This is a genomic window from Mycobacterium sp. SMC-19, assembly GCF_045310815.1.
In the GTDB taxonomy this organism is placed as follows: Bacteria; Actinomycetota; Actinomycetes; order Mycobacteriales; family Mycobacteriaceae; genus Mycobacterium.
In genome coordinates, this window is the sequence record NZ_JBJIAM010000002.1 from 560,287 (window position 1) to 616,735 (window position 56,449).

Below are 56,449 nucleotides of genomic sequence, written 5' to 3' on the forward strand. Positions count from 1 at the left end.
GCACCAGGACGGTCAGCAGCCAAAACGCCAGCGCCGCCAGCACGATCAGCACCGATCGCCAGACCGGACCGCGGCTCGCTCCGGCGGTTGACGACAGTTGGCCGATGCTGCCGACCCGCGCACGCTGATGACGGGCCCGGTGCACGACAGCGACCGCGATGATGGTGCCCGACACCGCCAGCAGGACCGCCATCACGATCGGTTCGACCGTGCTTGCGGCAGTCGCTCGGCGCGGCTCGGGCGGCGCGCCGGGCAGATATCCGCGCGTCGCGGCACCGGCCGCGAGCAGCAGCACGATCGGGGCGATCACCCGCACGGTCGTGCTGTCGCTACCGGCTCTCACCGGAACACCAGTCATCTGGGTTTCCCGCCGTGGCCGCGGCATTCCCCATACTGGCATGCGCGGGCTGGCAGCGGCCAGGATCGAGCCGAGGGCGACTCGCCGGAAAGACCCGGTGTCGGTTCAGGCCGGTCCGGTCACTCGGACTTCTCGTCGTGTCCGCCGAACTGCTTGCGCATGGCCGAGAGCACCTTCGCGCCGAACTCGAACAGCTGGCGCGAGGCGAATCGCGCGTATAACGCGGTGGTGAGCACCGGGGCGGGTACGCCCTCATCGATGGCGGCGATGACAGTCCACCGGCCCTCGCCGGAATCAGAGACCCGACCGGCGAATTCCTCCAATTGCGGTGACTTCTGCAGCGCACTGGCAGTCAGATCCAGCAGCCAGGAACCGATCACACTGCCCCGCCGCCACACCTCGGTGACCTGCTCGATGTCGATGTCGTAGCGATAGAACTCCGGATTGCTCAAAGGCGCGGTTTCGGCGTCACCCTGCTGATCCTGTTTGCCGATATTGGCGTGGTGCAGGATGTTCAGCCCCTCGGCGATCGAGGCCATCATTCCGTACTCGATGCCGTTGTGCACCATCTTCACGAAGTGCCCGGCCCCCGACGGGCCGCAGTACAGATAGCCCTTTTCCGCTTGCGCGATCTCACCCTCGCGCCCCGGGGTGCGAGGGGCTGCGTCCACCCCCGGCGCCACGGTCGCGAAGATCGGCTCGACGTGGTCGAACGCCGGCCGGTCCCCACCGACCATCAGGCAGTAGCCCCGTTCGCGGCCCCACACCCCGCCACTGGTACCGCAATCGAGTAGATGAATACCCTTGTCAGCCAAGATCTTTGCGTGCGCGATGTCGTCGCGATAATAGGAGTTTCCGCCGTCGATCACGATGTCGCCGGCCGCCAGTGTGCCGGCAAGCTCTTCGATGACGCTCGTGGTGATGGCACCGGCGGGCACCATCACCCACACCACCCGCGGAGCGGAAAGCTCCGCCGCGAGCTCGGCCACCGAGGACACCCCGGTGGTGTTGACCTCGGTGGCCAATGCGCTGACCGCGTCGGCGTTGTGGTCGTAGACGACGCACTCGTGGCCACCGTCGACCATGCGCCGAACGAGATTGGCGCCCATTCGGCCGAGACCGATCATCCCCAGTTGCATGCTGCGTTGCTCCTTACCGTGAGCGGCCGTCCTCCGCTCGAAGCTAACGCACCAGTCTGGACAGAGCCTGACCGGCAGATGCGCCGGGTGCGCTTACCCGACCTGGGCGATCCCCGGTGGGAAGTAGGGGCCAATGCCTCCGGTGTAGATACCGGGCTGCCAGCCCCGCGCGCCCAGGCACAGCAGCGGCAGCCCATCGGGTGATTGCGCGGCCGACTGCGGATTGGGGCACGGCGAACCGATCTCCTGCACCCCGTAGAGCGGGTAGGAGATCTGCCAGAAACCGGTTTCCTTGGCCGGGAACTGGTTGGCGATGAAGTGGCATGCCAGCGCTTGGCCGTTGGGGCCGTGGCCATAGGTAAAGCGCTCCCAGCTGAAGCAGGCGTCGCCCTGGCGCTGGCCATCGACCATGCCCGGCACGTCGCCGGGGTAGGCAGCGGCATCCGGCGCGGCGCTGATAGCGACGGCACTCGCGGCTCCCGCGATGAAAGCAGCTGCAGCTAGTTCACGAATCATTCTTCGCCCTCAGTCTGTCGATCCAGGCCACCCATCGGCGACGCGTCAGAGCCTAACGGGTGGTGGTCGCACGCCATCGCGAATCCGCCGAAACCCTGCGGGCCGGGCCCGCTAAAGTGCCGCGGGTGACCGGAACGCAGTGGCAGCTCGACGCATCGCACGGCCAGCTACTGGTCCGCACCGATGTGGCGGGGCGAGCGGCAAAGATGGGCCATCGGCTCACCATCGTGATGGAGCGCTGGGAAGCAACCGTGTCGTGGTCCGGCGACCGGCCGGCGGCGGTCGAGCTGGTTGTCGAAGTGGATTCGCTGCGGGTGTTGCAGGGCGACGGCGGAATGACGCCGCTGACCGCACCGGAGAAGACGCTGATCCGCAGCAATGCGCTCAAATGCCTCGACAGCAAGAAGCATCGGCTGATCCGGTTCGAGTCCAGCGACATCGCACCGACCGACGACGGGTATCAGCTGACCGGCGAGCTGGAGATCCACGGCCGGCGCAAGCCGCACGTCCTGGAGGTTCGGGTGACCGGCGACCGGCAGGTGAGCGGCGAGAGCCGGGTGCTTCACAGCGACTTCGGTGTGCGGCGCTATTCGATGCTCATGGGAGCGATGCAGGTCGCCGACGAGGTGACGGTGTCCTTCTCGGGGATAATCCCGACCAACGCCTCCGGCGGTGCCTGACTCAGCGGCCGGGTAGGCCGAAGATGTGGTCCCGGACGCGTTCCCGCAATGATGGGACGCCATCCGGAGTCGATTCCTGCAGGTCCGGGTCAGCCGGTGCGTCCCACAGCGAACCGAACTCCGCGGGTGGCTCCTCCGAGGTCTCGGCCGGGGGCGCTGGCGCGGCAGGTGGCGGCAGGGCCGGGGCGGCCGCCGGTGGTGCGGCGGGCACCGCGACGCGCGCCACGGTCGCGTGCTGCGGTCGCGGCAGATCCGGGTCTGCCCGGCCCGGGCCGAGCTGCAGGCTCAACGCGGCGGCCACCGACGCCACCAATGTCACCGCGCCCGCCCCCAACATCAGCAGGGCGGCGGCGTAGGACATCGACCGCACCCGGCGTCGACCGACGTTCCCGGTCGCCAAGCCGGCCGCGGGCGCCTCCAGCCGTGCCGAGGTCAATTCGGCGTGCGGCGCCAGCGTCTGGGCCGCCCCGCGCGCCAGGGCCTGAAACGCTCCGCCCTGGACGAAGACCGGCATCGACAGCGCGGACTCCAACCGGCGCCCGAGCCGGTCCATGCCCCGCAGCGATCCGGCCACCATGAGCACTTCCGGCCGCTGATCGCCCGAGGCCAAGGTGTTGCCCAGCCAGCCGGGCACATCGTCGACGGCGCTGATCGGACACGCCGTGACGATCGGTTCCCCCGATTCGGGGTGGTCGGGCAGGACCAGGGTGGCCACACCCGATTCGACGACACATACCGCGGCCCGTGCGTGTCGCGGGCCGATTCCGCCGGCCAGCGATGCGGCGGCCTGGCTGTAGCGCACCGGAACCACGTGTTCGAAGTCCGCGTCCGCCAGCGACTCGAGCAGCAGTGCAGCCCCGACTGCGGCTTCATCGCTCCAGGTCACCGCCACGCCGTGCAATCGCTCGCTGCGCGAGGCCAGCATGGTGCGGACCCCGGCCGCCACCGCTGACGCCTGGGCCGCAAGATCCACCGCGTCGACTCCGGCGTCGCCGGCCGCGACACTTATTTCTTCACCGATAACCGTCGGGCAGCCCGAGCCCCCGGCGTCAGCCATGACCCAGCCGATGGTCGACGGCGTGATCGCCAGCCCCAGTACGGTGTCCAAAATCGCGCGCCCCAATCGTCCTGATCTGCGATGTCACCGCGTCTGCTCGGGGCCTTCACCGGGCCCGTCAACGGGATCGGCAGGGCGCCGGAACGGACCGGGGACAGCTCAGGACTGTGTGGTCTTGTCGGCTTACCGGAGGGGAGCCTACGCGTGTCGTCCGGCTTGTCCTAACCGGGTCCGAAGCGAAAATCGGGTATGCTATATGCGAGTCGGATCCCTAGACGGCCGCGTGACTTGCAAATTGCGGCCGTTGCTGCATGTAAGGGCCGATGCCGAAGTGGTGGCGCGCGTGGCGTCGCGATCGAGAGATTGAACGTTCCACAGCAAGACGACAAGGGGCAGGAATGACAGACGTGAGCAAGGGATTGCGCTGGGCACGCCGACTTTTGGTCGGCGCGGTAGCTGCCGCAGCGCTGCCGGGCCTGATCGGCCTGACAGGTAGCGAGGCAACCGCATCGGCGTTCTCCCGGCCTGGTCTGCCGGTCGAGTATCTGCAGGTGCCTTCGGCAGGTATGGGCCGTGACATCAAGGTCCAGTTCCAGCCCGGCGGCTCGGGCTCCCCCGGCCTCTACCTGCTCGACGGCATGCGGGCCCAGGACGATTACAACGGCTGGGACATCAACACCCCGGCATTCGAGTGGTACTACCAGTCGGGTATCTCGGTGATCATGCCGGTCGGCGGCCAGTCCAGCTTCTACAGCGACTGGTACAAGCCGGCTTGCGGCAAGGCGGGCTGCTCCACCTACAAGTGGGAGACCTTCCTCACCAGCGAGCTGCCGTCCTACCTGGCCTCGGAGTACGGCGTGAGCCAGAGCCGCAACGCCGCGGTCGGCCTGTCGATGGCCGGCGCGTCGGCACTGACCCTGGCCATCTACCACCCCAACCAGTTCACCTACGCCGGCTCGCTGTCGGGTTACATCAACCCCTCGGATGGCAAGAGCTGGATCGGTCTGGCCATGGGTGACGCCGGCGGCTACAAGAAGGAAGACATGTGGGGCCCGGACGACGACCCGGCCTGGTTGCGCAACGACCCGACCGTCAACGTCGGCAAGCTGGTGGCCAACAACACCCGCCTGTGGGTCTACTGCGGTAACGGTCGTCCGAACGAGTTGGGCGGCGACAACATCCCCGCGACGTTCCTCGAGGGCAACTTCATGATCGGTCAGAACAAGAAGTTCCAGGAGCTCTACACCGCGGCCGGTGGCAACAACGCGGTGTTCAACTTCCCGGACTACGGCACCCACAGCTGGGAGTACTGGGGCCAGCAGCTGCAGGCCATGAAGCCGGACCTGCAGAGTCACCTGGGCGCCAGCGGCGGCGGCAGCTAAGCCTGCACCGACCCGCAGCGGTCTTGCCACTGGGCCCCATCCGATTCCGGATGGGGCCCAGTGCTTTGCCGCCGATGGGTTACCGTGGCGTCGCCGACGTGGTTGGATGGCGAACATGCAGGGTTCGGCGACAGTTCATATGGCGGCCCCGGCCGAGCAGATCTGGGATCTGGTGGCCGACGTTCGCAACATCGGGAAGTTTTCTCCGGAGACCTTCGAGGCCGAATGGCTCGACGGCGCCGATGGACCCGCGGTGGGCGCACGATTCCGTGGGCATGTCCGGCGCAATGGGATCGGGCCGGTGTACTGGACCACGTGCCGGGTCACCGAGTGCGAACCGAACCGGGTATTCGGCTTCGCGGTGCTCGCCGGTGACCGCGCGGTGAACCGGTGGCGCTACGAGCTCACCCCCGCTGGGGATGGCACCGACGTCACCGAATCGTTCCAGCTGGCCAAGTCCTTCCTCACCACCGTGTACTACTACGTGTTTGGCGGTTTTCTGCGGCAGCGCAACAACATTCGCGATATGCGGCGCACCCTGGAGCGCGTCCGCGACATCGCGGAAGGGCCGGCGCAGCCCTAACAGCTCAGTCCAGGCTGTCCGGGTCGGCCAGCGGCAGCAGCAGGAACGACGGGGTGGGACCGCCCTGATGCACCTGGTACAGCCCGCCAGCCAGCGCCCGGCGGGTGGACGCCGTCGGTACCAGGTGCGGAAAATCGTAGGTGGTCAACGTCAGTCGCAACCGGTGTCCCGGCGCGATCAGCGCCGCGGTCGGGAAGATCTCGATGTCGTAGCCGGTCAACTCCCCCGGTTCCACCGGTCGCACCGCAGCGCGGGTGCTGATGTGATGCGGGCGCAGCACGGTGCCATCCGGCAGGTACCAGGTACGGTCCGGATCCAACTCACGGTGCGAGCCGAGCAACGCGCCCAGGGTCAGCGGGCGGTTGACCCCCTCGGGCGCGACGTCGTCGAGGTGCGCGACCCACAGCGTCTCGGTGGTGTCGGCGCTCGCCTGCACGCGCAGGGTGATCGGTCCGGCGATCAACGTCGGCGAGTCGAACGCCTCGGTGGTGTAGGTCAGCGCTCCGCGTTGCACCCGCCGGTTGTCCTGGTCATGGCGGGTACGGCCACCGGCCGCAGTGGTGGCGAAACTGTTCAGCCCCAACGACCACTGTTCGAGGCTGCGCCCGGATACCGGACCGTGGGAGCGGTACGGCAACGCGGCCAGGCTTTGTTCCTGCTGGGCGTCGACAGTCAAGCGGCCGGCGTGCGACAGGTAGAGCCGGGTCGGTGTCGCCGCGGGAATCGGGTATTCGCGGGTGTGGTACCAGCGGCGGTCGCCGATCGGCTGAAAGGTGAACGGCGATCCCGAAATGGCAGCGGCTGCATCGTCTTTCAGCCAATGGTCGAACCAGCGCAGCTGCAGGTCCAGCAGGTGCAGACCGTCGTAGTCCGAGACGTGGTACCACGGCCCCATCATCAGTTTGACTCGATCGGTCAGCGGTTGTCCGGGCTGCATCGGCGCATTCGCGGGGCGGCCGGTGTATGCGTTCTGTAGCGCCGCGTAGTTCAGCGGCGCGCCGCGCTGAAACGCGTCATGCCAGCCACCTGTGAGGAAGACAGCCACGTTGTTGGCGGCGATCTCGGGCAGCACTAAGTCCGGCCGCATGTCATCCCAGAACGGGCCGTCGTAGGCGGCGTCGCCGCCGGCGCCCGCCTCGGCGATCAATGGCCCGAAGTAGCCGCGCTGGTCTTTGCCGCGCTGGCGCACCGCCGCCAGCCCGCCGGCCCGGGGCCGCGAATGCGCTCCGGGGGTGAGGAACTCCAGCGCCGGGTTGATCACGTTGAGCAACGCGTAGATCGAGCCGTAGGCGCGCACCGTCCGCAGGTGCGATACCCCGCCCATGGCAGCGGCATCCCGATAGAAGTCGTTGGCGGCCATCACCGGGAAAATCGCCTTGAGCGGAGAGTCCGGGCCGACCGCAGCCGCGGTGAACAGCTGATTGATGGCCAAGTAGGAGATGCCGAACATGCCGACCCGGCCATTGGCGTTGGGCAGCGTCGAGGCCCAGGTGACCAGCTCGACGCCGTCCCGCGTCTGGTCCGGGCCGAACATCTCGAACGAGCCGCCGGATGCGCCGGTGCCACGGACGTCGACCATCACCTCGATGTAGCCCCGCTTGATCAGATGCGGCGAGGGACCGCCACCGATCTGAGCCGCCGGTGGCGGCGCCAACTTGCCGTAGGGGGTCACCGACAGCAGCACCGGGAACGGTCCTTCGGCGGGCGCGCCGGTCTCGGGAATCGTCGGGTAGTGGATGTTGGCGCGCAGTACGACACCGTCGCTCATCGGCACGGCGACATTGCGCTTGATCCCGACGCCGTAGCGCGCGGGCGGTGCGGTCCACTCCGGGCTCAGCGGCGAAGGGTTCGCCTTGCGGGTCCTAGGGGCGCGCAACTTACCCGCCACGACACCGGCTGCCCCCGCCGCAGCGGCTGCCGCCAGCACCCATCCGACTTTTCGCACCATCCGCAGATCAGCCATGGCCACCTCCGCACCAGACTCTAAACACCGCGCCCATCCCGCTCGGACACCTGTCCAGCACCGGCGTATATTCCGGCGTGTCATGTGCTTCGCCGGAAAGGGGCATCGGCATGCCGGCTGACGTCAAACACATCGTCACCGAGATGTGGAAGGCCTTGTCGCGTCGTGACTGGGAGGGGCTGAAACCCTTTCTGGCGCAAGACTGCATCTATGTCGACATGCCGGTGGGCCCGGCTGCGGCCGCCCGTGGGCCACACGACATCGTCAAGCGCCTCAAGATCGGTCTGGAGCCGCTGGCCGGATACGAGAACCACTCCGGCCTGCTGGTCGCCGAGGGCCCCGACGTGCTCTACGAGCACTCGGAGACATGGAGGTGGGCCACCGGAGAGACCGCGCTGCTGCGCTTCGTCACGGTGCACAAGGTGATCGACGGAAAGATCACGCTGTGGAAAGACTATTGGGACATGGCCGGCCTGACGGCCCACGCGCCGCCGACCTGGTTGGAAGAGTTTGCCGAGGCCGACATGTCGTGGATATTCGACGCGACCGGCCTGATCTGAGTCCGGATCAAGCCCTGCTGGGCAGGGTCAGCGAGCAGGCCTGTCCGATGTCCAGGGTGCGCAGCAGCCGCCCCATCCCCAGCCAGAGCGCGCACGACAGCGCGAGGTCGGCGAGCAGTTCGTCGCTGAGGTGCTCGGCGCAGCGCGACCAGAAGTCCTCGTCGTCGCGCAGGCCGGTGTGGTCGGTGGCGAAGCGGTGGGCGAACTCGGCGGCAAGCCGCTCCTGCGGGCTGTAGCCCGGCCAGGTGCGCCACTCCGACACGTGCTCGTACAGTTCCTCGTCGACCCCGGCCGCCGGGCCGTCGGCGTCACGGGTGTTGACGCACACCGTGCACTCGTTGTCGAAAGCGATCACCATGCGGGCCAGCTCGCGCGTACGCATCGGCAACCGGCCCTTGTTGTAGACCGCTGTGCTGAATCCGCCGATTCCCGCTGCCAGGTCAGGCGATTTGACCATCCAGCCCATCACGTCGTCTGCGGCGAATGTCCCGATTCGACTCATACTTAGCGATGCTAGCGGTCTTTGCGGTCACCCGTGGGCGGTGCTGGTGAACTCCGCCGACTCCCCCGCGTCGTCGGGATCGATGATGGCCCGGCGCGCGATCCGCTGCAGCGCGGCGGAAACCTCGACGCGATCCGGGCGGCCCTCGAAACCGGGCGAACGGGCGAGTTTGTCGACCACCCAGTCCTGCACCAGCGAGGACACGAACCCGACCTGGCGCAGACCGGCCCGGGTCAGACCGAGGTGATCGCCTTCGCGCAGTACATAGCCCTGAGCCACCAGCCGATCGACGGTGGGTTCGAGGATCTCGTAGGGCACCCGTAGCCGCTTGCCGATGTCGCTGAGCCGCGCGGTCCGGAACACCTGCGTGTACCGGTAGATCCGCAGCACCGTCCACAGCCCGGCGACGTCGAGCCGGCAGTCCGGCCGCAGTGCGATGGAGCGCAGCCGCATCCCCGGTTCGTTGTGCAACAGGCGCCCGATCGCGCTCTCCAGCAGATCGTCCGACGACGCGTTGGTGGGCATGCCGAACCCGTCGCCCAGGTCGACCGCGCTGTCGCGCAGCTCCTTGAGCGGAACCTCGCGCAGGAACAGGGCCAGCACGAACCCGAGCAGCGCGACCGGCGCGGCGCACAAGAACACCTGCCCCAGCGAATCGGCATAGGCCGCCACGATCGGCTCCGCCTGCTGCGGCGAAAGTCGACGCACCGCCTCGGGTGAGTCGGCCGCGCCCGCGGCCAGCCCGGCGCCGCTCAGCGCCGGTCCCAGCCGGTGGCCGAGGAAGTTCACGAACAGCGACCCGAACACGGCCGCGCCGAAGGAGCTGCCGATGGTCCGGAAGAACGTGACCCCGGACGTGGTGACCCCGAGGTCGGCGAAACTCGAGGTGTTCTGCACGACGAGCACCAGAACCTGCATCGACAGCCCGATACCGGCTCCCAGGATCAGCAGGTAGACCGATTGCAGCAGCGCGGGAGTGGCGGCGTCCATCTGCGACATCAGCGCGAACGCGATCGTCATCAGGGCGGTGCCGACCACCGGAAAGATCTTGTAACGGCCGGTCCGTCCCACCAGGGCGCCGCTACCGGTGGAGGTCACCAACATTCCCACCACCATCGGCAGGGTGCGCAGACCCGAGGTGATCGCCGAAACACCGTCGACGTACTGCATGAAGGTGGGCAGGAAGGTCAGCGCACCCAGCATCGCGAAGCCGACGACGAACGCCAGCACACAGCAGACCGCGAACACCGGGTCGGCGAACAGCCGGATCGGCAGGATGGGCGCCGCAGCCCGGTTCTCCACCCAGACGAACAGCGCCAGTGCCAGCACCGACCCGCCGAACAGTCCGATGATCGCCGGTGATCCCCACGCATAGCGGCTGCCACCCCAGCTGGTGGCCAGCGTCAATCCAGTAGCGCCCAAACCGATCAACACGATCCCGGCATAGTCGATGACAGGCTTGGAGCGGCCCGCCAAGGCCGGGATCGCCACGCCGGCCACGATCAACACCACCACCGAAATCGGCAGATTGATCCAGAACGCCCACCGCCAGGTGAGGTAGTCGGTGACGTAGCCGCCCAGCAGCGGGCCGATCACGGTGGTGACCCCGAACACCGCACCCAACATGCCCTGGTAGCGGCCCCGATCACGCAGCGGAATGACTTCACCGATGAGTGCCGCGGCGGTGACGGTCACGGCGCCCCCGCCGATGCCCTGCAGCGCGCGGGCGCCGACCAGCATCTCCATTGAGGCGGACAACCCGCACAGCACCGATCCGGCGACGAAGCACAACACGGCGGCCTGGAACACCCGCTTGCGGCCGAACAGGTCGCCGAGCTTGCCCGCCAGGATGGTCGCGATCGTCGACGTCAGCAGGTAGCTGGTGACAACCCACGACTGATGCCCGGCGTTGCCCAGATCCGAGACGATCGTCGGCAAGGCGGTCGCCACGATGGTCTGGTCGAGGGCGGCCATCAGCATGCCGAACACGATCGCGGTGAAGATCAGGTTGCGGCGGTGCGGACTGACCGGCGCAGGTCGCACATCGTCGGCGACCGGCGACGATGCGGTCATACTCGCCTTCCCGTCGGGGACGGAGGTGGGGTCAACAGCGGCGCTCCGCTGCGTCGATCACGACGGCGGGCGGGAGACGCACTGCGCCGAGTACAACGCCTCGCCGAGCTTGTCCATCAGCTCCAGTTGGGTTTCCAGGTGGTCGATGTGGGATTCCTCATCGGCGAGGATGGTCTCCAGAATCTGGGCGGTGGTGCTGTCCTGCTTCTCCCGGCACATGACGATCCCGGGCCGCAGCCGGTTGAGCACATCGATTTCCAGCGCCAGGTCACTCTCGAACTGTTCGCGCAGGGTCTGCCCGATCCGCAGGGACCCGATGCGCTGATAGTTCGGCAGGCCGCCAAGCACCAGAATCCGGTCGGTGACCGTCTCGGCGTGGCGCATCTCCTCCATCGACTCTTCGCGGGTGTGGCCGGCCAGTTCGGTGAAACCCCAGTTGTCCTGCATCTTCGCGTGCAGGAAGTACTGGTTGATCGCGGTGAGCTCACTGGTCAACTGCTCGTTGAGCAGTTTGAGAACCTCGGGGTCGCCTTGCATGATCTCTCCTCTGATGTGAAGAACCTCGCATGCCGGCCGCGACGGACGGGGCTTGAATCATCGCCGTAACGCGCCAAATTCAATCTAATGCAGGCCAGCGCCCGCAGTGGGCTGTTTACCCGCGTCTCGGCGCGTCGAATCGCCGCACCGCAACGGGGTCTTCGGGCGAGTGTGGGATCGCCGTACGTCACCGGACCCGTGCAAGGTGCGCCTTACTTAGGTTAGACTCTACTAATATGAGACTGGTTTCGCCCGACAATCGTGTCGGTATTTCGCGCGCCGGTCTCTCGCACCGCAACGATCCGCATTCGCTGGTGCTGGCGCTGGACTACCGCGTCGACGACGTGGGCCGGACGTGGTCGCTGATCGAGCAGGATCATTCCCCGCTTCTGGATCTGGGCGCCCGCCATGCGGTGCTCTACACCTCGGAGTTCGAGCCGGACCGGGTGCTGGTCACGATCGGCCTGCGGCATCGGGTATCGGTCAAAGAGCTGCTGCGCTCCCCCGCGATCTTCGCCTGGTTCGACCGCTCCGGGGTCAACGATCTGCCCGCGATCTTCGCGGGCGAGGTCACCGAGAAGATCAGCTTGGCTCAGTCCGGCGATGCGCCGCACGAACCGGACGGTTCGGAGGTGATCGTCGGCGCGGTTGCCACCATTGCCGACCCCGCGGACCTGATGGCCAAGGTGCACGCCGGGTTGGACCGGTTCGCCGGCGCGGGAGTGCGCAAAGTGTGGGTATATCAAGCAGTCGACGACGGTCATGAGGTGATGACACTGCTGGAAATCGACAGTGCGGCAAGCGCACAGCGATGGATCGACCACCCGGACACCGCCGCGGAGTGGATGTCCGGCATCGGAATCGGTGGTTACCCCCGGCCGTTCGTCGGGAAGTTCGCCACCTCGATCGATCTGATGGCGCCCGTGGGCGACGGTCGGTAGGGGTACCGCATGTACGTATGCCTGTGTGTCGGAGCCACCAATCAGATGGTGTCCGATGCCGTCGCCGCCGGGGCGTCGACGTCGAAAGAGGTTGCCGCGATGTGCGGTGCGGGTGGCGACTGCGGCCGGTGCCGCTGCACCGTTCGCGGGATCATCGAGGCCACGCTGGCCGCGACGCCCACCGCTGCCGACAACGGGGCACTGCGGCGCCTCGCGCTGGACATCAGCCCCGTCGGATCACACTGATTCGCCTCGCCGGCCGGTGAACTCGGCCAGCGCGTCGGCGTTGGCCTGACCACCCAAGAGTTCGGCGAAGAACGCGTTCTCCCGCTCGACCGCAGCCAGGGTCTCGGCCCGGGTCGGCTCGACCATCGCGCTCTTGACCGCCATCAGGCTGGAAATCGGCCGGGACGCAAGAACCTCCGCATGCCGACGAGCCTCGCCCAGGAGCCCGTCGGGCTCGCAGACCGCGAAGACCAAGCCCATCCGCAGCGCCTCGTCGGCGGTGATCCACTCCGAGGACATCAACAGCCAGGCCGCGTTCTGCCGCCCCATCAACTGCGGAAGCAGATAGGACGAGGCCGCCTCCGGGGCCACCCCCAGGCTGGTGAACGGACATTTCAGCCTGGCCGTCGAAGACATGAACGCCAGGTCGGCAAAGCCCAGGATCGTCGTTCCGATCCCCAGGCCCAGACCGTTGACCGCGCAGATCAGCGGCTTCGGGAAACGCCCCAGCGCGGTGATGAGACCGCGGAATCCGTGCTTTCCGGGCACGAAGCCCGGGTCGGTCACCATGGCCTGCATCTCGGCCAGGTCGGTACCGGCGCTGAACGCCCGCCCCGCCCCGGTGATCAGCACCACCGCGACCTCTGGGTCGTCCGCGGCGGCCAGCAGCGCCTCGGCCGTGGCGTCGTAGAGCGCCTCGTTGAAGGCGTTGAGCGCCTCGGGGCGATTCAGCGTCAGCGTCCGAACCCGGTCCTGGTCTTCGATCGTCAAGATCACTCGTGCAGCCTAAACGCCGCCCACCGACCCGAGACCGCGACGCTCCTCAGACCAGCTCGACCTGGTGACCCGCGGCGACGACGCGGCCGATGATGCCCGCCAGCCGCCGATAGGACTCGTCGCGTCCACTGGAGGTGCGAAACACCAGCCCGATCCGCCGGCCGGGCTGGGGCGGCGCGAAATAGGCCAATGCCAGGCCGTTGCGCTCCGCTTCGACCGCCACCGCGGTCTGCGGAATCAACGTCACCCCCAGCCCACCGTTGACGCACTGAACCGCGGTGGCCAGCGATGCGGCGCGGGTGGTGGCCAACTCCGCCCGCACTCCTGCGTTACGGCAGATCTCCAGCGTCTGGTCACGCAGGCAGTGGCCCTCGTCGAGCAGCAGCAACGGTAGGTCCGCCAGCGCGGTCGGCGGTACCCGGCGCTTGCCGGCCAGCGCATGACCGGGCGGCAATGCCAACACGAAATCCTCGTCGTAGATCGGTATTTCGGTCAGCCCGGCCACCTCAGCCGGCAACGCCATCACGGCCGCGTCGACCGCGCCCTCCCGCAGCCCAGTGAGCAGCCGTTCGGTCTGGTCCTCGATCACGCGCAGATTCAGGTCCGGCAGTTGATCGGACAATCCGGCCAGCACGGCGGGCAACACATAGGGCGCCACCGTCGGGATCAACCCGAGCCGCATGGCCCCCTGCAGCGGGTCGGCCACCCCGGCGGCGGCCGCCGAAAACTGCGCCGCCGCATCCAATACTGCGTGGGCGTACGGCAGCAACTGCTGCCCCTCGGCGGTCAGGAAGACCCGCCGGGTGGAGCGCTCGATCAGTTGGACGCCCAAGCCAGCTTCCAACGACGACAACGCCTGCGACAGTGTTGACTGGCTCAGGCCCAGGCCGGCCGCCGCGAGACTGAAGTGGTGCTTCTCCGCGACGGCGGTGAACGCCCGCAGCCCCGCCAGCGTCGGATGATAACTTGTATCGGCCATGCCGATTAGTATAGTGCAAAGCATCACCTTTCGTTTTTAATCAAGATGAGGCAGGATGGAGCCTGCGGGCGATCGACTCGCCCCGAACACCCTTAAAACTCAAAACCATGAGGAGTGACATGGCACTGCTGACCATCGGCGACCAGTTTCCGGCCTACAGTCTGACCGCGCTGGTCGCGGGCGATCTGACCAAGATCGACGCGAAGGGTCCCGAGGACTTCTTCACCACCATCACCAGCGACGACCACAAGGGCAAGTGGCGGATCATCTTCTTCTGGCCCAAGGACTTCACCTTCGTGTGCCCCACCGAGATCGCCGCCTTCGGCAAGCTGAACGACGAGTTCGCCGACCGCGACGCGCAGGTTCTCGGGGCGTCGACCGATAACGAGTTCGTGCACTACAACTGGCGCCTCGATCACGCGGACCTCAAGACGCTGCCGTTCCCGATGCTCGCCGACCTCAAGCGCGAGCTGGTCGAGGCCACCGGCGTGCTCAACGCCGACGGCGTCGCCGACCGGGCCACCTTCATCGTCGACCCCAACAACGAGATTCAGTTCGTCTCGGTGACGGCGGGATCGGTGGGCCGCAACGTGGACGAGGTGCTGCGGGTGCTGGATGCCCTGCAGTCCGACGAGCTGTGCGCCTGCAACTGGAAGAAGGGCGAGGCGACCCTGAACGTCGGCGAGCTGCTCAAGGAATCTCTCTAGATCGCAGCCGGATGAATCGCGCTCGCGGTGATGTCGAGCGCCAGGATGAGGAGGAACAGCGCCAATGAGTATTGAGAACCTCAAGAACGCGATTCCGGAGTACGCCAAGGACCTCAAGCTCAACCTGGGTTCGATCGCCCGCACCACGGTCCTGAACGAGGAGCAGCTCTGGGGCAGCCTGCTGGCCACTGCGGCGGCCACTCGCAACGCCACGGTGCTGGCCGAGATCGGGGCCGAGGCCGCCGACAACCTGTCGGCGGAGGCCTATCAGGCCGCCCTGGGCGCCGCATCGATCATGGGTATGAACAACGTGTTCTACCGTGGTCGGCACTTCCTGGACGGCAGCTACGACGACCTGAGGCCCGGGTTGCGGATGAACATCATCGGCAACCCGGGGGTCGACAAGGCGAACTTCGAGTTGTGGAGCTTCGCGGTCTCGGCGATCAACGGCTGCCAGGCGTGCGTTGCCTCCCACGAGCAGGTCGTGCGGGAGGCGGGCGTCGGCCGCGAGGCGGTTCTGGAAGCCCTCAAGGTCGCCTCGATCGTGGCCGGGGTGGCGCAGGCGGTCTTCGCCGCCAGCGCCGACCCCACCGCTACTTAGGCGTTCCAAGGCGGTCTAAGTCCCTATCGGCGCGCGCCGGGTGATACCCGGCGCGCGCCGTAGACTTTTGTCCTGTGACGCTCCGCGATGCCGACCGTGGTTTCCTGGCCCGCTGCGTCGAATTGGCCGGCGAGGCGGCGGCGCACGGCGACGATCCGTTCGGTTCACTGTTGGTCGACGCCGACGGCACGGTGCTCTTCGAGGACCGCAACCGCGCCGGTGACGGCGATGCCACCCGCCACCCTGAGTTCGCCATCGCCCAGTGGGCGGTGGCCAATCTCAGCCCGGCGCAACGTGTTCCGACCACCGTCTACACCTCCGGCGAACATTGCGCGATGTGCGCCGCGGCCCACGCCTGGGTCGGACTGGGCCGGATCGTCTACGCGTCGTCGTCGGCGCAACTGACCGAATGGCTGCGCGCTCTGCAGGTGCCGGCGGCCCCGGTGGCGCCGCTGCCGATCACCACAGTCGCCCCGCACGTAGTGGTTGACGGGCCGGCGCCGGAATTCGAGGAAGAACTGAAGGCGCTGTTTAGGGCCCGCTACCAAGGCCGGTAACGCGCACCACGCTCACTCTCGGGTAAGCCACGCCAGTCGGTCCAGTGTCACCGGGTCCTCCTGCCCGTCGTAGAAGCGGTCGAGCACCGCACGAAAGCCGCTGCAGTAGCAGTTGCCGGTGTGGCCGCCACCCTCACATACCCGGCCGAACAACGTCATCGACGAACGCAGCTTGATGTCGTCGGGCCAGCCCAGAATCTCCTCGATGGACCGGCCGCTCACCGCGTTGACCAAGCCCACGCACTCCCGCAATCGCGGTCCCAGTACGCCGTGAGCCAGGTAGGCGCGGGCCTCGGCGGGCGACGCGATGCCGTAACGCTGGGCCATCGCGCTGGCCCCCAAGCCGGAGAGCTGCGGAAAGACGAACCACATCCAGTGGCTGCGCTTGCGGCCGGCGCGCAGCTCGGCCACCACGGTGTCGTACACACCGGCCTGTGCGTCGACGAAACGCTGTAGCCCAAAGGGGTCGGAAGTTCCGGCCATGCCATCAACCGTGGCACAGTTCGACGTACGGCAGGGAAGGAGTCAGCGATGTCGACGATCAGGCGGCGCGTTCCCAGGATCGGTGAACTTGCGCCACTGATCCGTTTCCGCAGGCCACGATTGAACCGCACGGCGCGGCGTCTTGAGACGGCCCTGACCGTCGAGGACCTTCGCCTGCTCGCCAAGCGTCGCACTCCCCGAGCCGCCTTCGACTACACCGACGGCGCCGCCGAGGACGAGATCTCACTGGAACGAGCCCGACAGGCATTCCGGGACATCGAGTTTCATCCGGCCATCCTGCGCGACGTCTGCAGCGTCGACACCAGCCGCGAGGTGCTCGGCGCTCCGGTGGCGTTGCCATTCGCGATCGCACCGACTGGCTTCACCCGGCTGATGCACACCGCGGGAGAGCTGGCCGGCGCCCGCGCCGCCGAAGCCGCCGGCATCCCGTTCTCCCTGTCGACCCTGGGGACCGCCTCGATCGAAGACGTCGCGGCGGCCGCCCCCGGCGCCCGCCGCTGGTTTCAGCTGTACATGTGGCACGACCGCGACCGGTCGATGGCGCTGCTGCGCCGCGCCGCCGACGCCGGCTACGACACCCTGCTGGCGACCGTCGACTGCCCGGTCGCCGGGGCGCGGCGGCGCGACTCCCGCAACGGCATGTCCATTCCGCCGGCGCTGACGCTGCGCACGGTCGCCGATGCCGCCGTCCATCCGGCGTGGTGGTTCGACCTGCTCACCACCGAGCCGTTGTCTTTCGCGTCGCTGGACCGATGGTCGGGCACCGTCGCGCAGTACATGGACACCATGTTCGACCCGAGCCTGACCTTCGACGACCTGGCCTGGGTCAAGTCCCAATGGCCGGGCCGATTCGTGGTCAAAGGCATCCAGAGCGTCGCCGACGCGCGCGCCGTGGTCGAGCTCGGTGTGGACGGCATCGTGTTGTCCAACCACGGTGGCCGCCAGCTCGACCGGGCGCCTATACCGTTTTGGCTGCTGCCCGAGGTGGTGCGCGAAGTCGGACGCGACACCGAGATCCTGCTGGACACCGGCATCATGTCCGGCGCCGACATCGTCGCCGCGATCGCGCTGGGCGCCCGCTGCACCCTGATCGGGCGGGCGTACCTCTACGGGCTGATGGCCGGTGGACAGGCCGGGGTGGACCGCGTGATCGACATCCTCGCCGAACAGATCCGGCGCACCATGCGGTTGCTCGGGGTCAGCGAACTGGCCGAGCTGTCGCCGCAGCATGTCACCCAGCTGCAGCGACTGATGCCCCGTCGGTAGTCGCCGCGTCTCGCCCTCAGAAGGCCGGCGCCCGCGTCACCAAGGCGGCGATCATGTCGGTGAGCACACTCGCCTCGTCGGTGATATGCGCACCGCAGGCCTTGACGTCGATCACCGTGTCCGCCACCGCATTAAGCACCCGCTGGCAGCCGTAGTCCTCGGAACCCAGGGTGTAGGTCTGGGAGATCCGCGGTGGATCACCCGCCTCATCCCCGATGGTCCAGGTGTAGGTGTTGTGGTCGGGATAGGTCACGGTGACCGTCTGGCCCACACAGCCCCGCCACTTCGCCACCGACTGCTCGACGAACGCCACGGCCTGCCCGGAGTTCGGGGCGAAGGCCACAATGTCCTGGTCCACGAACGGCCGGCCGTTGACCCCGGCGCGTTGCAGGCCGCCCGGCTCTTCCAGCACCTTCCACGCCGCCCGCTGGACCTGGCTGTTCCGGTAGGTCTCGTCCAGGCCCGGGTAGAGAACACCCAGGCATTCCGGCTGTGACGCCGCTATCGATCCGGCCGGCTTCAGCGACTCGAGGTCGGCCTGCACGGTCTCCATCGCGGGGGTGGCCATCACGGCCTGTACGTCATCATCAGCGGCCAGGTTCGGCGTGGGGGCATCCGGCGAAGTGCGGGTGAGTCCGAACGCCAGCGCACCCGCGGCCGCCACCGCAACCACGGCGCCGGCCACCAGTAGCTTCTTTGCCGGCCGTCCTCGATGTCGTTCGCCGGGGCCGCCGGGATCCGTGCCGTGTGCACCGGCAGGAAAACCTCCGGTGTCCGGCCGGCTGATCACCGGTCGCGGCCCGGTCACCGCGGCGACCGGCATGCCGACGGTGGCGGCGGTGAAGCTCGGATCGTTGGCGGCCAGGACGGCGTCGACATCGGCGCGGGTGCGCACCGTGACGTCCGGCCGGTCGCGCAACCGGCACAGCAGCTGAACGATGTCGTTGCGCACGGTGGGGTCGTGGCAGTCCTCATCGAGTCGGGATCGAAGTTCCAAGACGAGTTCACCCTGCTTGTGGTAGCTCAGCTCGGATCCCGACAACTCCGAGGAGAGCCGCATCAGGTAGGCGAAGGGCACCATCGGTTCTTCGGGCAACTGCGCGGGCAGCGGTACCGCGCGGCGCGACAGGCTCTGCAGGGCGGCGACCAACCGGGCATGGGCCGCGCCGTCACGGATTCGGTAGTCGATGATCTGTGTCGCGGCCAGTGGGGTGACACGCACACTGTCGACCGGGCCGATCTGGACCGGCAGAACCGGCCGTTGCAACGCTCGTGCATAGGCGAGCTCGGCCTGACAGGGCTTGGACCGTAGCGAATTGTTGGACAACGCGACGACGAACACCGAGCAGCACCGAATCCGGTCCAGGATCGTCTGCCACCACGCCTCGCCGCCACCCAGCTCCTCATCCAGCCACACCTGCTGGTCAGCGCTGCGCAAGACGGAAACCAGCGGATCGACCAACGCGCGATCCTGGCTGGCGTAACTGACAAACAGCATGATCCTCTCCAGGGCCGGCATGCGCAGAAGCGGACCGAATTGCTCTCCAGTTTGTCAGACTGAAGGCCGACATCGGTCGTCCCGCGTCCGGGTTAGTGTACGAGAGAACAGAGCGCTTTTGCGATGGGCCGAGCAGGCCCAGCAAAGAAAGCGCGGGAGGAGAAACGCCGATGACCGGTCGTGCGGCCGAATCGAGTGCTCCGGCAAAGCCCGGGCGCGAAGCCCCGCCGCCGGAGACCCTGCAGCACAAGGTGCTGACCGGTCTGACCGATCCCCACTGGTACTGGCTGCTGATCCCAGCGGGAATCGTTGCCTTCGTGCTGGGCCTCTGGGGCTACGGCTCCTATGAGGGCGGCGGGCATTCGTACTCCGACGCGGTCTATGGCGCCGTCAAGTTGTTCTTCCTGCACGCGGCTCCGCAGCCGGAGAACCACGTGGGCCTCGCGTTGGACGTCGCCCGCTTCCTGGCTCCGGTGGTAGCCGGGTGGGCAGCGCTCATCGCGCTGGTGTCGGTGTTTCGAGACCGAGTCCAGCAGCTGCTTATTCCGTTCAAGAAGGGGCATGTGGTGGTCTGCGGTCTGGGCTACGCCGGGTTCGAATTCGTCCGCGCGCTGCGCGCGGCGGGATATCGGGCCGTGGTCATCGAGTCCGACGAGGCCAACCCTCGGATACGGACGTGCCGCAACTGGGGTTTCCCGGTCGTCATCGGTGATGCCCAGCTCAGCGCGACCCTCGAATCCGCCGGAACGCGGCGCGCGGCCCGGCTGCTCGCGGTGACTTCGGACAGCGTCGCCAACACCGAAATCGTCACGCTGGCAAGACGTTTAGCCGATGACTTCAAGAGCAGACGCCGGATCTTCGGCCGCTCGAGCAACGACCACTTGCGCTGCCTGGCACGCATCGAGGACCCCGGACTGTGTGTGCTGTTGCGGCTCGCGGAGTTCAACCGCGGCGACGACCGGTTGGTCGTCGACTTCTTCAACATCGACACGGTCGGCGCCCGACTGCTGCTGAACAGGCATCCGCTGCGGACCGCGCAACGGCCCCACATTGCGGTCGCCCACCTCGACGGTATCGGGTCGGGGCTGGTGTTCCAGGCCGCTCGCCAATGGCACCAGGAACGCGTGGGCGACCAGAGGTTGCGGGTAACGGTGATCGACAACCATGCGGCCGAAAAACTGGCCAAGCTGCTCGCCGATTACCCCGCCCTCGATGAGGTCTGCGAGTTCCGTTGCTCACCGGCCTCCGTGCGCGACATCGATCGGGTGGCACAGGACACCGACTGGCCTATTACCCAGGCCTACGTGACCGGTTACCACGATGAACGCAACGTCGAGTCGGCGTTGAACCTGCGTCGGGCCCTCGACAACGCGGTACCGGTGGTCACGACCATCTCACGCGCGTACGGCGTGGCCGACCTGCTCGAGGAGCAGGCGCTCGGCGGCTCGGGGGTCACAGTCTTCCGGACCTTGCAGGAGACCTGCACCGTGGAGCTCGTCGAGGGCGGATCACTGGAGGCCGTTGCCCAGGAGATCCACCGCCGGTACTGCCTGATGCAACCCGCGGGTGCCCCGGCACCGCCGCCCTGGCCGGAATTGGCGGATGCGCTCAAGAACTCCAGTCGGGCCCAGGCTCGGCACATCGGGGTGAAGCTGCGCAGCATTGGATGCGTGATCGCGCCGCTGCGCAACTGGCACGCCAGGGACTTCCAGTTCACCGATGACGAGATGGACAAGCTGGGCACCATGGAGCACGACCGCTGGATGCAGGAGAAACTCGCCGCCGGTTGGACCCTGGGCGAGGAGGACCCGGTGCTGAAGAAGGACCCGCACCTGGTGCCGATGGCGCAGTTGCCACCCGAGGTCGCTGAGGTCGACCGGATCTTCGTGCGGGCCATCCCGGAGATGCTGGCGACTGTCGGTCTGGAGATCATCGACGTGGCACAGACCGCGCCGAGATATCCGGTGCGCAGCCTTTCGCACTAGCAGTCGCGCAGGGCAGGTCACGCCGGGTTTTCGCCCCGGCGAATGCGGGTATATGCGCTGCTGTGATTGCCCACAAGGAACTGGTACGTCGGCTATTGCGACGTGCGGGTACGACCTATGCCCAGGAGGCCGGCATCCGGTTGCGCAACCAACCGATGCCGCTGTTCCAGCTGCTGATGCTGTGCATGCTGGCCAGCAAGCCCATCGACGCCACCGTCGCTGCCCGTGCTGCCCACGAGCTGTTCAAGAGTGGGTTGCGCACGCCGCACAAACTCCTCGAAGCCGATCGACAGACCTTGATCGACGCCATGGGGCGGGCGCACTACCGCCGCTATGACGAGAGCTCGGCCACCATGCTCGTCGAGTTGGCCGAAGCGGTGCAGACTGACTACGGCGGTGACCTTCGGCTGCTGGCCGAACGCAGTGGCCGCGATGTCGCAGCGGCCACCGAAGCACTGAAGGCCTTCAAGGGCATCGGTGATGTCGGCGCCAGCATCTTTCTCCGCGAAGTCCAAGACGTCTGGCCGTGGGCCCGCTCCACCTTCGACGATCGCGCGCTGGATGCCGCGCGTGATCTCGGGTTGCCCAGTGATGCAAACCAACTCGGGGCACTGTCGCAGGGCCGCAATGCCGAACTCGCCGCGGCGCTGGTGCGCTACTCCGCCGACGCCGGCGTCCGCGAGCGACTGAGCGAATGACGAGCAGAGGACAGCACGTGTCTACATCGACCACGTTTGTGATCGTCGGCGCCGGCCTGGCCGGGGCCAGGGCCACTGAAGCCCTCGTCGACAAGAACTTCGATGGAACCATCGTGCTTGTCGGGGAGGAGCACCACCTGCCCTACGAGCGCCCGCCACTGTCCAAGGAGTTCCTTGCGGGCAAGAAGACCCTTGACGACTTCACCGTGAAACCCGTGTCCTGGTATCGGGAACACGAGATCGACCTGCGGCTGGGCCTCCGCGTCATCGGCGCGGATCCGCCAGGTCGCAGCGTCACGCTGGCCGACGGCACCAGCCTCGGCTACGACAAACTGCTGTTGGCGACGGGCTCGCGGTCTCGGCGGATACCGCTCCCGGGCGCCGACGCCCCCGGCGTGCATTATCTGCGGACCGTCGAGGACGCGTCCGCGCTGGATTCGGCGCTGGCGGGCGGAGATTCGCTGGCGGTGGTGGGTGGGGGCTGGATCGGTATGGAGGTGGCCGCCGCCGCACGCCAGCGCGGAGTCGACGTCACCGTGGTGGAAAGCGCCGCCCTGCCGCTGCTGGCCGGCCTCGGCGCGGAGAACGCCGCGGTCTTCGCCGACCTGCACCGCGAGCACGGCGTCGACCTGCGTACCGGGTCGACGGTCGCCGAGATCACCACCGCCGGCGGTGCCGCCGCCGGCCTGCGGTTGGGCGACGGCTCGCAGATCCGCGCGGACGCGGTGCTCGTCGCAGTCGGCGCGCAGCCCAACATCGAACTGGCTGAGCAAGCCGGCCTTTCCACCGGTGACGGTGGCGTCCTGGTGGACGCCGGGCTGCGCAGCAGCGACCCCGACATCTACGCCGTCGGCGACATCGCGGCCGCGCAGCATCGATTGTTCGGCACCCGGATCCGCACCGAACACTGGGCCAACGCCCTCAAGCAACCCGCTGTCGCTGCGGCGGGCATGCTCGGCGAAGTGGCCGAATACACCGAACTGCCTTACTTTTTCACCGACCAGTACGACCTCGGAATGGAATACGTCGGCTATGCGCCGCACTACGCCCGCGTGGTGTTTCGCGGTGAACCCACCGGCCGCGAATACACCAGCTTCTGGCTCGACGACGACAATCGCGTGCTCGCCGGGATGAATGTCAACATCTGGGAGGGCCTCGACGACATCAAGGCCCTGATCAACGCCCAGGTCCCGGTCCATCCGGACCGGCTGGCCGACGCCGGGGTACCGCTGGGCGACCTGTCGAGTTAGGCGCCGGCGCCCGGGGGCTAACGCAACGTCGCGGTGCCGTCTTCGTGCACGTCGACCGCGGCACCGGCGATGTCCTCGCGCACGGTCGCTTCGGCGGAATCGGGGTCCCGGATCACCGCCAGGGTCCGTGCCCCGTCTGGGGTGCGGACCGCCAGGAACGCCTGCAGGGGCTGCCCGTCGCGGTCGAACGGTGTGGTCCAGGACTCCACCTCGCCGGTGCCCTGCCACTGCACCACCGATGGCCGGGTGGCCTGGGCGTCCACCTCGGGTTGCACGTCTTCCCAACGGAATCCGGCCGGCGGCGGCTGCGTTCCGTACACGCCGAAACTGTGTTTGGTCAGGTAACCGCCGTTGGCGGTGATCAGGCCGCGCCGCCCGGGATTGGCCACCAGCAGTTCCGCCAGGGTGGCGATCGAATGCATGACGTAGTTGTTCCACGGCCCACCTGCGAAGGTGAGCCCGCCGGTCACGGTCAGCGGTCGGCCGGGATCATCGGTGGGAAGCCCGAGTTCGGCCGCCGCAACCTGCACCGCGGACGGGAAGCACGAGTACAGGTCCACGTGATCGATCTCGCCGATACCGGCGGCGCCGGCCAGCTCCAATGCCCGGGCCCCCGCGATCCGGATCGCCGGCGATCGGTGCAGTTCGGCGCGGTCGGCAATGGCGTAGGTGTCGTGGGCGTCGGCACCAGCCTGGGGGAAAACCCAGTTCTCGGTGGGGATCCGCAACTCGGTAGCGGTCTCGACCGAGGTCAGCACCAGCGCGGCCGCCTGATCGACCATGTTGTTGGAGTTCATCAACTTGGTGTAGGGCCAGCTGATCATCCGGTTCTTCGGGCCCGGTTGCCAGATCTCCTCTGCGGTGACCGGGTACCGGATCCACGCGTGCGGGTTGTCGACGGCGACCGCATTGAACCGCGACCACAGTTCACCGATGCGCCGACGGTGGTCTTCGACCTTCTCCCCCGCGGCGATGCGCAACGCCTGTTCGAAAAGCGGATAGACGTAGGCGGGCCGGTCCAATCCGATGCGCTCTTCGGCGGAGCCGACCATCGGCACGTCTTCGCCCTCGCAGCGGGCCATCGGGACCGAGTCGTCCTGCTGCGTCCAGGCCAGTTTGCCGCCGGCACGCCGCAGCCTGGTCCGGGTGCGCCAGGTCTCGCCGCCGGCCACCAGCACCACGCCGGCTCGGCCGTCGCGGATATCCAGGCAAGCCTGGTTCACCAAAGACTGCGGCACGTTGCCGCCCACCGGGCTGTACCGGGTGGCGGGGCGCTGCGCCCCGATCCGCTGTCCGAGCAGTACGCCCGGGTCGCGGTAGCGCGCCGAGAGCAGGTTCACCACCCGAATCGAGTCGACGGCGCGCAGCACCCGGTCGTGGGCGGCGTGGCGCGCCGCGGCCACCATGAGATCGACGGGTTCTATCGCGTCGGTGTCGTCGCGGTGGTTGACCTGGCCGTAGCCGATCAGCACCGGTGTCCGGGGGTCGACAGGCATGGACGTCAGACTAATCCGCGGGTTCCTGCGGCGGTCCCAGCTTCGCCTCTCCTCCGTCGAGCCTCGCTGAACCGCCGGCGAACAGCACGCCGTCGGCGATCAACCGGTCGGTCTCGCCGTCGTCGAGTCCGAGCAGCGAGCGGCAAATCTCCCGAGTGTCCTGACCGGGCAGCGGTGCGGGCCGCTGCGGCGCCACCGGGATGTTGCGGAAGGGGGCGGGGCCGGTTTCGGCCGGCAGCGGATGTTCGATCAGGGGGTGGGTCATGGGCGCGAACACCGCGCGGTGTGCCAGCTGGGGGTCGTCGGCGACGTCGGGTGGCCGGCTCATCGGCGCGGCGGCCACGCCGCGGCCCTGCAGCAGTTCGGCTACCCCGGCGGGGGTATGAACCGCGGTGTGGCGGCCCAACGCCGCCGCCAGCTGCGCATGGTGGACCGCGCGACCGGCACCGGTGCTGAAGCTTGACTCGCCGGCCAACGCGTCGTCACCGAAAGCCGCAGCGACAGCACGCATGTCGGCGTCGGTGCGGATCGAGATCACACACCATTCGTCGTCGCCGATGCACGGGCAGACCAGATCCACCGCGGTGTCCGGCTGGACCGACGAGCCCGCAGCGCGGGCCACGTAGCTGGTGTCGAGCTGGTTGACCGCGGTCTCGGCCTGCGACACGTGGACGTGGCTGCCGGCGGCGGTGCGCCGGCTCGCGATCAGCGCGGCCAGCGCCCCGATCGCCGCGACTCGCGCGACCACATGATCGGGGAAGACCGTGGTCGCGTCGTAGAACGGATGGCGCTCCGTGTCGCTGGACCCCTCCGGGGCCGTCCACAGTGCGGTGACCCCGGTGGTGGCACGTACCAGTGGGCCGTACCCCATCCGGTCACTCCACGGCCCGGTCTCACCGAACGCGCTGCTCTGGGCGAGGACGATCCGCGGGTTGATATCGCGCAAGGCATCGTAGGAAAAGCCCAGGGCGGCAAGTGTTCCCGGCTTGAAGTTGGCGAACACCGCGTCCGCGGCCCCGACCAGGCGAGTGAAGATCTCCTTGCCGGCCGGGCTGCGCAGATCCAGGCCGAGCCCGGAGTTGTTGCGGTGTGTCCAGGCGAATGACTCGCTCATCGCCGAACCGGGGCGGGCCTGCCGCAGCCCGTCGGGGTAGGCCGCACTCTCCACCTTGATGATCTCGGCGCCCAGGTCGCCGAAGAGCCGGCTGGCCTCGCCGCCGGCGACGATCACTCCCAGATCGACGATCCGCAGACCCTCGAACGGCCGGGCGCCCACGGCGCCACCGAAGGTGTGCTCCGGCAACGGTTCGGCCAGCCATCCGGCGTCCGCCGTGCCGACGGTCGGGGCCGGGGTCCGAAAACCGGCGCGCTGGTCGTCGACCACGTAGTAGCCGGTCGGGATCACCGCGGGCAGCCCCGGGGCCAGCTCGGTCCGGGTGACCGCCGCCGCGACCGCGAAGTGTTCCTCGGCCAGTACCTGCGCCGGATCGCCGACTGCGGCGATGGGCACACCGCGGGCCTGCCCGGCGGTGACCAGATCCGCCATGTCCTGGCCGGCGAAAAGTTCCCGTATCAGGGCACTGATCTGCGGCCAGACCGCGAACCGTTCGCCGATCACGCCGAATTTGGGGTCGGCGTACTCGGCCGGCTCCCCCAGCCAGCTCCACAGTGCGCGCCACTGGCGCGGCGACATGACGCAGAGCCGGACGTAGCCGTCGCGGCACGGGTAGATCGGGTAGGCGTCCTGGTTGCGGGGCCGCCCGCGCCAGCGGCTCGATGCGCGTTGGGCCGCGGCGACCTGGCCGTGCGCGCCGAATATCGGGTCGAGCACGGTGGCCACCGCATCGAACCGGGAGAAGTCGATGTAATCCCCGGTTCCGCAGCGCAACCGGTTGTAATAGGCGACCAGCACCGCCCAGGCAGCCTGCACCGCCGCGGTCGCCGAGGCGATCCCGTCGGGCGGCAATACCGGGGTCCCGGTGGTGGGGCCCGACCGGGACAGGGCGCCGGAGAGTGCGTAGAGCACCGCGTCGGTGGCCTGCCATTGTGAGCGCGGCCCGCTCGTCCCGAAATCGGTGACCGACATCGTCACCAGGTGAGCGAACCGGTCGGCCAGCTCACCACAGGAAGTCCCGAAGTCCGCGGCGCGGCCCGGCAGGCCGCTGTCCACCACGATGTCGGCGGTGCTCGCCAACTCCTCGAAGCGGCGGCGGTCCCGCTCGTCGGTGGGGTCCAGGGTGATGCTGCGCTTGTTGGCGTTGTGCAGCGCGAATGCGATGCTCACACCGCCCAGCAGCGGAGTGGCGGCACGCGCCGGACTGCCACCAGGGGGTTCCACCTTGAGCACATCGGCCCCCATATCGGCGAGCAACCGGGTGACCGCGTCGGCGTCGCCGCCGGCCAGATCGAGCACACGAACCGATTTCAGCAGCACGCAGTCAGGGTAATGAATCGGTTGCCGGGTTCGGAGTTGGGCGCGACAATGGAAAAGGTGAGTGCAGCCAACGCGACTCCACCTAAGCCCACACTCTCCGACGATGAACTGGCCCGCCTCGATGCCTACTGGCGGGCCGCCAATTATCTCTCCGTAGGCCAGATCTATCTGCTGGACAATCCCCTGCTGGCCGAGCCGCTGCGGGCCGAGCACGTCAAGCCCCGACTGCTGGGGCACTGGGGTACTACGCCGGGGCTGAACCTGCTCTACCTCCACCTGAACCGGATCATCCGCGACCGCGACGCCGACGTCATCTTCGTCACCGGGCCCGGCCACGGCGGACCGGCGCTGGTCGCCAACGCCTACCTCGAGGGCACCTACAGCGAGGTCTACACCGGCATCGGCGAGAACGTCGACGGGCTGCGGAAGTTGTTCCGGCAGTTCTCTTTTCCCGGGGGGATTCCCAGTCACGTGGCGGCCGAGACGCCGGGCTCCATCCATGAAGGCGGCGAGCTCGGCTACGCGCTGGTGCATGCATTCGGTGCCGCCTTCGACAACCCGCAACTGGTGGTCGCCTGCGTGATCGGCGACGGCGAGGCCGAGACCGGACCGTTGGCTGCCAGCTGGCACGCGAACAAGTTTCTCAACCCCGCCGTGGACGGCGCGGTGCTGCCGATTCTGCATCTCAACGGCTACAAGATCGCCAATCCCACTGTGCTGGCTCGTATTCCGCAGCCAGAATTGGAGTCGTTGCTACGCGGTTACGGGTACCGGCCGATCACCGTCGCCGGCGACGACCCCGCCGTCGTACACCAACTGCTCGCCGCCGCCCTCGATGACGCGTTCGACGATATCGCGGCGATCCAACGAGCCGCGCGCGCCGAGGGCTCGTCGATGCGGCCGGTGTGGCCGATGATCGTGCTGCGCACCCCGAAGGGCTGGACCGGACCGAAGGTGGTCGACGGACAACAGGTGGAGGGAACCTGGCGGGCACATCAGGTGCCGCTCGCACAGACCCGTACCGACCCCGAGCATCGCCGCCAACTGGAGGACTGGCTCCGCAGCTACCGCCCGGCGGAACTGTTCGACTCCTCCGGACGCCTGGTGCCGGAGCTGTCGGCGCTGGCGCCGCGCGGGCACCGGCGGATGAGCGCCAACCCGCATGCCAACGGAGGGCTGCTGCTGCGCGATCTGGACCTGCCTGATTTCCGCGACTACGCGGTGCCGGTGACCGAGCCCGCGACCGAGATGCATGAGGCCACTCGGGTGCTCGGCACCTTCCTGCGCGATGTCATCGACCGCAACCGTGACCGGTTCCGGTTGATGGGTCCGGACGAAACGGCCTCCAACCGGCTCTCGGCGGTCTTCGACACGACCGACCGGGTCTGGTTGTCGCAGACCGTTCCCGGTGACGATCACCTGGGCCCGGACGGGCGAGTCCTGGAAGTGCTCTCGGAGCACCTGTGCCAGGGCTGGCTGGAGGGCTATCTGCTGACCGGCCGGCACGGGCTGTTCAACTGCTACGAGGCGTTCGTGCACATCGTCGACTCGATGTTCAACCAGCACGCCAAGTGGCTGGCCGTCAGCCGCGAACTCCCGTGGCGAGCGCCGATCGCCTCGCTGAACTACCTGCTGACCTCCCACGTCTGGCGCCAGGACCACAACGGGGCGTCGCACCAGGATCCCGGGTTCATCGATCTGGTCGCCAACAAACGGCCAGAAGTGGTGCGGGTTTACCTGGCGCCGGACGCCAACACGCTGCTGTCGGTGGCCGATCACTGCCTGCGCAGCCGGAACTACGTCAACGTGATCGTCGCCGGCAAGCAGCCCGCTCTGACCTACCTGGATATGCCGGCAGCGGTGGCGCACTGCACTCGCGGACTGGGGATCTGGGACTGGGCCGGCACCACCACCGGTGAGCCGGACGTGGTGCTCGCCTGCGCCGGGGATATTCCGACGCTGGAAACCCTGGCCGCCGCCGACATTCTGCGCGATGAACTGCCCGATCTCGCCGTGCGGGTGGTCAACGTCGTGGACATCATGCGCCTGCAACCGACGACCGAACATCCGCACGGGTTGCCGGACAACGAGTTCGATGCGCTGTTTACCCGCGACAAGCCGGTGATCTTCGCCTATCACGGCTACCCCTGGCTGATCCACCGGCTCACCTACTCGCGGGCGAACCACGACCAGATGCATGTGCGCGGGTACCGCGAACGCGGCACCACGACAACACCGTTCGACATGGTGATGCTCAACGATCTGGATCGCTTTCACTTGGTGATGGACGTCATCGACCGGGTGCCGCGGTTGGGCGGTCGCCACGCGGTGCTGCGCCAGCAGATGGTCGATGCGCGAATGGCGGCGCGGCTCTACACCCGCGAGCACGGGGAAGACGATCCGCGGATCACCAACTGGACCTGGCGATCGGGCGCAGACCCCAGCGGCGGGGAGATAAGGTGACGGCCATGACTGCTCACCCCGCACCGGTCCGGATGCCCCGCAAGGCGATGTCGTTGCTCCTCGGCGCCCTCGTCGCGTCGGCCACCCTCGCCGGTGCCGGGCCGGCCGGCGCCACGCCGGACCACACCAAGGTGCCGGTCCGCTACGACCTCACCGGTACCGGGGTCGCCAGTTACATCACCTACCAGGGCCAGAACGGTCAGGCGCACGCCACCAACGCCCCCCTGCCGTGGTCCATTCAGCTGACCGGCTCGATGACGAACGCGGCCAGTCCGGCGTCCTACTCGCTGAGCGCCCAGAGCGCCGGTCCCGGCGCCCTGACCTGCACGGTCACCGTCAACGGCAAGGTGGTCAGCGAGAACACCGCCACCGGCAACCCGGCGCGGGTGCTGTGCGAGACGCACGGCCCCAAGTAGGCCGAGTCTGACCCGTCGGTAGGGCGTCCCCAATGACGCCACCGCCCCCGAAGCGCCGTCGCGCGTAGAATTCGGTCCAATGTCTGGCCACGAGTTCGCGGTGCCCTGGGGGCGGCACCCATTGGTGTCGCAACTCTCGGCGCTGAATCACTTCCGCGCCTTCGTCGACGTCGCCGTCGTCGTGGTGGTACTGGCGCTCGCCAATTTGATCGCCCACTTCACCACCCCGTGGGCCGCGGTTGCCACTGTCCCGGCCACCGCGGTCGGCTTGATCGCCCTGGTCCGCTACAACGGCCTGAGCTGGAGCGAGCTGGGCCTGGGCCGCGCGCATTGGAAGGCCGGCTTTGGCTACGCGCTGGCCGCGGTAGTGGTCGTGGTGTCGGTGATCGCGATCGGCGTGATGCTGCCGGTGACCCGGCCGATGTTCTTGAACAACCACTACGCCACGGTTTCCGGTGCGCTGGTGGCATCGATGGTCGTCATCCCGCTGCAGACCGTGATCCCCGAGGAGTTGGCGTTTCGCGGTGCGCTGCACGGCGCACTGCACCGGGCCTGGGGGTTTCGTGGGGTGGCCGCGGCCGGCTCGCTGTTGTTCGGCCTGTGGCATGTCGCCACCTCCCTGGGTCTGACCAGCAGCAACGTCGGATTCACCCGCATTCTTGGGGGCGGGTTCTTCGGCATGCTGGCCGGCGTGACGCTCGCGGTGCTGGCCACCGGGGCCGCGGGTTTCGTGTTCAGCTGGTTGCGGCGGCGCAGCGGCAGCCTGATCGCGCCCATCGCGCTGCACTGGTCGCTCAATGGCGTCGGGGCGCTGGCGGCCGCACTGGTGTGGCAGGTGTCTGGCTGAGCCCCGGCGGTTCAGCGAGGCTCGACGAAGGAGAGCCGAAGCTGGGACCGCCGCATGAACCCCGCATAGCGCCCCGGTTCAGACCAACAGCACTGCCGCACCGGCGATCCGGCCCGCAGCCAGGTCCGCCAGGGCCCGGTCCGCCTCGCCCAGCGAGTACACCGGCGTGGTCACGTCGATGTGGTGCGCGGCGGCGAAGTCGAGGAAAGCGTGGGCATCCGCGCGAGTGTTGGACGTGACCGACCGGATCTGACGCTCACGGAACAGGTGACGCTGGTAGTTCAGCGGTGGGATGTCGCTGAGATGGATGCCGGCAATGGCCAGGGTTCCGCCGGCGTCCAGTGCCTGACAGGCGGGCAGCACCAGCTCGCCGACCGGCGCGAACAGGATCGCGGAGTCCAGCGGCACCGGTGGCGGATCCGCGGCTCCCTGGGCCGAGGCAACGCCCAGCTCCAGAGCCAGTCCCCGCGCACGTTCACCGCGGGTCATCACGTGTACCTCGGCGCCGCTGGCGAGGGCGACCTGCGCGGTGATGTGCGCACTGCCCCCGAACCCGTAGATCCCCAGCCGCCCACCCGGGGGCAGGTCGGCTCGCTGCAAGGACCGGTAGCCGATGATGCCCGCGCACAGCAACGGCGCCAACTCGGTGTCGCTGTAGCCGCCGGGCAGGCGCAGCGCGAAAGCCGCTGGCACGGTGGCGAATTCGGCATAGCCGCCATCGTCATCCCAGCCGGTGTAGCGCGACTGCGGGCAGAGGTTCTCGTCGCCTCGCCGGCAGTAGCGACATGTTCCGCAGGTGTGTCGTAGCCAGGCGATTCCGACCCGGTCCCCCACCGCGAACTCGTCACCGACCTCGGCACCGACCTCGACGACTTCGGCGACCACCTCGTGGCCGGGGATCACACCGGTCCGGTGTACGGGAAGGTCTCCTTCGGCGACGTGCAGGTCGGTGCGGCACACGCCGCAGGCATGCACGGCCACCAGCAGTTCCGTGGGCTGCGGTCGCGGCACCGCGGTGCTGACCCGCTCGAGTGGTCGGTTGGCTATCGGGCCGGGCCGTTGGACACGCCATCCCGCCATCGACACACCGGCCATCTGCGACGCCATAGACCTATGGTGCGCGTTCGAGAGCCGGGACGGCTACCTGCGGCGAGCCAGTCCGACGACCCACAGCAAGATGATGGCCCCGCCCAGCGAGACGAAGAAGGTGAACCACCTGCGGCCGTGCTCAACGTCGACACCGAGCCAGCCGAGCAGCATGCCGCCGATGAATCCGCCGATCACCCCGATCACGACGTTGAGCAGGATCCCCGATCCGCCGCGCTTCATGATGCGGTTCGCCAACCAGCCGGCGACGCCGCCGATCAGGACATACGCCAGCCAGCTGACCGACGTCGGCGTGGACAGTGCAGCAGCGAGGTAGCTTCCGGCCATGGGCGTGATCAGCGGGGTTTACGCAGCAGGTGCCGGGGCCGGGGCCGGGGCGGGGGCCGGGGCGGGCGCGGGTGCCGGAGCGGGCGCCGGTGCCGGGATTCCCGGAATGCCCGGCGCCGGTGCGGGCGCTGCTTCCGCGGGGGGCGCGCCCAGCGGCCGGATGGACTCGGCCAGCGCGATCGCCGCGTTGGTGTCCACCGGATTGTTGGCCGTGCCCAGCCACACCACGAACCACCGCTCGGCCTGCGGGCCGGTGCCCTCGGCCGGCGGCACACCGATCACGCCGCTCCAGATCTGGCCGACCGGCTTGGCCGGGTCGGTGAACTTGACCTCGTAGTACGACGCGCTGCCGGTCAGGCCGCCCCCGGTGAGAGGCGCGTTCACCTGGTTGGCGCGGGTTCCCGGGTAGGGCATGAAGAACTCGCCCATGTCCGATCCGAGGCGGGTCGCGGCCTTGGCGTTGTCCGCCTCAGCGCTGGCGTACAGCCGCTGGTCGAGCTTGCCGAGCACGATCCTGGTGTCGTTGGCCACCGGCGCCGGTTGCCCCGGCAGCATCGGCTCGCCGGTCTTCTTGCTCAACAGCGACGAACCGTATTCAAGGTGGCTGGTGTCGGACTGCACCCAGCCGCCCGGCAGCACGAAACTGAACCCGCCCGCGACGTCGTCGACGCGGCCCACCTCGGGAGCGGCGGGCTCGGCGGGCGGAGCCGGGGCGTTCGGGTCGGCTGCCGGGGCATCCGCGGAGGCCGGGGGTGCGGGGGGCGGCGGCGGCACCGGGTCCGCGTATACCGGCGCCGCAACGGCGAACGCCAACGCACCGGCGACCGCGGTCGCGGCCATCGCCCGAATTCCCCTGGAGGTCAGGTCCACCTGCTTCATGGCAGAAAAACCTACCGCGTTGCCATCGCTACGCAAGTTACGCCGTGCCGAGGTGTGTCGCGCGCAGCGTCACTTCCTGGGCTTTGACCCCCAGCCAGACCGTCTCCCCCGGCGTCAGGCGCAGTTCCGCCGCCGCGTCTGCGGTGATGTCTGCCGCCAGTCCCGGCGCACCGTCGGGCTGGTCCACACCGCGCACCTGAACCGTGCTGCCGCGTACCGCGAGTTCGGCCACGGTCACCGCCAGGAGATTGCGCGGACTGCCGTGGCGCGGCGGCTCCCGGTACACCGCCACCGCCTGAGGTGTGCTGACCGCGACTGCCGGCCGGCCCGCGCTCACACCGTCATCGGCGGTCCCGTACCACTTGTCCCCCCACCCGGTGCGCAGTACGCCATCGCCGTCAAGGACCCCCGCCACCAGATTGAATCCGGCGATCTGTGCCCCGAACCGACTACGTGGCGCGGCCAATACATCTGCGGTGCGACCGATCTCAGCGACCCGGCCGGACTCCAGCACCAGCACCCGGTCAGCCAACGCGAATACGTCGAGGAGGTCGTGGGTGACCAGCACGGTGGTGCGACCGGCCGCACTGAGCACGTCGCGAAGCACGGTGCGTACCGCGGCCGCCGCTCCCACGTCGAGCCCGGCCAGTGGCTCGTCGAGCAACAGCACCTCCGGTTCGGCGGCCAGCGCACGCGCGATCGCGACCCGCTGCGCCTGCCCTCCCGAGAGCCGCCGCGGCCGCCGCTCGGCCAGCCCCTCGGCGTCGACCGCGCGCAACCACGGCGCCGCGACCGCCCGAGCGTGCCCCCGGCGCCGGTCGAGGCGACGCCCGCGCCCCGACCCGAACGCCACATTGGCCGCCACATTCAGATGCGGGAAAAGCAGCGGATCCTGCAGCAGCAACCCGACCCGGCGCTCGCAGGTGGCCACCTGCACCCCGGCCCGGGTGTCGGTCAGCACCCGATCACCCGTGCGAACCAGTCCTTCATCGGGCCGCAGCAGACCCGCGATCACATGCAGCAGGGTGGACTTGCCGGCGCCGTTCGCCCCTAAGACCGCCAACACTTCGCCCGGCGCAACGCTGAACCGCACGTCCAAGCCGCGCTGCGCCATCACCGCCACCACGCTGAGCCCCCCGGACTCGGCGGTCATCTGATCCCGCCCAGTCGCCGAACGCCCAGTCCCAGCACCACCACTGCGGCGACAGCCACCAGCAACAGCGACATCGCCGCCGCGGCGTCGGCATCCGACACTCGCTGTAGATAGATGGCCAACGGCAACGTCCGGGTGACGCCTTCAAGGGAGCCGGCGAAAGTCAGCGTCGCCCCGAATTCCCCGAGGGAGCGCGCGAATGCCAGCACCGCTCCCGAGATCAGGCCCGGAGTCAGCAGCGGCAGCGTGACCCGCCACCACACCGCGCTGGGCCGGGCACCCAGCGTGGCCGCCACCGTCTCGTAGTCGGCGCCGGCGGTCCGCGCCGCGCCTTCCAGGGCGATCACCAGAAACGGCAGCGACACGAATGTCTGTGCCAGCACCACCGCGGTGGTGGTGAACGCGATATGGATTCCGGCGGCCTCCAGATAGCGTCCCAGCAATCCGAGCCGGCCGAATGCGTACAGCAGGGCAATTCCACCCACCACCGGTGGCAGGACCAGCGGCAACAGCACCAGCGGCCGTAGCAGGCGCACCACCCGCGCATGGCTGCGCGCCAGCACCAACGCCATCGGCACGCCGAGCAGCAGACACAGCACCGTGCTGGCCGCGGCGGTGCGCAGGCTCAGTCCCAGCGCAGTGGTGGCCGACGGACTGCTGATCAGCGACCAGAAATGTGGCCAGTCGACTTTGGTTGCAATCCCCACCAGCGGCAACACCACGAACGCCGCACCGATCGCGGCGGGTACATAGACCCAGCCCGGCAGGTGATCAGGCCGGCCGACCACGGCGGGTCAGGGCTTACCGAAACCGGCCGCGTGCAGCACCTTGCGCCCCGCCTCACCGGTGACCAGATCGACGAACGCGCGGGCCGGCCCGGGCGACGGCGCTTCCCGCAGCAGCACGATCGGGTAGGTGTTGACCGCGCCGGCAGCCTCGGGGAACTCGATGGTGGCCACCTTGTCTCCGGCGTGTTGCGCATCTGTGCGATAAACCACACCGGCATCGGCCTGGCCGGTGGTGACCTTGTTGAGGACGTCGGTGACGTCGGGTTCCTCGCTGACCGGTGTGACCGTGACTCCGGTGGCCTCTTCGACTTTCTGGGTCGCCGCGCCGCACGGGACCGGCGATTGACACACCACCACGGCGAGTCCGGGTTCGGCGAGATCGGCGAAGGAGCGCACCCGGTGCGGGTTGCCGGGGGCCGTCACGATCACCAGCGTGTTCGTGGCGAACGGCACCGCCGCGCCGTCCAGCAGGCCGGCCTGCGCGACCTTGTCCATCTGGGTGGTGTTGGCCGAGGCGAAGACGTCGGCGCGCGCCCCTTGCGTCAGTTGGGTGGCCAGGTCTGACGATCCGGCGAAGTTGAAGGCCACCGCCACGCCGGGATTGTCGGTTTTGAACTGCTCGGCGATCTCGGTGAACGCCGGCTCCAGTGATGCCGCCGCGAACACCGTGATCGTCGGCGTCGCCGGCCCGGAGCTACAGCCGGCCAGTCCCGTCGCCAGCATGACCGCCACTGCGCCGCAGACCGCCTGGGTACGCCCCATGGTCAGGCAGCCTAGCGGCGATCGCAAGCGCTGCGAAGCAGCGCGCCGCGGGTCGACGCCGTCAACACAGCGGCGATCGCAAGCGCTGCGAAGCAGCGCGCAGCGGGCCGGCGCGGGGCGCACCCCGGACCGTGGCCGGATCGTGTCTGTGCCGAGTTCCGCCCCATCCCCGAAAACCGGCTACCGTCCAGTAACATAGCTTCCAACACGAGGAGGATCTACCGATGGATGTGCTGGTCACCGGTGGTGACACCGACCTGGGTCGCACGATTGCCGAGGGTTTCAGCGAGGCCGGGCACAAGGTGACGCTCGCCGGCCTGCGGGGCCCCGAGCTCGAGGTCGCCGCCAAAGAACTCGACGCCAACGCGGTCGTCTGCGACAACACCGACCCGACAAGCATGCTGGCTGCCCGCGGACTGTTTCCGCACCACCTCGACACCATCGTCAACGTCCCGGCACCACGTTGGCAGGGCGGCGACCCCCGCGGCTACACGCTGGCCGACCAGGCCACCGCTTGGCGCAGCGCGCTCGACGCCACCGTGCTCTCGGCGGTGCTGACCGTCGGGACCATCGGCGACCACCTGCGCTCGGGCGGCTCGATCATCTCGGTGCTGCCGGACAACCCCGGCGACGGCAGTGCCGACGCGGCGGTCAAGGCCGCCTTGTCGAACTGGACCGCCGGACAGGCCACCACCTTCGGCACCCGCGGGATCACCGTCAACGTGGTAGCCGCCGGCGAAGGCGCCCGCCCGGGCTACGACGGGCTGACCCGCGTGCCGCCCACCGGGGCCGCTGAAATCGCCCGTCTCGCGGTGTTTTTGACCTCGCCGGCTGCCCGGCACATCACCGGCCAGACGCTGCACGTCGGTCACGGAGCGCTGGCCTGCTTCGGCTGACTGTGACGGGAGTGGCTAATCCCACAACCACTGGATGCGGTGACCGCCTTTTAGGTCGACTAGCGTATTGGGGGAACGCAGTCACCGTCGAGGAGCAACCGGATTCCCATGAGCGCCCAGCCTGAAGTCACTGCGCAGCAGAGCCGACGCCACCAGGTCGTCATCATCGGCTCGGGATTCGGTGGGTTGACCGCGGCGAAGAAGCTCAAGCGGGCCGACGTCGACGTCAAGCTGATCGCCCGTACCACCCACCACCTGTTCCAGCCGCTGCTGTACCAAGTTGCGACGGGCATCCTGTCCGAGGGCGAGATCGCACCGTCCACCCGTGTCGTGCTGCGCAAGCAGCGCAACGCCCAGGTGCTGCTCGGCGACGTCACACGCATCGACCTGGCCGGCAAGTTCGTCACCTCCGAGGTGCTCGGCCACACCTACGACACCCCGTTCGACAGCTTGATCATCGCGGCCGGCGCCGGGCAGTCCTACTTCGGCAACGACCAGTTCGCCGAGTTCGCGCCCGGCATGAAGACCATCGATGACGCCCTGGAGTTGCGGGGTCGCATCCTGAGCGCCTTCGAGCAGGCCGAGCGGTCCCGAGACGAGGCCCGGCGGGAGAAGCTGCTGACCTTCACCGTGGTCGGCGCGGGCCCCACCGGTGTCGAAATGGCCGGGCAGATCGCCGAATTGGCCAATTACACACTCAAGGGCGCGTTCCGCAACATCGACTCGACCAAGGCGCGGGTCATCCTGCTCGATGCCGCTCCGGCCGTGCTGCCGCCGATGGGCGAGAAGCTGGGTGCCAAGGCAGCCGAGCGGCTGCAGAAGATGGGCGTGGAGATCCAGCTCGGCGCCATGGTCACCGATGTCGACCGCAACGGGCTGACCGTCAAGGACGCCGACGGCAAGATCCGGCGGATCGAGTCCCAGTGCAAGGTGTGGTCCGCCGGTGTGTCGGCCAGCCCGCTGGGCCGTGATCTCGCCGAGCAGTCTGACGTGGAGCTCGACCGCGCCGGGCGGGTCAAGGTGTTGCCGGACCTGTCCGTGCCGGGTCACCCGAACGTCTTCGTGGTCGGCGATATGGCGGCCGTCGACGGTGTCCCCGGTATGGCGCAGGGCGCCATCCAGGGCGCCAAGCACGCCGCCAGCACCATCAAGGCCGAGCTCGGCGGCGCCGACCCGGCCGACCGGGAGCCCTTCCAGTACCTGGACAAGGGTTCGATGGCCACCGTGTCCCGGTTCTCCGCGGTCACCAAGATCGGGCCGCTGGAGTTCAGCGGTTTCCTGGCCTGGCTGGCCTGGTTGGGGCTGCACCTGATCTACCTGGTCGGGTTCAAGAACAAGATCAGCACCCTGCTGTCGTGGAACGTGACCTTCCTGAGCACCCGGCGCGGACAGCTCACCATCACCGAGCAGCAGGCCTTCGCCAGAACCCGGCTGGAACAGCTCGAAGTGCTGGCGGCCGAGGCACAGCGCGGTGCGGAGCGCGCGGTCAGCTAGCGACGGTCCGCCGCCATCGGCCGGCCTAATCCGACAGGTTCTGCAACCGGACCTGGCCGCGGGCGAGCATCCGCTGGTCGGCGTCGGTGATCGTCACCAACCACAACTGCTGGCGTCGGCCGCGATGGATGGGGGTGGACGCCGCGTAGACGGTTCCGGACGAGACCGCCCGCAGGAAATCGGTGTTGTTGTTGACCCCGACCACGGTGCCGGCCGCGTCACCGCCGTCGCGGTGGAGCCAGGTGTGCGCCGAAACGCTGGCCACGCTTTCGATGATCGAGCAGTACACGCCGCCGTGCACGATGCCCGCCGGCTGGCAGAGTTTGGGCTGCAGCTCCAGCTGGGCATGCGCGCCGTCCGGGCCGATCTCGGTGTAGACCAGGCCGATCTCTTTGTCGAAGGGCGCAGAGAAATCGGACGGAACTCCGGTGGCAGCCATGTGATGGTTTTACACGATGCCCGCCCGGCCGATCCGTTCCCCTCACACCGGGGTCGCAGCAGACCCTCAGCTTCTGATACGACGCCCGGTAGTAATTAAGGGTAGGCTTGCTCCGTTGCCCGGGGAGTTGATAACAAACATGGCGAAACAGACCCATTTAGGGGACTTGGAACGTGCGGTGATGGACCATCTGTGGTCGTCGCCGGAGTCTCAGACGGTGCGCGAGGTCCACGAAGCGCTGTCAGTGCAACGCGACCTGGCCTACACGACCGTGATGACGGTCCTGCAGCGACTGGCCAAGAAGAATCTGGTGTCGCAGATTCGCGACGACCGCGCGCACCGCTACACACCGGTCCGGGGCCGCGACGAACTGGTCGCCGGGCTGATGGTGGAAGCACTCGATCAGGCTGCTGACTCCGGTGACCGCCGGGCTGCACTGGTGCATTTCGTCGAACGGGTCGGTGTCGACGAGGCCGATGCGTTGCGGCGTGCACTGGACGAACTCGAGGCCAAACACCGCATTCGGCTGCCAGGTAGCGGCCGACCCGCTTCCTGAGGGAGACTAACAGCGTGTCCGCGCTGGCCTTTTCCATCGTCGCGCTGTTGCTCGTAGGGCCGGTCCCCGCCCTACTGGCGCGCGCCGACTGGCCGCTACGCGCCCCCCGGGCCGCGCTGGTGCTCTGGCAGGCCATCGCGATCGCCGCTGTGCTGTCGGCGTTCAGCGCGGGCCTGGCCACCGCGAGCCGCCTGCTGATGCCGGGCCCGGACGGCCGACCCACCTCAACGATCCTCGGCTCACTGGACCGCCTGGGTTGGGGGCTGTGGACCTTCTACGTCGCGGTCTTCGCCTTGACCCTGATGGTCGGGCTGCGCCTCACGTGGACGGTGTTGCGGGTCGCGATCCGCACCCGGCAGCGCCGGGCCCACCACCGCATGCTCGTCGACCTGGTGGGTGTCACCGACCGCCCGCCCGCCGTGCGCACCAGCGGCCTGCGGATTCTGCAGGTGATGCAGCCGCTCGCCTACTGCCTGCCCGGGGTGCGAAGCCGGGTGGTGGTCAGTTCGGGCACGCTGCACGCGCTCGGTGACACCGAGTTGGCGGCGCTGTTGTGCCATGAACGAGCTCATCTGCGCGCCCGACATGACCTCGTGCTGGAGGCCTTCTCGGCCGTGCACACCGCGTTCCCCTGGTTCGTGCGCAGCGCCAGCGCCCTGGACGCGGTGCGGCTGTTGATCGAACTGCTCGCCGACGACGCGGCCGTGCGGGTGGCCGGCGCCCCTCCCCTGGCCCGCGCCCTGGTGACCTGTGCCTCAAGCAAAGTCCCCACCGGCGCGCTGGCGGCCGGCGGCACCAACACGGTGCTGCGCGTGCAACGGCTGTCGGGGCGGGGCAACAGCCCGGCGCTGGCCGCCGCCGCCTATTCGGCCGCGGCCGGGGTGCTGACGGTACCCACGGTGGCGCTCGCGGTACCGTGGCTGACCGAGCTGCATCGACTGATCGCGGGGTAACCCGCGCCACCCGGCCTGCCGGGATCGAATCACCTACCACCGAGAGGCGAATACATGAGCGCGTCGGAAGTTGTTGGCACCGCCCAGATCGGCGTGACCGGACTGGCAGTCATGGGATCCAACATCGCGCGCAACTTCGCCCGCCATGGCTACACCGTGGCACTGCACAACCGGTCGGTCGCCAAAACCGACGCGCTGCTCGACGCATACGGCTCCGACGGAAATTTCGTGCGCAGCGAATCGATTCCGGAATTCCTTGCCGCACTTGAGAAGCCGCGGCGCGTGCTGATCATGGTCAAGGCCGGTGACCCGACCGACGCCGTGATCAACGAACTCGCCGACGCGATGGAGCCCGGCGACATCATCATCGACGGCGGCAACGCGCTCTACACCGACACCATCCGCCGGGAGAAGGCGATGGCCGCGCGCGGCCTGCACTTCGTGGGGGCGGGTATCTCCGGCGGTGAGGAGGGCGCGCTGAACGGGCCGTCGATCATGCCGGGCGGCCCCAAGAAGTCCTACGAGTCACTGGGCCCGCTGCTGGAGGAGATCTCCGCCCACGTCGACGGGGTGCCCTGCTGCACCCACATCGGGCCGGACGGCGCGGGACACTTCGTGAAGATGGTGCACAACGGCATCGAGTACTCCGACATGCAGCTGATCGGTGAGGCCTACCAGCTGCTGCGCGACGGTCTTGGGCTCTCGGCGCCGCAGATCGCCGACGTATTCACCGAGTGGAACGCCGGGGAGCTGGACAGCTACCTGGTGGAGATCACCGCCGAGGTGCTGCGACAGGTCGACGCCAAGACCGGCCAGCCGCTGGTCGACATCATCGTCGACGAAGCCGAGCAGAAGGGCACCGGACGCTGGACCGTGAAGTCCGCTCTGGACCTGGGGGTTCCGGTCACCGGCATCGCCGAGGCGGTGTTCGCCCGGGCGCTGTCGGGCTCGGTCCCGCAGCGGCGCGCCGCGGCGGGACTGGCCGCCGGGGCCCTCGGCGAGCGGCCCTCGGACGCGGCCCGATTCACCGAGGACGTCCGCCAGGCCCTGTACGCCTCCAAAATCGTCGCGTACGCGCAGGGCTTCAACCAGATTCAGGCCGGCAGCGCCGAGTACGGCTGGAACGTCACCCCGGGAGACCTGGCGACGATCTGGCGGGGCGGCTGCATCATTCGCGCGAAGTTCCTCAACCGCATCAAAGAGGCCTTCGACACCGACCCCGACCTGGTGAGCCTGCTCGCCGCGCCGTATTTCCGCAGCGCAGTCGAGGCCGCCATCGACTCCTGGCGTCGAGTGGTGACCACGGCGATCAGCCTGGGTATTCCGGCCCCCGGTTTCTCCTCGGCCCTGGCCTACTACGACGGGCTGCGGACCGAGCGGCTGCCGGCCGCCCTGACCCAGGCCCAGCGCGACTTCTTCGGCGCCCACAGCTACGGCCGGGTGGACGCGGAAGGCAAGTACCACACGCTGTGGAGCGCCGACCGCAGCGAAGTGCCGGTCTAGGGGCCTAAACCAAGAGGCGCAGTACGGCGTCGGTGAAGGCCTGCGGGTCCTCGACCTGTGGGTAATGCCCCAACCCGGGCAGCTCGACGACGTCGGCTGACGGGCGCAGCTGCCGCAGGCCGTCCAGCACATTGGTGGTGGCCACCGGATCGCCCAGCCCCCACACGAAGCCCAGCGGCTTGGGCCAGTCGCGCACCGCGCCGTGCCAGCGCTGGGCATACCGCACCCGTTCGTCGAGATAGGCGGAGAGCAGGTGTGCAATCCGGTTTCCGCCGTTGTGGGTCAGCATGGCCCACTGTGCGGCGGCCTCATCAGCGGTCAGCGGATGATCCGGGCTGAACAGCCGGCCGAAGCCGCGAATGAAGCTGCGCCGGTTGGTCAGTCGGGCGGCGACGCCACCGAGCGGGCCGCGCAGTATCTTCTGGATCGGCCGCAGGCTGGCCCGCTCCAAGATCACGCTGCCGTTGGTCAGCACCGCGCGTGCCAGGTCGAAGGTCAGGTTGCCCTCAAGGTCGCGCGCCAACAGTTCGGTGGCCACCGAGGTGCCCATGTCGTGGGCGGCCAACACCACCGGACCCGTTGTTCTCGATGCCACCACCTGCTCCACCAGGTCGGCCTGCTCGAACAGGCTGTAGCGATGCGGACGCGGCTTGTCCGACAAGCCGAACCCGAGGAAATCCATCGTCAGCCAGGACCGACCGGAAAGCCGGGCCACGACCGACCGGAAATCATAGGAGCAGGACGGAAAGCCGTGCAGCAGAAGGATGGTCGGCCCATCCCCCACGCCTGACCGCACAAACACCCGGCCTGCGCCGGTAGGCACCCACCCGCCGCCGTCATGCCACTCGCTGACACTGCTTCGCCACGCCGTATTCGTCATCGCGGTCATTGTGCGCTGCGCCTCAGATCAACGCCAGCAGATCGGCAAGTGCCGAGCCGCTCGCGTCGGCCGCCCCGAGGTTCGCCAACGCATCGGTGATGTCGTTGAACACCGCCTCGGGGAATCCCAGGAACGTCGCGCTGATGTCGTGCAGTCCGGTCTGCAGCGCGTCACCGATCGTGGTGGTGTCACCGCCGAGCAGGGCCTGGTAGAGGTTCCACGCGGCTACCTGCGGTGTGGTGATCAGATCCCGCACGTCCATGATCAGCTTCGTCAGCAGCCCCGGGTCCTCGGGGACGGCGATCCCGTTCCAGCTGACCAGCGTCCAGCCGTCGGTGGGGTTGCCTTCGATCTGCACAATGCCGGTGTTGGGCAACATCGGTGATCCGTCGTCGTTGGCGAACATGGTCTGCAGCGTCAACGGCAGCAGCAGTGAGATGTCGGGGTTCTTGACGTTGAGCGCCACCCAGGCGGCGATGTCGGCTTCGTTGTTGAAGGCCACCGCGGTGATGTCGCCGTTGTCGCTGACGACCGGATTGGCCATCGCGGCGCTGTACATGGCGTTGACGGCGCCGGTGAAGTTCTGGTTCATCACCACCCCGTTGGGGTCCTCGACCGAGCCGGGGATGGGCGCCAGCACCAGTCCGAACAGCGTCCACAGCATCGGCGTGAACTGGTAGAGGAAGCCGGACAGGCTGGCGATCGGTTGGCCGGCGTAGATGCCGCTGTCGATCTCGTTGAGCCCGGACAGGATCTGCGTCGTCATGTGCTCCAGGTCGGCGAACGGCGCAGCGGTGTCCATGTCTCTGATGGCTTGTCCGGAGAAGATCCCCGCGACGTGGTCGCCGAGTTCGTCGTGAAGCTTGTTCGCCACGGCCTGCGCCTGCTGCACGCCGAGATCGCTGAGCGGCGGACCGGGATGGTCTGGTGAAGGGGTGATGACATCGTTGAACGGCGGCATTCGCTGCCCGTGCCGCACGATATCGATGACGATGTCTTGGGCCTCGCCGCTGGTGAGCGTAATGCCGGAGACCGCGCCACCGGGTTGCGCCGGCGGGACGACGGCTATGACACCGGCTCCGACGAGGGCGACACCGGCGGCAATCGGAGAGATCGAAGATATCTGCATGGCGGCTACCTCCTAACCGAGATTTCCGATGGCGTCGACGATGTCGGTGAACACCGATCCGGGGAACTGGACCAGTGCCGAGCCGACGTCGTCGAAGCCGGTCTGCATCGCATTCATGATCGTCGTGGGATCGCCGCCGAGGATGGCCTCCCAGGTGTGCCAGAGCGCCGCTTGCGCCGGCAGCATCACGTCGCGCACGTCGACGAACAGCGCGCTCAGCAGATCCGGATTCTCCGCGATGGCGTGCCCGTCCCAGCTGACCAGCTTCCAGCCGTCGGTGGGGTTGCCCTCGACTTCGACGACGGCGGTGTTGGGCAGGAAAATGGTTGTCTGGCCGTTCGGGACACTGTTTGCCTCTTTGATGAGGTTCAGGAAGAACGGCAGGTCGGGGTTGTCGACGTTCTGCATCACCCATGTGAAGATCGATGCTGTGCTGGTGAACGCGACATCGGTGACCTGGCCGTTGTCGCTGATGACGTCGCTGTTGGCCAGTGCGTGGTCATACATTGTTTGAACACCGTCGTCGAATCTTTCACCCATGACGATCCCGTTCGCGTCGTGCGAGCCCGGGGCTGACAGCAGTGCCAACCCCAGCGGCGCTCCCAACGTCCAGCCGCCCACGGTCAGAAAGCCCAGGCGGCCGCCGAGGCTTTCGATGGGATCGAGCGCGTAGATTCCGCTGTCAACCTCGTCGAGTTGGGGCAATAACTGTGGGGTCATGCCCACCAGCTCAGCGAACGGCGCGGCGGTTTCCGTCACCCGGAGACCCTGCCCGGTGAAGAGGCCGGCGACCTGGCCGAGTTCGCTGTAGAGCTGGTTCCCGACATCGGACGCCTGTTCCTGTCCGAGTTCGCTGAGCGGAGCCCCGGGATGATCCGGGGAGGGGGTGAGCATGTTTTCGTACGGCGAGATCATCTCTGCGTGCCGCACGAAGTCGATAACGATGTCTTGGGCGGTGAGCTGGATGTCGAATGCGGCCGCGGCCGCCGGTGGCGACGACGCCGCGACCGGGACGACGGCGATGCCACCGGCCAGCGCGGCGCTGGCGGTGAGGGACAGAACGTGGCTTGCCTGCATGGCGCCTACCTCTTTTGGAGTTATCGAATTCAGCAATGTTTCAGCTATTTCTCAGTTTGGGCAGCGCTATTCAGTCGCAAGCGAGCTAACTGCAATAGGGCCAGATCATCACGCAGTCGACTGCGGGTTCTTCAGTTGCCGTGCCTGCGCCGTCCACGATCACGTTCGATGCTGCGCAAGAGCGCTTCGTATCTCGCTCTGCACCCCAAGGGGTTACGCCGCTTCGGCGTCGGAGATCGTCAATCGAACCGGAAGGTCGAAGCTCGCCGATCTGCTCGTCAGCAGATAGCCCCGTCAAATTACCTGTGCTGCAATCCAAGACAGAGCACCAAACCGAGCCTTCGCGGCCGATTTCGAGTCGGATTGGGCGGGTTACGATCCCCGGTTGCGCCACTGCCGGTGCAGTTTGCGCTGCAGGTATCCCTCGACGGTGCATTCCCGCCGCTCCAGCCTCGCTTCGATCGCCTGTCGGCGGACGCCACGACCGACCACCGGGGGGACGCAAGAAGCCGCAACCGGGGCCGCGGTGGCGGCGCCTCGCTGGTTGCAGCTAACTGTCATCTCCGCTCCCTTAAAAGTCTCCATGAGTTTAACCGACTAACCTGCTGTGAGGAAGATCAATTTTTCATTCGGTTGATATCGCGTCAGGTGGTGTCCGTCGTCATGCTGGCGGTAGCGTGGCTGACCGGGCCGAAACGGATCCGGCCGGTGCGTGGTGAAGGCCGGCTCATGACATGTGGAGGCGAACAGATGGGCTCTTCGGAACCCGACAGACCGGTGGTGGTCGCCCAATGAGGTTCGTCAGCGGATACGACCCCACCCATGACCTGACCTATAACGACGTCTTCATCGTCCCCAACCGCTCGGCCGTCGACTCACGCCTGGACGTCGATCTGGCCACCCGCGACGGGTCGGGCACCACGATCCCGGTGGTGGTGGCCAATATGACCGCGGTAGCAGGCCGGCGGATGGCCGAGACGGTTGCTCGGCGTGGCGGGATCGTGGTGCTGCCCCAGGATCTGCCGATCGATGCCGCGAGGCACACCGTGGCGTTCGTGAAGAGTCGAGACCTGGTCGCCGACACCCCCGTCGTCCTGTCCCCCGAGGATTCGGTGTCCGACGCGATGGCCTTGATCACCAAACGCGCGCACGGCGTCGCGGTGGTGCTGGTCGACGGCCGGCCCACCGGGTTGGTCACCAAGGCGTGCTGCGAGGGCGTGGATCGCTTCACCCGGGTCCGCGATGTCGCGGTGGCCGAGCTGATCAGCGCGCCCGTCGGCACCGATGCGCGCACGGTGTTCGATCTGCTGGAGCACTCGCCCGTCGATGTCGCGGTGCTGACCAATCCCGACGGCACCCTGGCCGGCGTCGTGACCCGCACCGGCGCGATCAGGGCCGGGATCTACACCCCCGCCACTGACGCGGAGGGACGGTTGCGCATAGCCGCCGCGGTGGGTATCACCGGCGATGTCACGGCCCGGGCCGCCGCCCTGCTGTCGGCCGGGGTGGACCTGCTGGTCATCGACACCGCCCACGGACACCAGGAAAAGGCCCTACAAGCCATCCGCGCGGTCGCGGCGCTGCATCCCGGCGTGCCCGTTGTGGCCGGCAACGTGGTGTCGGCCGACGGCACCCGCGACCTGATCGCCGCGGGGGCCGACATCGTCAAGGTCGGCGTCGGCCCGGGCGCCATGTGCACCACTCGGATGATGACCGGAGTGGGCCGCCCCCAGTTCTCCGCCGTCCTCGAATGTGCTGCCGCGGCGCGCGAACTGGGCGCCCACGTGTGGGCCGACGGTGGAGTACGCCATCCCCGAGACGTCGCGTTGGCCCTGGCCGCCGGGGCGTCGAACGTGATGATCGGCTCCTGGTTCGCCGGGACCTACGAGTCCCCCGGCGATCTGATGTTCGACCGCGACGACAGGCCGTACAAGGAAAGCTACGGAATGGCGTCCAAACGCGCGGTGGCCGCACGTACCGCCGCTGACAGTGCGTTCGACCGCGCCCGCAAAGCACTCTTCGAGGAAGGCATCTCGAAGTCGCGGATGGCCCTGGACCCCGAACGCGGCGGCGTCGAGGATCTGCTGGACCACATCACCTCAGGCCTCCGCAGCACCTGCACCTACGTCGGAGCCGCCGACCTGGCGCAGCTGCATCACCGAGTGGTGGTTGGGGTGCAGTCGGCTGCCGGATTCGCCGAGGGCCATCCGCTACCGTTCGGCTGGTGAGACCCACACGGCGATGAGTATCCGATGAGCCTGGTAGTCACAGTGGCCAGCCTGCTGGCGTTCGCGGTCCTGACCCTGGGCACCGCGGTGTTCGTGGCCGCCGAGTTCTCCCTGACCACCCTGGAACGCAGTGTCGTGGAGGCCAACGCCCACCGCGGCGGCCGTCGCGACGCCTACATCCAAGACGCCCACCGCACGTTGTCCTTTCAACTGTCCGGCGCCCAACTGGGCATCTCGATAACAACGCTGGCGACGGGCTATCTGGCCGAACCGGTGCTGGCCCGCTGGCTGCGCCTTCCGCTGGCGGCGGTGGGCCTGCCCGAGCGGATGACTGCCGGCGTTGCGCTGTTCCTCGCCCTGGTGATCGCGACGTCGTTGTCGATGGTCTTCGGCGAGTTGGTGCCCAAGAACCTGGCCCTGGCGCGCCCGCTGCCGATCGCCCGCGCGGTGGCCGGGCCGCAACTGCTGTTCTCCCGACTGTTCGCGATCGCGATCAGGGTGACCAACGGGACGGCAAACCGCATCCTGCGTCGGTTCGGGATCGAGCCCGCCGACCGGCTGGCCTCGGCGCGCTCGGCGCGCGAACTGGCGTCGCTGGTCCGCAATTCGGCGCGCAGCGGTGCCCTCGACCCGACAACCGCCGCTTTGGTGGAGGGTTCGCTGCGATTCGGTGCCCTGACCGCCGCCGAGCTGATGACGCCGCGGTCCAAGATCGTGAGCCTGCAGGCCGGCGACACCGTCGCCGATCTGGCCGCGGTCGCCATCGACACCGGTTTCTCCAAGTTTCCGGTGGTCGACGGCGATCTGGACGCCACCGTCGGCATCGTTCACGTCAAGCAAGTGTTCGCGGTCGCCGTCGCCGATCGCGCATCCACCCGGGTCACGGCCGTGGCCCAACCGGTTGCGGTGGTGCCCTCTACCCTCGACGGCGACGCCGTGATGGAACAGATCCGGGCCAACGGACAGCAGGCTGCCATGGTGGTCGACGAATACGGCGGCACCGCCGGGATGGTGACCGTCGAAGACCTCATCGAGGAGATCGTCGGTGATGTCCGCGACGAACACGACGACGCCACTCCCGACGTGGTGGCCTCCGGCGGCGGTTGGCAGGTATCGGGCCTGCTGCGCATCGACGAAGTGGCCGCCGCCACCGGCTACCGCGCACCGGAGGGCTCCTACGAAACCATCGGCGGACTGGTGTTGCAGGAACTCGGCCACATCCCGGCCGCCGGGGAGACCGTCGAGCTGACCGCGTTCGACCCCGACGAGCTCTCCACGCACCCACCACGCTGGCTGGCCCGGGTGGTCCGGATGGACGGCCGGCGCATCGATCTGCTGGAACTCACCCGGCTGGGGGCAGGCGATGGCTGATCTGTTCAACATCGCACTGACCGTGCTGCTGATCGCGGCGAACGCCTTCTTCGTCGCCGCCGAGTTCTCGCTGATCTCAGCACGACGCGACCGGCTCGAGGCGCTGGCCGAACAGGGCAGGCAAAGTGCGGTTACGGTGATCCGGGCCGGTGAGCAGCTGTCCCGAATGCTGGCCGGAGCACAATTGGGCGTCACGGTGTGCTCGATCCTGCTCGGCCGCATCGGTGAGCCGACTGTCGCCGACCTGCTTGCGCCCGCGTTTCGGCTGGCCGGAATCCCGGATCCGCTGCTGCACACGGTGGCGTTCGTCGTCGCGTTGACGATCGTGGTGGCGCTGCATCTGCTGTTGGGCGAGATGGTGCCCAAGAACATCGCCCTGGCGGGCCCGGAGACGGCGGCGATGCTGCTGATCCCGCCCTACCTGGTCTACATGGCCGCTGCCCGGCCGTTCATCGTGTTCTACAACTGGTGCGCCAACGTCACTCTGCGCGCCATGCGGGTGGAGCCCAAGGACGAGCTGGAGATCACGGTGTCCACCGTCGAGTTGAGCGAGATGATCGCCGAGTCGGTCTCGGCGGGTCTGCTCGACCTCGAGGAATACACCCGGTTGACCCGCGCCCTGCAGATCCGCACCCGGGTGGTCGCCGATGTCGCGCTGCCGATCGGCGACATTCGCGCCGTGCCGGTGGCGAGCGCCGGACGCGGCCCGACCGTGGCCGCGATCGAAAAGGCCTTCGCTCAGACCGGTTACTCCCGGTTCCCGGTCGTCGACCAGGACGAATTCGTCGGCTACCTGCACATCAAGGATGTGCTGTTGCTCGGCGAGACCTCCACCGGGTTAGGCGCCGCTGCGGACGCCGTTGTCGACGTCGCCGCGGTACGGCCCCTGCCGCGTATCCCCGCCTCCCTGCCGCTGGCCGATGCCTTGTCACGGCTGCGGCGTCTCAACAGCCATCTGGCTTTGGCGGTCGCCGAGGACGGTACAGCGGTGGCGATGGTGACCCTCGAAGATATGGTCGAGGACGTCGTGGGCACCGTGCGCGACGGGACGCACCGTGTTTGACCTGGCGGAACGGATTCTGGACGGCGTGCGGTGGCAGCCCCGGGCCGCGGCGTACCGGCAGCGACTCAAGGACTTCCTGGCCCCGCAGCTGCGCCGGATCGCTGACGGCGACCCGGTGCCGAAATTCCTGTTCAGCTATTACAGCCTGCGGCCGGCACAGTTGCGCAGCTGGAATCCCGGTTTCGGCGTGACGCTCGCCGGGCCGGAGGCATTGCGCCACTATGGCGGACGGCGCGGCTACGCGGTACGCGGCGGCCAGGTCGGCGTCGCCGAGGAATACCTGCGTGAGCGAGTCGACACCGTGACGTTCGTCGCAGGGCTGTTACGCGCCACCGCTGCGCGGCCGGCTCAGCTGAACTGCTTCGGCCTGCACGAGTGGGCGATGGTGTTTCAGGGCGACAGCGTGCGCCACGGTCATGTACCGCTGCGACTGAGTGCTGCCGAAACCGACGCGGTGGTCGAGTCAATTCCGCTGCGCTGCACCCACTTCGACGCCTTCCGTTTCTTCACTCCCGCCGCGGTGCCCCGCAATGCCGGGGCGCCGAGCCGGGCCACCCAAATCGCTTGGGAGCAGCCGGGTTGCCTGCACGCCAACATGGACCTCTACAAGTGGTGCTACAAGCTGGGACCGCTGATCGACTCCGAACTACTCCTCGCCTGCCTTCAGCTGGCCGCGTCGGCGCGCGAGCTCGACATGCGCGCCAGCCCCTATGACCTGAGCGACTACGGTTACGCACCGATCACCATCGAAAACGCGGCCGGCCGTGCCGAATACGTCCGCCGCCAAAGCGAGATCGCACAGCGCGCCACGCCGCTGCGGGCGGCTCTGCTGGACCGGTGTGACCTGCTGACAGAATTCGCCGGATGCGAATAGCCTCGCGACCTGCCGGTAAGGTGGTAGATCGGCTATGAGGGAGGAAATCATGACGGACCGGGTGTCGGTGGGCGACTTGCAGGTCGCACGCGTGCTGTATGACTTCATCACCGACGAGGCGCTGCCGGGCACCGGTGTCGACCCCGACAGCTTCTGGGCCGGCGTGGACAAAGTCGTCACCGATCTGACGCCCAAGAACCAGGAGCTGCTTGCGCGTCGCGACGAGCTGCAGGCGCAGATCGACAAGTGGCACCGGCACCGGGTGATCGAGCCGCTGGACACCGAGGCTTACCGGGCCTTCCTCACCGAGATCGGCTACCTGCTGCCCGAACCCGAGGACTTCACCGTCAGCACGGCCGGTGTGGACGACGAGATCGCGGTGCAGGCCGGCCCGCAGCTGGTCGTCCCCGTGCTCAACGCCCGGTTCGCGCTCAACGCCGCCAACGCGCGCTGGGGCTCGCTGTACGACGCGCTCTACGGGACCGACGTGATCAGCGAGGACGACGGAGCCGAGAAGGGCACGTCGTACAACAAGGTGCGCGGCGACAAGGTGATCGCCTACGCCCGTAGGTTCCTCGACGACTCCGTGCCGCTGGCCAACGGCGCCTGGACCGAGGTCAAGAGCTTCGCGGTCACCGACGGCGCGCTGGTGGTCACGCTCGGCGACGGCCTCGAGACCGCAGTCGCCGCACCCGCGGAATTCGTCGGCTACACCGGCGAGGCCGCAGCGCCGTCGTCGGTGCTGCTGTCCCACCACGGCCTGCACGTCGAGATTCTGATCGACCCGGCCTCCCCGATCGGATCCACCGACGCCGCCGGCATCAAAGACGTGGTGCTCGAATCGGCGGTCACCACGATCATGGACTTCGAGGACTCGGTGGCCGCGGTCGACGCCGAGGACAAGGTGCTCGGGTACCGCAACTGGCTAGGACTGAATCGGGGCGACCTGTCCGAACAGGTCCGCAAGGGCGACAAGACCTTCACCCGCACCCTGGCCGCCGACCGTGAGTTCACCGCACCGGACGGGGGAACCCTGACCCTGCCGGGCCGCAGCCTGATGTTCGTCCGCAACGTGGGTCACCTGATGACCAACGATGCCATCGTCCGGAGCTCCGACGGCGCGGAAGACCGAGAGGTGTTCGAGGGCATCCAGGACGCGTTGTTCACCGGGCTGATCGCCGCGCACGGCCTGACCGCCTCCGACGACAACGGGCCGCTGGTCAACAGCCGCACCGGATCGATCTACATCGTCAAGCCCAAGATGCATGGCCCCGATGAGGTCGCCTTCACCGCCGAGCTGTTCAGCCGGGTCGAAGACGTCCTGGGCCTGCCGCAGAAGACCCTCAAGATCGGCATCATGGACGAGGAGCGGCGGACCACGGTCAACCTGCGGGCGTGCATCAAGGCCGCCGCCGACCGGGTGGTGTTCATCAACACCGGCTTCCTGGACCGCACCGGAGACGAGATCCACACGTCGATGGAGGCCGGGCCCATGGTCCGCAAGGCCAGCATGAAGTCGCAGCCGTGGATCCTGGCGTACGAGGACAACAACGTCGACGCGGGGTTGGCCACCGGCTTGACCGGCCACGCCCAGATCGGCAAGGGCATGTGGGCGATGACCGATCTGATGGCCGACATGGTCACCCAGAAGATCGGCCACCCGCGCTCGGGTGCCAGCACCGCGTGGGTGCCCTCTCCCACCGCCGCAACCCTGCACGCGATGCACTACCACCAGGTGGACGTCTTCGAGGTGCAGAAGGAACTGGCCGGAAAGCGGCGCGCCACAATCGATGCGCTGCTGACCATTCCGCTGTCCGAAGGCCTGGCCTGGGCGCCCGACGAGATCCGCGAGGAGGTCGACAACAACTGCCAGTCGATCCTCGGCTACGTGGTGCGCTGGATCGACCAGGGTGTGGGTTGTTCGAAGGTCCCCGACATCCACGACGTGGCGCTGATGGAAGACCGTGCCACGCTGCGGATCTCGTCTCAGCTGCTGGCAAACTGGCTGCGGCACGGGGTCATCACCGCCGACGACGTGCAGTCCAGCCTGGAGCGGATGGCCCCGGCAGTGGACCGCCAGAACGCCGGTGACGCGAGTTACCTGCCGATGGCACCCGACTTCGAATCCAGCATCGCGTTCGCGGCCGCCCGCGAGCTGATCCTGTCCGGGACCACCCAGCCCAACGGCTACACCGAGCCGATCCTGCACCGGCGTCGGCGGGAGTTCAAAGCCCAGGCCGGTATCTGATCCGGCGCAGATCTTCAGTGGACAACACCGTGGCCGGACAACTGACCAGTCGGAGAGGACGCACCCACCGTGGGTAGGCACAGTTTCCCCGGCCCGGACGATTCCGCAGATGAGCCGTTGGGGGGCGAGGAACCCGACGACAGCCACCTGTCCGGCGGACCCGAGCTCTTCGGCCTCGGCGACCCGGACGACGACGACTACGTCGACGACTATCACGACGCGTTCTACGACGAGACGTTCCCCGCCGGTGGTGACGCCGGATATGGCGAGCCACGATACGACGATGCAGGATACGACGATGCCGACCCGGCGCAGTACATGCGTCGCGGCGGTGAACCCGATGAGGAATCGCGTTACCGCACCGGTCCTTTCGGGGCCATCGGCGGCGTCAACGGGGAGTCATCGGTATCGGATCAAGACGAGCCGCGCGGTGGCCACCGCGATCTCGACCGGTGGCGCCGGCATCGCAACGACTCGGGGACGCGCGGTGTCAGCGTCGGCGTGGTCGCCGCACTTGTCACGGTGATCGTTGTGGTGGGTGCGGTGATCCTGTGGCGCTTCTTCGGCAATTCACTGTCACATCGTTCCGCCGACGCCGCAGGCAACTGCGCAGCCGGCGATCTGACGGTTGCCGTCGTGGCAGATCCATCGATCGCCGACCATGTGCAGGGTTTCGCCGACAGGTTCAACAAGACCGCGAAGCCCGTCGGCGATCGCTGCGTGTCGGTGCAGGTCAAGCCGGTCGATTCCGATGCTGTCGTCAGCGGTTTCATCGGCGACTGGCCGGCGCAACTCGGGCAGCGCCCGGCGCTGTGGATCCCTGGCAGTTCGGTCTCCACGGCTCGGCTGCAGGCCTCCGCGGGGGCGGAAACGGTCAGCGACAGTCGGTCGCTGGTCACCTCGCCGGTGTTGTTGGCGATTCGCCCCGAGCTCAAAAGCGCACTACAGAAGCAGAGTTGGGCGAGTCTGCCGGACCTGCAGACCGATCCTGACGGCCTGGGCCGGCTCGGGCTGGCCGGCTGGGGGCCGCTGCGGCTGGCGCTCCCGATCGGCGGTAACGCCGATGCCGCTTTCCTGGCCGGCGAGGCGGTGGCTGCGGGTGTCGCCCCCAAGGGCGCCCCGATCGTTGACGGGGTCGGCGGTGTACATCGGCTCGCGGGCGAGCAGCCGAAGCTCACCGATTCTTCGCTCGCCGAGGCCATGAACGTGCTTCTGCGCCAAGGAAATCTTGCCTCCGCACCGGTGCACGCGGTGGTGACCACCGAGCAGCAACTGTTCACCCGCGGCCAGTCGCTGTCGGACCCGGCGACAGAGCTGAGCTCCTGGCGGCCGCCGGGACCGGTGCCGGTCGCCGACTACCCCACCGTGCTGCTCGCCGGCTCCTGGTTGTCGCAGGAGCAGGTCAGCGCCGCCAGCGAGTTCGCCCGCTTCGCCCGCAAACCCGACCAGCTCTCCGAGTTGGCCAAAGCCGGATTCCGCGTTGAAGGCGTCGAACCGCCGAGCAGCGAGGTGACCGGTTTCCCGGCGGTGTCAGACACCCTGTCGGTCGACGACGATGCGACGCGCGCCGCCCTGGCGGGCGCCCTGACCACGTTGCCGGGCAGCGCGGCGGTCACGGTGATGCTCGACCAGTCGATGACCACCGACGAAGGCGGTAAGAGCCGGTTGGCCCATGTGATCGCCGCCCTGGATCAACGGATCAAGGCCCTGTCCCCGACTTCGTCTGTGGGCCTGTGGACCTTCGACGGCACCGAGGGCCGCAATGTGGTCACCGGGGGTCCGCTGGACGAGCCGCTCAACGGCGGGACCCGTGCGGAGACCTTGGTCAGCGAGCTCAACGAGCTGAGCTCGACGCCTGGCGGCGCGGTGTCGTTCACGACGTTGCGCCTGGTGTACAACCAGGCGTTGGCCAACTATCACCCCGGACAGGCCAATTCGGTACTGGTCATCACGGCGGGTCCGCATACCGACCGGACCTTGGACGGCACTGGGCTTCAGGATTTCATCCGGGCCAACATCGATCCGGAACGACCGGTGGCCGTCAACGTCATCGACTTCGGCGCGGACGCCGACCAAGCGACCTGGCAGTCGGTGGCGTCACTTTCCGGTGGCACGTACCAGAATCTGCGCGGGGCGAACTCCCCCGAACTGGCCGGCGCGCTGAATTCGCTGCTGAGCTGACGCACCCTGGGCCGGCGCCCTACCGCGCTACCCGCCCAGCGCGTCCAGGATCTGCTGCGGCACGGTGACCAGCAGTTCGGTGATCATCCCGCCGAACGAGCCGACACTGATGCTGGCCAGGTCCAGGTTGCCCAAGCCGAGATCGTCGAGCAGCTCACCCAGGTTCAGGTTCGACAGGTCACCGACCAAGTCGCCGAGGTTCAGCGGCAGGTTGTCCAGGCCCAGGCCGCTGATCAGGCCACCCAGGTCCAGGCCGTTCAACAGTCCGGTGACGTCGATTCCGAGCAGCCCGCCACCGAGTCCGCCCAGCAGGCCGCCCAGCGTCAGGTCACCGGTGGAGTCGGCGAAGCCGAGACCTTCCAGGATGCCGCCGATGGTGAGGTCGCCGGTCGGCAGCGAGACCCCGAGAGCGCCCAGCAGCGAGCTGACCGTCTCGTCGATGCTCTGACCGCCTAACAGGTCACCGAAGGTGACGGTGTTCAGCGCGTCGATCAGATTCTGCGGGGTAAGGACTACGGCACCGAGAACCTCTTGCAGAAGGGGACCGACCAACGGCAGGCCGTTGATGATGCCTGCCAGAACCGAGTTCAGGATGCCGGTGATATCGGTCAGCACACCTCCCGGCAGCCCGCCGACCAGCGATCCCAGCGAGGTATCGACCAGGCCGCCGAAGCCCAGATTCGTCAGTAATTGGGCCAGGCCGAGGTTGATCTCGGTGTTGATGCCGAACGCGTTCAGCACGTCGTCGAGGCTCAGGCTGTTCAGGTCGACGTCGGTGTCCAGGCCCAGCCCGCTCAGGATGCCGGTCAAGCTGAGGCTGCCCAGGCCGAGGTTGCCCAGGCCCAGAAAGTCCAGCAGTCCGCCCAGGTCGGTGACGTTGCTGCCCAGCTTCAGCAAGTCACCCAAACCGTCACCGCTGATCCCCAGCTGGGTGAGCAGTCCCCCCAGGGTCAGATCGCCCAGGCCGAGTTGGTCGATCAGGGCCGCGAGGTTGACGTTGGTCAGATCCAGGTTGCCCAGCCCCAGTGCGTCCAGCAGTTTGGTCAGGTTGAGGTCGACCTCCAGGTTCTGCTCCGGCGCCAGGATGCCGTTGAATGCCGGGATGTTGATGATGCCGCCGAGCAGACTCAGGTTGTCCTGGCCGTTCAGGTAGGCGTTGAGCACGGTGGCCGGCGCGTTGAGCAGCGCGGTGAAACCGGTCGCCGGGTCGCCCAGCTCGGCCATCACGCTGCTGAGCGCGTTCAGGGTCGCCGCCTGCGACCCCAGATTGGCGATCAGCAACTCCATTGCCGGCGCCAGTTGCACCGACACCGTCGCCGGCAGCGAGGTGATGTCGGTGTCCACCGTCGGGGTGAGGTCGGTGAAGGCACCGATCACGCCGAGCGGGTTGGTGAACATCGCGGTGAAGACCTGGAAGATCCCGGACCAATCGGCGTGCGCACTGATGTTCTGCACGTTGTCCCAGGTATTGGTGAACAACTCGGTGTAGGTGGTGGTCAGTGCAACGGCGGGTGCGCCGGCTGGTGAGAGCGCCGGCGCAGAAGACG

At 68.0% G+C, this 56,449-nt stretch carries 52 protein-coding genes (2 of these 52 running past the window's edge); 27 read left to right on the plus strand and 25 right to left on the minus strand.

Features of this window, described 5'->3' with window-relative positions:
* The 3 genes from ACJH5R_RS06775 to ACJH5R_RS06785 form a co-directional block, all read right to left on the minus strand.
* Positions 1-343, minus strand: the 5' portion of a protein-coding gene (locus ACJH5R_RS06775; protein ID WP_406781531.1) for a DUF4129 domain-containing protein. It extends 602 nt beyond the left edge of the window; only the first 343 of its 945 coding nucleotides appear in the window; the start codon lies at positions 341-343; the stop codon falls past the left edge of the window.
* A gap of 134 nt (positions 344-477) precedes the next feature.
* Positions 478-1,575 carry a phosphogluconate dehydrogenase (NAD(+)-dependent, decarboxylating) gene (gnd, locus tag ACJH5R_RS06780; protein ID WP_406781627.1) on the minus strand — a complete coding sequence of 366 codons (1,098 nt, stop codon included), beginning with the start codon at positions 1,573-1,575 and terminating at the stop codon, positions 478-480.
* 15 nt (positions 1,576-1,590) lie between these two features.
* On the minus strand, positions 1,591-2,013 hold the full coding sequence (locus ACJH5R_RS06785; RefSeq protein ID WP_406781532.1) for a hypothetical protein: 423 nt from the start codon (positions 2,011-2,013) through the stop codon (positions 1,591-1,593).
* A 125-nt stretch (positions 2,014-2,138) separates the two neighbouring features.
* Between ACJH5R_RS06785 and ACJH5R_RS06790 the strand changes: the two genes are divergently transcribed.
* A complete protein-coding gene (locus ACJH5R_RS06790) occupies positions 2,139-2,693 on the plus strand; it encodes a YceI family protein (RefSeq protein WP_406781533.1) in 555 nt (184 codons plus the stop codon).
* 1 nt (position 2,694) lies between these two features.
* On the opposite strand, the gene ACJH5R_RS06795 is transcribed toward ACJH5R_RS06790, so the two are convergent.
* On the minus strand, positions 2,695-3,801 hold the full coding sequence (locus tag ACJH5R_RS06795) for a hypothetical protein (protein WP_406781534.1): 1,107 nt from the start codon (positions 3,799-3,801) through the stop codon (positions 2,695-2,697).
* Positions 3,802-4,148: 347 nt separating this feature from the next.
* Here ACJH5R_RS06795 and ACJH5R_RS06800 point away from each other — a divergent pair, with 347 nt between their 5' ends.
* Positions 4,149-5,132 carry an esterase family protein gene (locus ACJH5R_RS06800; RefSeq protein WP_406757118.1) on the plus strand — a complete coding sequence of 328 codons (984 nt, stop codon included), beginning with the start codon at positions 4,149-4,151 and terminating at the stop codon, positions 5,130-5,132.
* Positions 5,133-5,238: 106 nt separating this feature from the next.
* Positions 5,239-5,715, plus strand: coding sequence for an SRPBCC family protein (locus ACJH5R_RS06805; protein ID WP_406781535.1), 477 nt, complete (start codon positions 5,239-5,241; stop codon positions 5,713-5,715).
* A 4-nt stretch (positions 5,716-5,719) separates the two neighbouring features.
* Here ACJH5R_RS06805 and ACJH5R_RS06810 read toward each other — a convergent pair whose 3' ends face one another.
* The gene (locus ACJH5R_RS06810) at positions 5,720-7,483 is read right to left on the minus strand and encodes a CocE/NonD family hydrolase (protein WP_406757272.1); all 1,764 of its coding nucleotides are present in this window, start codon (positions 7,481-7,483) and stop codon (positions 5,720-5,722) included.
* A 305-nt stretch (positions 7,484-7,788) separates the two neighbouring features.
* Here ACJH5R_RS06810 and ACJH5R_RS06815 point away from each other — a divergent pair, with 305 nt between their 5' ends.
* Positions 7,789-8,238 (plus strand): nuclear transport factor 2 family protein, encoded by a 450-nt coding sequence (locus tag ACJH5R_RS06815; RefSeq protein WP_406757120.1) that lies wholly within the window; start codon positions 7,789-7,791, stop codon positions 8,236-8,238.
* A 7-nt stretch (positions 8,239-8,245) separates the two neighbouring features.
* Here ACJH5R_RS06815 and ACJH5R_RS06820 read toward each other — a convergent pair whose 3' ends face one another.
* The 3 genes from ACJH5R_RS06820 to bfr are packed head-to-tail and all read right to left on the minus strand — an operon-like array spanning position 8,246 to position 11,350.
* Positions 8,246-8,740 (minus strand): carboxymuconolactone decarboxylase family protein, encoded by a 495-nt coding sequence (locus tag ACJH5R_RS06820; protein ID WP_406757121.1) that lies wholly within the window; start codon positions 8,738-8,740, stop codon positions 8,246-8,248.
* 27 nt (positions 8,741-8,767) lie between these two features.
* Positions 8,768-10,813 (minus strand): MDR family MFS transporter, encoded by a 2,046-nt coding sequence (locus ACJH5R_RS06825; protein WP_406781536.1) that lies wholly within the window; start codon positions 10,811-10,813, stop codon positions 8,768-8,770.
* A 57-nt stretch (positions 10,814-10,870) separates the two neighbouring features.
* Positions 10,871-11,350 (minus strand): bacterioferritin, encoded by a 480-nt coding sequence (bfr, locus tag ACJH5R_RS06830; protein WP_046285450.1) that lies wholly within the window; start codon positions 11,348-11,350, stop codon positions 10,871-10,873.
* Between the two features lie 236 nt (positions 11,351-11,586).
* Here bfr and ACJH5R_RS06835 point away from each other — a divergent pair, with 236 nt between their 5' ends.
* Entirely contained in the window at positions 11,587-12,291 is a 705-nt protein-coding gene (locus ACJH5R_RS06835; protein ID WP_406757123.1) for a fatty-acid--CoA ligase, read from the plus strand.
* A 9-nt stretch (positions 12,292-12,300) separates the two neighbouring features.
* Entirely contained in the window at positions 12,301-12,537 is a 237-nt protein-coding gene (locus ACJH5R_RS06840) for a bacterioferritin-associated ferredoxin (RefSeq protein WP_308486722.1), read from the plus strand.
* On the opposite strand, the gene ACJH5R_RS06845 is transcribed toward ACJH5R_RS06840, so the two are convergent.
* Both ACJH5R_RS06845 and ACJH5R_RS06850 read right to left on the minus strand, forming a co-directional pair.
* Complete coding sequence (locus ACJH5R_RS06845; protein WP_406757124.1) at positions 12,529-13,293, minus strand: enoyl-CoA hydratase/isomerase family protein; 765 nt, start codon at positions 13,291-13,293, stop codon at positions 12,529-12,531. The two genes, ACJH5R_RS06840 and ACJH5R_RS06845, sit on opposite strands and share 9 nt — an antisense overlap.
* A 46-nt stretch (positions 13,294-13,339) precedes the next feature.
* Positions 13,340-14,272: a hydrogen peroxide-inducible genes activator gene (locus ACJH5R_RS06850; protein WP_406757125.1), complete on the minus strand. Its 933-nt coding sequence runs from the start codon at positions 14,270-14,272 to the stop codon at positions 13,340-13,342.
* A 119-nt stretch (positions 14,273-14,391) separates the two neighbouring features.
* Between ACJH5R_RS06850 and ACJH5R_RS06855 the strand changes: the two genes are divergently transcribed.
* From ACJH5R_RS06855 to ACJH5R_RS06865, 3 genes are all read left to right on the plus strand, one after another.
* On the plus strand, positions 14,392-14,979 hold the full coding sequence (locus ACJH5R_RS06855) for a peroxiredoxin (RefSeq protein WP_308486719.1): 588 nt from the start codon (positions 14,392-14,394) through the stop codon (positions 14,977-14,979).
* Positions 14,980-15,043: 64 nt separating this feature from the next.
* On the plus strand, positions 15,044-15,580 hold the full coding sequence (locus ACJH5R_RS06860; RefSeq protein ID WP_046285444.1) for a carboxymuconolactone decarboxylase family protein: 537 nt from the start codon (positions 15,044-15,046) through the stop codon (positions 15,578-15,580).
* Between the two features lie 74 nt (positions 15,581-15,654).
* The gene (locus tag ACJH5R_RS06865) at positions 15,655-16,137 is read left to right on the plus strand and encodes a deaminase (RefSeq protein WP_406781537.1); all 483 of its coding nucleotides are present in this window, start codon (positions 15,655-15,657) and stop codon (positions 16,135-16,137) included.
* 12 nt (positions 16,138-16,149) lie between these two features.
* Here the strand turns inward: ACJH5R_RS06865 and ACJH5R_RS06870 are convergent, their stop codons facing one another.
* Complete coding sequence (locus ACJH5R_RS06870) at positions 16,150-16,620, minus strand: DUF1810 domain-containing protein (RefSeq protein ID WP_406781538.1); 471 nt, start codon at positions 16,618-16,620, stop codon at positions 16,150-16,152.
* Between the two features lie 48 nt (positions 16,621-16,668).
* Between ACJH5R_RS06870 and ACJH5R_RS06875 the strand changes: the two genes are divergently transcribed.
* Positions 16,669-17,907 carry an alpha-hydroxy acid oxidase gene (locus ACJH5R_RS06875; protein ID WP_406781539.1) on the plus strand — a complete coding sequence of 413 codons (1,239 nt, stop codon included), beginning with the start codon at positions 16,669-16,671 and terminating at the stop codon, positions 17,905-17,907.
* 16 nt (positions 17,908-17,923) lie between these two features.
* Here the strand turns inward: ACJH5R_RS06875 and ACJH5R_RS06880 are convergent, their stop codons facing one another.
* On the minus strand, positions 17,924-19,405 hold the full coding sequence (locus tag ACJH5R_RS06880) for a sensor domain-containing protein (protein ID WP_406781540.1): 1,482 nt from the start codon (positions 19,403-19,405) through the stop codon (positions 17,924-17,926).
* Positions 19,406-19,575: 170 nt separating this feature from the next.
* Here ACJH5R_RS06880 and ACJH5R_RS06885 point away from each other — a divergent pair, with 170 nt between their 5' ends.
* The 3 genes from ACJH5R_RS06885 to ACJH5R_RS06895 all read left to right on the plus strand — a co-directional run bounded on the left by ACJH5R_RS06885 (position 19,576) and on the right by ACJH5R_RS06895 (position 23,338).
* On the plus strand, positions 19,576-21,390 hold the full coding sequence (locus tag ACJH5R_RS06885; RefSeq protein ID WP_406781541.1) for an NAD-binding protein: 1,815 nt from the start codon (positions 19,576-19,578) through the stop codon (positions 21,388-21,390).
* 62 nt (positions 21,391-21,452) lie between these two features.
* On the plus strand, positions 21,453-22,088 hold the full coding sequence (locus ACJH5R_RS06890; RefSeq protein ID WP_406781542.1) for an endonuclease: 636 nt from the start codon (positions 21,453-21,455) through the stop codon (positions 22,086-22,088).
* A 17-nt stretch (positions 22,089-22,105) separates the two neighbouring features.
* Positions 22,106-23,338 (plus strand): NAD(P)/FAD-dependent oxidoreductase, encoded by a 1,233-nt coding sequence (locus ACJH5R_RS06895; RefSeq protein ID WP_406781543.1) that lies wholly within the window; start codon positions 22,106-22,108, stop codon positions 23,336-23,338.
* 17 nt (positions 23,339-23,355) lie between these two features.
* Here the strand turns inward: ACJH5R_RS06895 and ACJH5R_RS06900 are convergent, their stop codons facing one another.
* Both ACJH5R_RS06900 and ACJH5R_RS06905 read right to left on the minus strand, forming a co-directional pair.
* Complete coding sequence (locus ACJH5R_RS06900) at positions 23,356-24,834, minus strand: acetyl-CoA acetyltransferase (protein ID WP_406781544.1); 1,479 nt, start codon at positions 24,832-24,834, stop codon at positions 23,356-23,358.
* A gap of 10 nt (positions 24,835-24,844) precedes the next feature.
* A complete protein-coding gene (locus tag ACJH5R_RS06905; RefSeq protein ID WP_406781628.1) occupies positions 24,845-27,286 on the minus strand; it encodes a CoA transferase in 2,442 nt (813 codons plus the stop codon).
* On the opposite strand from ACJH5R_RS06905, the gene ACJH5R_RS06910 reads away from it, so the two are divergent.
* The 3 genes from ACJH5R_RS06910 to ACJH5R_RS06920 all read left to right on the plus strand — a co-directional run bounded on the left by ACJH5R_RS06910 (position 27,281) and on the right by ACJH5R_RS06920 (position 30,994).
* Complete coding sequence (locus ACJH5R_RS06910) at positions 27,281-29,731, plus strand: phosphoketolase (protein WP_406781545.1); 2,451 nt, start codon at positions 27,281-27,283, stop codon at positions 29,729-29,731. The two genes, ACJH5R_RS06905 and ACJH5R_RS06910, sit on opposite strands and share 6 nt — an antisense overlap.
* Before the next feature lie 5 nt (positions 29,732-29,736).
* A complete protein-coding gene (locus ACJH5R_RS06915; protein ID WP_406757135.1) occupies positions 29,737-30,147 on the plus strand; it encodes an MmpS family transport accessory protein in 411 nt (136 codons plus the stop codon).
* Positions 30,148-30,226: 79 nt separating this feature from the next.
* The gene (locus tag ACJH5R_RS06920; RefSeq protein ID WP_406757136.1) at positions 30,227-30,994 is read left to right on the plus strand and encodes a lysostaphin resistance A-like protein; all 768 of its coding nucleotides are present in this window, start codon (positions 30,227-30,229) and stop codon (positions 30,992-30,994) included.
* Positions 30,995-31,072: 78 nt separating this feature from the next.
* Here ACJH5R_RS06920 and ACJH5R_RS06925 read toward each other — a convergent pair whose 3' ends face one another.
* From ACJH5R_RS06925 to modA, 6 genes are read right to left on the minus strand one after another with little or no spacing between them, the layout of a single operon-like run.
* Positions 31,073-32,101 carry a zinc-binding alcohol dehydrogenase family protein gene (locus ACJH5R_RS06925; RefSeq protein WP_406757137.1) on the minus strand — a complete coding sequence of 343 codons (1,029 nt, stop codon included), beginning with the start codon at positions 32,099-32,101 and terminating at the stop codon, positions 31,073-31,075.
* A 33-nt stretch (positions 32,102-32,134) separates the two neighbouring features.
* A complete protein-coding gene (locus ACJH5R_RS06930; protein WP_406757138.1) occupies positions 32,135-32,428 on the minus strand; it encodes a GlsB/YeaQ/YmgE family stress response membrane protein in 294 nt (97 codons plus the stop codon).
* Positions 32,429-32,446: 18 nt separating this feature from the next.
* Positions 32,447-33,307, minus strand: a complete 861-nt coding sequence (locus ACJH5R_RS06935; protein ID WP_406757139.1) for an alanine and proline-rich secreted protein Apa — start codon at positions 33,305-33,307, stop codon at positions 32,447-32,449.
* Between the two features lie 37 nt (positions 33,308-33,344).
* A complete protein-coding gene (locus ACJH5R_RS06940; RefSeq protein ID WP_406757140.1) occupies positions 33,345-34,460 on the minus strand; it encodes a sulfate/molybdate ABC transporter ATP-binding protein in 1,116 nt (371 codons plus the stop codon).
* On the minus strand, positions 34,457-35,248 hold the full coding sequence (locus ACJH5R_RS06945) for an ABC transporter permease (RefSeq protein WP_406757141.1): 792 nt from the start codon (positions 35,246-35,248) through the stop codon (positions 34,457-34,459). Before ACJH5R_RS06945 ends, ACJH5R_RS06940 begins: the two co-directional genes overlap by 4 nt.
* A gap of 6 nt (positions 35,249-35,254) precedes the next feature.
* The gene (gene modA, locus ACJH5R_RS06950; protein WP_406757142.1) at positions 35,255-36,010 is read right to left on the minus strand and encodes a molybdate ABC transporter substrate-binding protein; all 756 of its coding nucleotides are present in this window, start codon (positions 36,008-36,010) and stop codon (positions 35,255-35,257) included.
* 224 nt (positions 36,011-36,234) lie between these two features.
* Here modA and ACJH5R_RS06955 point away from each other — a divergent pair, with 224 nt between their 5' ends.
* Both ACJH5R_RS06955 and ACJH5R_RS06960 read left to right on the plus strand, forming a co-directional pair.
* Entirely contained in the window at positions 36,235-36,906 is a 672-nt protein-coding gene (locus tag ACJH5R_RS06955) for an SDR family oxidoreductase (RefSeq protein WP_406781546.1), read from the plus strand.
* Positions 36,907-37,014: 108 nt separating this feature from the next.
* Positions 37,015-38,400 (plus strand): NAD(P)/FAD-dependent oxidoreductase, encoded by a 1,386-nt coding sequence (locus ACJH5R_RS06960; protein ID WP_406757144.1) that lies wholly within the window; start codon positions 37,015-37,017, stop codon positions 38,398-38,400.
* A gap of 25 nt (positions 38,401-38,425) precedes the next feature.
* Here ACJH5R_RS06960 and ACJH5R_RS06965 read toward each other — a convergent pair whose 3' ends face one another.
* Entirely contained in the window at positions 38,426-38,839 is a 414-nt protein-coding gene (locus ACJH5R_RS06965; RefSeq protein ID WP_406757145.1) for a PaaI family thioesterase, read from the minus strand.
* A 139-nt stretch (positions 38,840-38,978) separates the two neighbouring features.
* On the opposite strand from ACJH5R_RS06965, the gene ACJH5R_RS06970 reads away from it, so the two are divergent.
* From ACJH5R_RS06970 to gndA, 3 genes are read left to right on the plus strand one after another with little or no spacing between them, the layout of a single operon-like run.
* Positions 38,979-39,395 carry a BlaI/MecI/CopY family transcriptional regulator gene (locus tag ACJH5R_RS06970; protein WP_406757146.1) on the plus strand — a complete coding sequence of 139 codons (417 nt, stop codon included), beginning with the start codon at positions 38,979-38,981 and terminating at the stop codon, positions 39,393-39,395.
* 14 nt (positions 39,396-39,409) lie between these two features.
* Positions 39,410-40,348 carry a M56 family metallopeptidase gene (locus tag ACJH5R_RS06975; protein ID WP_406757147.1) on the plus strand — a complete coding sequence of 313 codons (939 nt, stop codon included), beginning with the start codon at positions 39,410-39,412 and terminating at the stop codon, positions 40,346-40,348.
* 54 nt (positions 40,349-40,402) lie between these two features.
* Positions 40,403-41,851 (plus strand): NADP-dependent phosphogluconate dehydrogenase, encoded by a 1,449-nt coding sequence (gene gndA / locus ACJH5R_RS06980; RefSeq protein ID WP_406757148.1) that lies wholly within the window; start codon positions 40,403-40,405, stop codon positions 41,849-41,851.
* Between the two features lie 4 nt (positions 41,852-41,855).
* Here the strand turns inward: gndA and ACJH5R_RS06985 are convergent, their stop codons facing one another.
* From ACJH5R_RS06985 to ACJH5R_RS06995, 3 genes are read right to left on the minus strand one after another with little or no spacing between them, the layout of a single operon-like run.
* The gene (locus ACJH5R_RS06985) at positions 41,856-42,731 is read right to left on the minus strand and encodes an alpha/beta fold hydrolase (protein WP_406757149.1); all 876 of its coding nucleotides are present in this window, start codon (positions 42,729-42,731) and stop codon (positions 41,856-41,858) included.
* A gap of 22 nt (positions 42,732-42,753) precedes the next feature.
* Entirely contained in the window at positions 42,754-43,860 is a 1,107-nt protein-coding gene (locus ACJH5R_RS06990) for a histidine phosphatase family protein (protein WP_406781547.1), read from the minus strand.
* A 12-nt stretch (positions 43,861-43,872) separates the two neighbouring features.
* Complete coding sequence (locus ACJH5R_RS06995; protein ID WP_406757151.1) at positions 43,873-44,937, minus strand: histidine phosphatase family protein; 1,065 nt, start codon at positions 44,935-44,937, stop codon at positions 43,873-43,875.
* 791 nt (positions 44,938-45,728) lie between these two features.
* Between ACJH5R_RS06995 and ACJH5R_RS07000 the strand changes: the two genes are divergently transcribed.
* The 6 genes from ACJH5R_RS07000 (at position 45,729) to ACJH5R_RS07025 (ending at position 54,902) form a co-directional block, all read left to right on the plus strand.
* Positions 45,729-47,165 (plus strand): GuaB1 family IMP dehydrogenase-related protein, encoded by a 1,437-nt coding sequence (locus tag ACJH5R_RS07000; protein WP_406781548.1) that lies wholly within the window; start codon positions 45,729-45,731, stop codon positions 47,163-47,165.
* Between the two features lie 24 nt (positions 47,166-47,189).
* A complete protein-coding gene (locus tag ACJH5R_RS07005) occupies positions 47,190-48,536 on the plus strand; it encodes a hemolysin family protein (protein WP_406781549.1) in 1,347 nt (448 codons plus the stop codon).
* Positions 48,529-49,599 carry a hemolysin family protein gene (locus ACJH5R_RS07010; RefSeq protein ID WP_406781550.1) on the plus strand — a complete coding sequence of 357 codons (1,071 nt, stop codon included), beginning with the start codon at positions 48,529-48,531 and terminating at the stop codon, positions 49,597-49,599. The genes ACJH5R_RS07005 and ACJH5R_RS07010 overlap by 8 nt, the downstream gene beginning before the upstream one ends.
* Positions 49,592-50,473 (plus strand): 3-methyladenine DNA glycosylase, encoded by an 882-nt coding sequence (locus ACJH5R_RS07015; protein WP_406781551.1) that lies wholly within the window; start codon positions 49,592-49,594, stop codon positions 50,471-50,473. The genes ACJH5R_RS07010 and ACJH5R_RS07015 overlap by 8 nt, the downstream gene beginning before the upstream one ends.
* Before the next feature lie 49 nt (positions 50,474-50,522).
* The gene (locus tag ACJH5R_RS07020) at positions 50,523-52,721 is read left to right on the plus strand and encodes a malate synthase G (protein WP_406781552.1); all 2,199 of its coding nucleotides are present in this window, start codon (positions 50,523-50,525) and stop codon (positions 52,719-52,721) included.
* Positions 52,722-52,790: 69 nt separating this feature from the next.
* Positions 52,791-54,902, plus strand: a complete 2,112-nt coding sequence (locus tag ACJH5R_RS07025) for a hypothetical protein (protein ID WP_406781553.1) — start codon at positions 52,791-52,793, stop codon at positions 54,900-54,902.
* 27 nt (positions 54,903-54,929) lie between these two features.
* On the opposite strand, the gene ACJH5R_RS07030 is transcribed toward ACJH5R_RS07025, so the two are convergent.
* Positions 54,930-56,449, minus strand: partial view of a hypothetical protein gene (locus ACJH5R_RS07030; protein WP_406757158.1) — the 3' portion only. 85 nt of this gene lie beyond the right edge of the window; only the last 1,520 of its 1,605 coding nucleotides appear in the window; its start codon lies beyond the right edge, outside the window; its stop codon occupies positions 54,930-54,932.

Excerpts from the sequence above, each read along its gene's own strand:
- ACJH5R_RS06820 (WP_406757121.1), bottom strand. The coding sequence starts at position 8,740 with ATGAGTCGAATCGGGACATTCGCCGCAGACGACGTGATGGGCTGGATG.
- ACJH5R_RS06840 (WP_308486722.1), top strand. The coding sequence starts at position 12,301 with ATGTACGTATGCCTGTGTGTCGGAGCCACCAATCAGATGGTGTCCGAT.
- ACJH5R_RS06835 (WP_406757123.1), top strand. The coding sequence starts at position 11,587 with ATGAGACTGGTTTCGCCCGACAATCGTGTCGGTATTTCGCGCGCCGGT.
- ACJH5R_RS06970 (WP_406757146.1), top strand. The coding sequence starts at position 38,979 with ATGGCGAAACAGACCCATTTAGGGGACTTGGAACGTGCGGTGATGGAC.
- ACJH5R_RS06825 (WP_406781536.1), bottom strand. The coding sequence starts at position 10,813 with ATGACCGCATCGTCGCCGGTCGCCGACGATGTGCGACCTGCGCCGGTC.
- ACJH5R_RS06855 (WP_308486719.1), top strand. The coding sequence starts at position 14,392 with ATGGCACTGCTGACCATCGGCGACCAGTTTCCGGCCTACAGTCTGACC.
- ACJH5R_RS06930 (WP_406757138.1), bottom strand. The coding sequence starts at position 32,428 with ATGGCCGGAAGCTACCTCGCTGCTGCACTGTCCACGCCGACGTCGGTC.
- modA (WP_406757142.1), bottom strand. The coding sequence starts at position 36,010 with ATGGGGCGTACCCAGGCGGTCTGCGGCGCAGTGGCGGTCATGCTGGCG.
- ACJH5R_RS06985 (WP_406757149.1), bottom strand. The coding sequence starts at position 42,731 with ATGACGAATACGGCGTGGCGAAGCAGTGTCAGCGAGTGGCATGACGGC.
- ACJH5R_RS06785 (WP_406781532.1), bottom strand. The coding sequence starts at position 2,013 with ATGATTCGTGAACTAGCTGCAGCTGCTTTCATCGCGGGAGCCGCGAGT.
- ACJH5R_RS06935 (WP_406757139.1), bottom strand. The coding sequence starts at position 33,307 with ATGAAGCAGGTGGACCTGACCTCCAGGGGAATTCGGGCGATGGCCGCG.
- ACJH5R_RS06955 (WP_406781546.1), top strand. The coding sequence starts at position 36,235 with ATGGATGTGCTGGTCACCGGTGGTGACACCGACCTGGGTCGCACGATT.
- ACJH5R_RS06875 (WP_406781539.1), top strand. The coding sequence starts at position 16,669 with ATGTCGACGATCAGGCGGCGCGTTCCCAGGATCGGTGAACTTGCGCCA.
- ACJH5R_RS06870 (WP_406781538.1), bottom strand. The coding sequence starts at position 16,620 with ATGGCCGGAACTTCCGACCCCTTTGGGCTACAGCGTTTCGTCGACGCA.
- ACJH5R_RS06915 (WP_406757135.1), top strand. The coding sequence starts at position 29,737 with ATGACTGCTCACCCCGCACCGGTCCGGATGCCCCGCAAGGCGATGTCG.
- ACJH5R_RS06810 (WP_406757272.1), bottom strand. The coding sequence starts at position 7,483 with ATGAGCGACGGTGTCGTACTGCGCGCCAACATCCACTACCCGACGATT.
- ACJH5R_RS06850 (WP_406757125.1), bottom strand. The coding sequence starts at position 14,272 with ATGGCCGATACAAGTTATCATCCGACGCTGGCGGGGCTGCGGGCGTTC.
- ACJH5R_RS06805 (WP_406781535.1), top strand. The coding sequence starts at position 5,239 with ATGGCGAACATGCAGGGTTCGGCGACAGTTCATATGGCGGCCCCGGCC.
- ACJH5R_RS06800 (WP_406757118.1), top strand. The coding sequence starts at position 4,149 with ATGACAGACGTGAGCAAGGGATTGCGCTGGGCACGCCGACTTTTGGTC.
- ACJH5R_RS06920 (WP_406757136.1), top strand. The coding sequence starts at position 30,227 with ATGTCTGGCCACGAGTTCGCGGTGCCCTGGGGGCGGCACCCATTGGTG.
- ACJH5R_RS07000 (WP_406781548.1), top strand. The coding sequence starts at position 45,729 with ATGAGGTTCGTCAGCGGATACGACCCCACCCATGACCTGACCTATAAC.
- ACJH5R_RS06960 (WP_406757144.1), top strand. The coding sequence starts at position 37,015 with ATGAGCGCCCAGCCTGAAGTCACTGCGCAGCAGAGCCGACGCCACCAG.
- ACJH5R_RS06965 (WP_406757145.1), bottom strand. The coding sequence starts at position 38,839 with ATGGCTGCCACCGGAGTTCCGTCCGATTTCTCTGCGCCCTTCGACAAA.
- ACJH5R_RS06815 (WP_406757120.1), top strand. The coding sequence starts at position 7,789 with ATGCCGGCTGACGTCAAACACATCGTCACCGAGATGTGGAAGGCCTTG.
- ACJH5R_RS06885 (WP_406781541.1), top strand. The coding sequence starts at position 19,576 with ATGACCGGTCGTGCGGCCGAATCGAGTGCTCCGGCAAAGCCCGGGCGC.
- ACJH5R_RS06860 (WP_046285444.1), top strand. The coding sequence starts at position 15,044 with ATGAGTATTGAGAACCTCAAGAACGCGATTCCGGAGTACGCCAAGGAC.
- ACJH5R_RS07005 (WP_406781549.1), top strand. The coding sequence starts at position 47,190 with ATGAGCCTGGTAGTCACAGTGGCCAGCCTGCTGGCGTTCGCGGTCCTG.
- ACJH5R_RS06995 (WP_406757151.1), bottom strand. The coding sequence starts at position 44,937 with ATGCAGGCAAGCCACGTTCTGTCCCTCACCGCCAGCGCCGCGCTGGCC.
- ACJH5R_RS06940 (WP_406757140.1), bottom strand. The coding sequence starts at position 34,460 with ATGACCGCCGAGTCCGGGGGGCTCAGCGTGGTGGCGGTGATGGCGCAG.
- ACJH5R_RS07020 (WP_406781552.1), top strand. The coding sequence starts at position 50,523 with ATGACGGACCGGGTGTCGGTGGGCGACTTGCAGGTCGCACGCGTGCTG.
- gndA (WP_406757148.1), top strand. The coding sequence starts at position 40,403 with ATGAGCGCGTCGGAAGTTGTTGGCACCGCCCAGATCGGCGTGACCGGA.
- ACJH5R_RS06900 (WP_406781544.1), bottom strand. The coding sequence starts at position 24,834 with ATGCCTGTCGACCCCCGGACACCGGTGCTGATCGGCTACGGCCAGGTC.
- ACJH5R_RS06910 (WP_406781545.1), top strand. The coding sequence starts at position 27,281 with ATGAATCGGTTGCCGGGTTCGGAGTTGGGCGCGACAATGGAAAAGGTG.
- ACJH5R_RS06880 (WP_406781540.1), bottom strand. The coding sequence starts at position 19,405 with ATGCTGTTTGTCAGTTACGCCAGCCAGGATCGCGCGTTGGTCGATCCG.
- ACJH5R_RS06990 (WP_406781547.1), bottom strand. The coding sequence starts at position 43,860 with ATGCAGATATCTTCGATCTCTCCGATTGCCGCCGGTGTCGCCCTCGTC.
- ACJH5R_RS07010 (WP_406781550.1), top strand. The coding sequence starts at position 48,529 with ATGGCTGATCTGTTCAACATCGCACTGACCGTGCTGCTGATCGCGGCG.
- ACJH5R_RS06925 (WP_406757137.1), bottom strand. The coding sequence starts at position 32,101 with ATGGCGTCGCAGATGGCCGGTGTGTCGATGGCGGGATGGCGTGTCCAA.
- bfr (WP_046285450.1), bottom strand. The coding sequence starts at position 11,350 with ATGCAAGGCGACCCCGAGGTTCTCAAACTGCTCAACGAGCAGTTGACC.